45 protein-coding genes and 3 pseudogenes are annotated in these 51,013 nt (G+C 38.2%); 29 read left to right on the top strand and 19 right to left on the bottom strand.

Annotated elements, in window-relative coordinates; genetic code table 11:
* Positions 1–358 precede the first annotated feature (358 nt).
* Together ASF86_RS18545 and ASF86_RS18540 are read right to left on the bottom strand one after the other, a co-directional pair.
* Positions 359–910 (bottom strand): peptidylprolyl isomerase, encoded by a 552-nt coding sequence (locus ASF86_RS18545; RefSeq protein WP_056484416.1) that lies wholly within the window; start codon positions 908–910, stop codon positions 359–361.
* 157 nt (positions 911–1,067) lie between these two features.
* Entirely contained in the window at positions 1,068–2,138 is a 1,071-nt protein-coding gene (locus ASF86_RS18540; RefSeq protein ID WP_056484413.1) for an alpha/beta hydrolase, read from the bottom strand.
* Positions 2,139–2,349: 211 nt separating this feature from the next.
* Here ASF86_RS18540 and ASF86_RS18535 point away from each other — a divergent pair, with 211 nt between their 5' ends.
* Entirely contained in the window at positions 2,350–2,712 is a 363-nt protein-coding gene (locus ASF86_RS18535; RefSeq protein WP_056484409.1) for a hypothetical protein, read from the top strand.
* A 166-nt stretch (positions 2,713–2,878) separates the two neighbouring features.
* Here the strand turns inward: ASF86_RS18535 and ASF86_RS18530 are convergent, their stop codons facing one another.
* Positions 2,879–3,109 carry a hypothetical protein gene (locus tag ASF86_RS18530; protein ID WP_000733015.1) on the bottom strand — a complete coding sequence of 77 codons (231 nt, stop codon included), beginning with the start codon at positions 3,107–3,109 and terminating at the stop codon, positions 2,879–2,881.
* Positions 3,110–3,500: 391 nt separating this feature from the next.
* Positions 3,501–4,367: an MBL fold metallo-hydrolase gene (locus ASF86_RS18525; protein WP_056484403.1), complete on the bottom strand. Its 867-nt coding sequence runs from the start codon at positions 4,365–4,367 to the stop codon at positions 3,501–3,503.
* Between the two features lie 107 nt (positions 4,368–4,474).
* Here ASF86_RS18525 and ASF86_RS18520 point away from each other — a divergent pair.
* The 6 genes and pseudogenes from ASF86_RS18520 (at position 4,475) to ASF86_RS18495 (ending at position 10,962) form a co-directional block, all read left to right on the top strand.
* Positions 4,475–5,403, top strand: a pseudogene (locus ASF86_RS18520) (LysR family transcriptional regulator).
* 128 nt (positions 5,404–5,531) lie between these two features.
* Positions 5,532–6,086, top strand: a complete 555-nt coding sequence (grpE, locus tag ASF86_RS18515) for a nucleotide exchange factor GrpE (protein WP_017391195.1) — start codon at positions 5,532–5,534, stop codon at positions 6,084–6,086.
* Between the two features lie 119 nt (positions 6,087–6,205).
* Positions 6,206–8,146 (top strand): molecular chaperone DnaK, encoded by a 1,941-nt coding sequence (gene dnaK / locus ASF86_RS18510; protein ID WP_056484402.1) that lies wholly within the window; start codon positions 6,206–6,208, stop codon positions 8,144–8,146.
* Between the two features lie 330 nt (positions 8,147–8,476).
* Complete coding sequence (locus ASF86_RS18505; protein ID WP_056484399.1) at positions 8,477–9,394, top strand: matrixin family metalloprotease; 918 nt, start codon at positions 8,477–8,479, stop codon at positions 9,392–9,394.
* Between the two features lie 81 nt (positions 9,395–9,475).
* A pseudogene (locus ASF86_RS18500) lies at positions 9,476–10,486 on the top strand (M57 family metalloprotease).
* Between the two features lie 101 nt (positions 10,487–10,587).
* Complete coding sequence (locus ASF86_RS18495) at positions 10,588–10,962, top strand: hypothetical protein (protein WP_081407785.1); 375 nt, start codon at positions 10,588–10,590, stop codon at positions 10,960–10,962.
* 62 nt (positions 10,963–11,024) lie between these two features.
* Here the strand turns inward: ASF86_RS18495 and ASF86_RS18490 are convergent, their stop codons facing one another.
* The 3 genes from ASF86_RS18490 to purE all read right to left on the bottom strand — a co-directional run bounded on the left by ASF86_RS18490 (position 11,025) and on the right by purE (position 14,676).
* Positions 11,025–12,317, bottom strand: coding sequence for a lytic murein transglycosylase (locus tag ASF86_RS18490; protein WP_056484390.1), 1,293 nt, complete (start codon positions 12,315–12,317; stop codon positions 11,025–11,027).
* Positions 12,318–13,029: 712 nt separating this feature from the next.
* Positions 13,030–14,151 carry a 5-(carboxyamino)imidazole ribonucleotide synthase gene (locus ASF86_RS18485; protein ID WP_056484387.1) on the bottom strand — a complete coding sequence of 374 codons (1,122 nt, stop codon included), beginning with the start codon at positions 14,149–14,151 and terminating at the stop codon, positions 13,030–13,032.
* A gap of 9 nt (positions 14,152–14,160) precedes the next feature.
* On the bottom strand, positions 14,161–14,676 hold the full coding sequence (gene purE, locus ASF86_RS18480; protein WP_002115451.1) for a 5-(carboxyamino)imidazole ribonucleotide mutase: 516 nt from the start codon (positions 14,674–14,676) through the stop codon (positions 14,161–14,163).
* A 228-nt stretch (positions 14,677–14,904) separates the two neighbouring features.
* Between purE and ASF86_RS18475 the strand changes: the two genes are divergently transcribed.
* On the top strand, positions 14,905–15,363 hold the full coding sequence (locus tag ASF86_RS18475; protein WP_056484383.1) for a hypothetical protein: 459 nt from the start codon (positions 14,905–14,907) through the stop codon (positions 15,361–15,363).
* A 62-nt stretch (positions 15,364–15,425) separates the two neighbouring features.
* Here the strand turns inward: ASF86_RS18475 and ASF86_RS18470 are convergent, their stop codons facing one another.
* The gene (locus ASF86_RS18470) at positions 15,426–15,788 is read right to left on the bottom strand and encodes a DMT family protein (protein ID WP_080547845.1); all 363 of its coding nucleotides are present in this window, start codon (positions 15,786–15,788) and stop codon (positions 15,426–15,428) included.
* 241 nt (positions 15,789–16,029) lie between these two features.
* Between ASF86_RS18470 and mpl the strand changes: the two genes are divergently transcribed.
* Positions 16,030–17,403, top strand: a complete 1,374-nt coding sequence (gene mpl, locus ASF86_RS18465) for a UDP-N-acetylmuramate:L-alanyl-gamma-D-glutamyl-meso-diaminopimelate ligase (RefSeq protein WP_045437736.1) — start codon at positions 16,030–16,032, stop codon at positions 17,401–17,403.
* Between the two features lie 68 nt (positions 17,404–17,471).
* On the opposite strand, the gene ASF86_RS18460 is transcribed toward mpl, so the two are convergent.
* Positions 17,472–18,722, bottom strand: a complete 1,251-nt coding sequence (locus tag ASF86_RS18460; RefSeq protein ID WP_056484380.1) for a low temperature requirement protein A — start codon at positions 18,720–18,722, stop codon at positions 17,472–17,474.
* A 135-nt stretch (positions 18,723–18,857) separates the two neighbouring features.
* On the opposite strand from ASF86_RS18460, the gene ASF86_RS18455 reads away from it, so the two are divergent.
* From ASF86_RS18455 to ASF86_RS18420, 8 genes and pseudogenes are all read left to right on the top strand, one after another.
* Entirely contained in the window at positions 18,858–19,454 is a 597-nt protein-coding gene (locus tag ASF86_RS18455; RefSeq protein ID WP_003656013.1) for an undecaprenyl-diphosphatase, read from the top strand.
* 318 nt (positions 19,455–19,772) lie between these two features.
* The gene (locus ASF86_RS18450; protein WP_056484378.1) at positions 19,773–20,729 is read left to right on the top strand and encodes a TerC family protein; all 957 of its coding nucleotides are present in this window, start codon (positions 19,773–19,775) and stop codon (positions 20,727–20,729) included.
* A 188-nt stretch (positions 20,730–20,917) separates the two neighbouring features.
* Complete coding sequence (locus ASF86_RS18445) at positions 20,918–21,277, top strand: hypothetical protein (protein WP_056484376.1); 360 nt, start codon at positions 20,918–20,920, stop codon at positions 21,275–21,277.
* A gap of 21 nt (positions 21,278–21,298) precedes the next feature.
* Positions 21,299–22,459: a glutathionylspermidine synthase family protein gene (locus tag ASF86_RS18440; protein ID WP_056484373.1), complete on the top strand. Its 1,161-nt coding sequence runs from the start codon at positions 21,299–21,301 to the stop codon at positions 22,457–22,459.
* A 294-nt stretch (positions 22,460–22,753) separates the two neighbouring features.
* Positions 22,754–23,711 (top strand): annotated as a pseudogene (locus ASF86_RS18435) (Rieske 2Fe-2S domain-containing protein).
* Positions 23,712–23,767: 56 nt separating this feature from the next.
* Entirely contained in the window at positions 23,768–25,090 is a 1,323-nt protein-coding gene (gene guaD / locus ASF86_RS18430; protein ID WP_056484366.1) for a guanine deaminase, read from the top strand.
* 217 nt (positions 25,091–25,307) lie between these two features.
* Positions 25,308–25,835, top strand: coding sequence for a hypoxanthine phosphoribosyltransferase (hpt, locus tag ASF86_RS18425; RefSeq protein ID WP_004640259.1), 528 nt, complete (start codon positions 25,308–25,310; stop codon positions 25,833–25,835).
* A 172-nt stretch (positions 25,836–26,007) separates the two neighbouring features.
* Positions 26,008–26,259 (top strand): GlsB/YeaQ/YmgE family stress response membrane protein, encoded by a 252-nt coding sequence (locus ASF86_RS18420; RefSeq protein ID WP_004640258.1) that lies wholly within the window; start codon positions 26,008–26,010, stop codon positions 26,257–26,259.
* A 51-nt stretch (positions 26,260–26,310) separates the two neighbouring features.
* Here the strand turns inward: ASF86_RS18420 and ASF86_RS18415 are convergent, their stop codons facing one another.
* Together ASF86_RS18415 and dmeF are read right to left on the bottom strand one after the other, a co-directional pair.
* A complete protein-coding gene (locus ASF86_RS18415; RefSeq protein ID WP_005037750.1) occupies positions 26,311–27,009 on the bottom strand; it encodes a DsbC family protein in 699 nt (232 codons plus the stop codon).
* A 95-nt stretch (positions 27,010–27,104) separates the two neighbouring features.
* A complete protein-coding gene (gene dmeF, locus ASF86_RS18410; RefSeq protein WP_056484365.1) occupies positions 27,105–28,061 on the bottom strand; it encodes a CDF family Co(II)/Ni(II) efflux transporter DmeF in 957 nt (318 codons plus the stop codon).
* A gap of 57 nt (positions 28,062–28,118) precedes the next feature.
* On the opposite strand from dmeF, the gene ASF86_RS18405 reads away from it, so the two are divergent.
* Positions 28,119–28,382: a metal/formaldehyde-sensitive transcriptional repressor gene (locus ASF86_RS18405; protein ID WP_003656024.1), complete on the top strand. Its 264-nt coding sequence runs from the start codon at positions 28,119–28,121 to the stop codon at positions 28,380–28,382.
* A gap of 49 nt (positions 28,383–28,431) precedes the next feature.
* Here ASF86_RS18405 and mnmE read toward each other — a convergent pair whose 3' ends face one another.
* The 5 genes from mnmE to rpmH all read right to left on the bottom strand — a co-directional run bounded on the left by mnmE (position 28,432) and on the right by rpmH (position 32,532).
* The gene (mnmE, locus tag ASF86_RS18400) at positions 28,432–29,787 is read right to left on the bottom strand and encodes a tRNA uridine-5-carboxymethylaminomethyl(34) synthesis GTPase MnmE (RefSeq protein ID WP_056484364.1); all 1,356 of its coding nucleotides are present in this window, start codon (positions 29,785–29,787) and stop codon (positions 28,432–28,434) included.
* Between the two features lie 90 nt (positions 29,788–29,877).
* Entirely contained in the window at positions 29,878–31,638 is a 1,761-nt protein-coding gene (gene yidC / locus ASF86_RS18395; protein WP_056484363.1) for a membrane protein insertase YidC, read from the bottom strand.
* Between the two features lie 5 nt (positions 31,639–31,643).
* Entirely contained in the window at positions 31,644–31,964 is a 321-nt protein-coding gene (gene yidD / locus ASF86_RS18390) for a membrane protein insertion efficiency factor YidD (protein ID WP_003656027.1), read from the bottom strand.
* A 10-nt stretch (positions 31,965–31,974) separates the two neighbouring features.
* Positions 31,975–32,367 carry a ribonuclease P protein component gene (rnpA, locus tag ASF86_RS18385; protein ID WP_004640245.1) on the bottom strand — a complete coding sequence of 131 codons (393 nt, stop codon included), beginning with the start codon at positions 32,365–32,367 and terminating at the stop codon, positions 31,975–31,977.
* 30 nt (positions 32,368–32,397) lie between these two features.
* Positions 32,398–32,532, bottom strand: a complete 135-nt coding sequence (gene rpmH / locus ASF86_RS18380; protein WP_000831329.1) for a 50S ribosomal protein L34 — start codon at positions 32,530–32,532, stop codon at positions 32,398–32,400.
* Positions 32,533–33,215: 683 nt separating this feature from the next.
* On the opposite strand from rpmH, the gene dnaA reads away from it, so the two are divergent.
* From dnaA to ASF86_RS18350, 6 genes are all read left to right on the top strand, one after another.
* Complete coding sequence (gene dnaA / locus ASF86_RS18375) at positions 33,216–34,622, top strand: chromosomal replication initiator protein DnaA (RefSeq protein ID WP_056484362.1); 1,407 nt, start codon at positions 33,216–33,218, stop codon at positions 34,620–34,622.
* A 97-nt stretch (positions 34,623–34,719) separates the two neighbouring features.
* Positions 34,720–35,868 carry a DNA polymerase III subunit beta gene (gene dnaN / locus ASF86_RS18370; protein WP_056484358.1) on the top strand — a complete coding sequence of 383 codons (1,149 nt, stop codon included), beginning with the start codon at positions 34,720–34,722 and terminating at the stop codon, positions 35,866–35,868.
* Positions 35,869–35,882: 14 nt separating this feature from the next.
* Entirely contained in the window at positions 35,883–36,965 is a 1,083-nt protein-coding gene (gene recF / locus ASF86_RS18365) for a DNA replication/repair protein RecF (RefSeq protein WP_003656036.1), read from the top strand.
* 52 nt (positions 36,966–37,017) lie between these two features.
* Positions 37,018–39,486 carry a DNA topoisomerase (ATP-hydrolyzing) subunit B gene (gyrB, locus tag ASF86_RS18360; RefSeq protein WP_056484357.1) on the top strand — a complete coding sequence of 823 codons (2,469 nt, stop codon included), beginning with the start codon at positions 37,018–37,020 and terminating at the stop codon, positions 39,484–39,486.
* Between the two features lie 37 nt (positions 39,487–39,523).
* A complete protein-coding gene (gene cybC / locus ASF86_RS18355) occupies positions 39,524–39,916 on the top strand; it encodes a cytochrome b562 (RefSeq protein WP_056484354.1) in 393 nt (130 codons plus the stop codon).
* A gap of 125 nt (positions 39,917–40,041) precedes the next feature.
* On the top strand, positions 40,042–40,968 hold the full coding sequence (locus tag ASF86_RS18350; RefSeq protein ID WP_056484349.1) for a hypothetical protein: 927 nt from the start codon (positions 40,042–40,044) through the stop codon (positions 40,966–40,968).
* A gap of 50 nt (positions 40,969–41,018) precedes the next feature.
* Here the strand turns inward: ASF86_RS18350 and ASF86_RS18345 are convergent, their stop codons facing one another.
* Entirely contained in the window at positions 41,019–42,947 is a 1,929-nt protein-coding gene (locus ASF86_RS18345) for an ATP-binding cassette domain-containing protein (protein ID WP_056484343.1), read from the bottom strand.
* A 253-nt stretch (positions 42,948–43,200) separates the two neighbouring features.
* Here ASF86_RS18345 and ASF86_RS18340 point away from each other — a divergent pair, with 253 nt between their 5' ends.
* The 4 genes from ASF86_RS18340 (at position 43,201) to erpA (ending at position 47,283) form a co-directional block, all read left to right on the top strand.
* Entirely contained in the window at positions 43,201–44,205 is a 1,005-nt protein-coding gene (locus ASF86_RS18340) for a putative solute-binding protein (protein ID WP_056484340.1), read from the top strand.
* Positions 44,206–44,459: 254 nt separating this feature from the next.
* Entirely contained in the window at positions 44,460–45,467 is a 1,008-nt protein-coding gene (locus ASF86_RS19695; RefSeq protein ID WP_003656045.1) for a putative solute-binding protein, read from the top strand.
* A gap of 351 nt (positions 45,468–45,818) precedes the next feature.
* A complete protein-coding gene (locus ASF86_RS18330) occupies positions 45,819–46,823 on the top strand; it encodes a putative solute-binding protein (RefSeq protein WP_045437800.1) in 1,005 nt (334 codons plus the stop codon).
* 124 nt (positions 46,824–46,947) lie between these two features.
* On the top strand, positions 46,948–47,283 hold the full coding sequence (gene erpA, locus ASF86_RS18325; RefSeq protein WP_003656048.1) for an iron-sulfur cluster insertion protein ErpA: 336 nt from the start codon (positions 46,948–46,950) through the stop codon (positions 47,281–47,283).
* A gap of 61 nt (positions 47,284–47,344) precedes the next feature.
* On the opposite strand, the gene ASF86_RS18320 is transcribed toward erpA, so the two are convergent.
* Positions 47,345–48,187 carry an alpha/beta fold hydrolase gene (locus ASF86_RS18320; RefSeq protein ID WP_056484337.1) on the bottom strand — a complete coding sequence of 281 codons (843 nt, stop codon included), beginning with the start codon at positions 48,185–48,187 and terminating at the stop codon, positions 47,345–47,347.
* Positions 48,188–48,315: 128 nt separating this feature from the next.
* Positions 48,316–49,443 carry an anhydro-N-acetylmuramic acid kinase gene (locus tag ASF86_RS18315; RefSeq protein ID WP_017387716.1) on the bottom strand — a complete coding sequence of 376 codons (1,128 nt, stop codon included), beginning with the start codon at positions 49,441–49,443 and terminating at the stop codon, positions 48,316–48,318.
* A gap of 61 nt (positions 49,444–49,504) precedes the next feature.
* Here ASF86_RS18315 and tyrS point away from each other — a divergent pair, with 61 nt between their 5' ends.
* Positions 49,505–50,737: a tyrosine--tRNA ligase gene (tyrS, locus tag ASF86_RS18310; protein WP_081407783.1), complete on the top strand. Its 1,233-nt coding sequence runs from the start codon at positions 49,505–49,507 to the stop codon at positions 50,735–50,737.
* Positions 50,738–51,013: the final 276 nt, after the last annotated feature.

Here is a 51,013-nt window from a genome sequence, read left to right as displayed (position 1 = left end):
ATTTCGCTCAAATAAACTTCGAGTAATTTAAACCAATCAATCAATGATAATATTTCGATCAATCAATCAGTAAAAATCCACACAAGTTGTTCTTCATAATCTCTTAATGATCTTTCTGCTCTTCGTCAGAGACAGAATTCAACGCAATACTAAGCTTTTCATCTTAACCCTGTAAGCTAAGATATTCTCATGTATCGCGTCGGGATGAGTGCATTATAGGGGAAAAAAAATGGTACGCAAGCACTTTTCTAAATATATGTGCTTGATCGATTCTTTTTCACCCAATTGAAATCAAAAAAAGTAAAAACAACCATTCAACTTATTGATAATAAATAACAAATTCTAAAATATTTTATTTTCATTCTTTTTTGATTTTCACTTCTATTATCTTAATAGGTTGTTTAGGAACGTTCTGATGCATTCCATCAGTGATTGTTGGTACTTTTACAATACGGTCAACCACATCCATCCCTTTAATCACTTTTCCGAAAACTGCATAACCAGCATTACCAGCAGAGCGATTTAGAAAACTATTATCTGCGACATTAATAAAGAACTGACTAGTAGCAGAGTCAGGATTTGCGGTACGAGCCATCGCTAAGGTTCCGCGTGCGTTAGCAATCCCATTTCCAGCTTCATTTTTGATTGGTGCTCGAGTGGTCTTTTCCTGCATATTTGCAGTAAGCCCACCACCCTGTACCATGAAACCAGGAATTACTCGGTGGAATATCGTATCTTTATAAAAGTTCGACTTTATATAGCTTTTAAAATTCTTCACGCTGATTGGGGCTTTCTCATCATAAAGTTGTATTTCTATGTTGCCTAAATTTGTTTGCATTTCAACTAAAGTGTCAGCCCAGACTGAATGACTGCTTAAACCCAAGCAACATAGCATTAATAATTTTTTCATATCTTCCTACAGTAAAATGCAAAACTTAATAAAGGTTAAATTTAATCGTCTATATAAAAGAATTCTAGTGAGTATTTATTATCTTTTATTTAAAGCCTTATATTTTAGATTTGAGTATGAGTCCACGTTCCACGTGAAACATGGACCAAACTTTTATTTAGCTATTTTTATCCCAAAATTTTCTAAAGTTTTTACTGAACTCAATGGTGTAACGTTTGGCCTTTTTAGAAATAGGCGTCAGATTTATAAATCCATGCGTTTGATCTGAGTATTCTTCATAATGCATTTTGACGCCATTTTGGCGTAGCTTATAGCTATAGATTTTCCCTTCATCATGTAATACGTCATGCCCAGCAGTAATCACAAAAGCCGGTGGATTCTTCTTCAAGTTGCCATAGGTTGGAGAAATAATAGGATCGTCTAATTCTACGTTATGCTGGGTTGCATAATATTGAGTGACATTATTGATATCTTTATCTGTCAAAACCAATCCTTCGTTATAGGCATAGAAGGATGGATGTCGGCTCTTGAAATCGACTGTAGGGTAAATAAGAAGTTGTGCCTGTGGAGCATAAGGTTTATTTACTGATCGTTGAGCCACGACTGTACTGATGTTTCCACCTGCACTATCACCCGCTACCGCAATTCGACCTTTTAATATTTTTAATTGCCTACGATTTTGATATACCCAAGCCAAAGCATCTTCACAAGACTGGATTAAATGTTGAGGAGAAACCTCAGGCGCAAGAGGATAATCGATACTGAGTACTTGTACTTTTGCATATTTTGCCAATATACGACACACCTCATCATGAGTATCTAATCCACCCACAACAAATCCCCCTCCATGATAGAAAACAAGAAGAGGTAATTTTTTATTAGGTGCTGGATGATAGTGTCTCGCGAAAACGGTTCCACTTTGAAGAGGTAAACGAATATCTTCTACGGAATCAATATCCGTTGATTTCTGGCGTATAGCCAGCATTTGCGTATCAAACTGCCTTCTGGATTCAATTAGATCTGGACCAATAAAACCGATACGCCCCTGCTTAATTTGTACAGCCATCAGACATTTTGTAAATGAGTCCAAGTCAGGATATTGGTAAGAATACCCAAGAATTTTGGCAAGTGATTCTTGAGCTAATCGAGGTAACTTATCAAGAGCTCGAGCAGCGGGCCCTTGGCCCTTATCTAGCAATGTTTGAATTTTTTGATTAAATGCTGTCATGCCTATCTCCATGAATTCCTCTTATCCTTCATATTTTCTACAGAATTCTGTTGCTGTTTGACTATATTCGCATACAACTCATGTAATCAAGATACAAAGGTAAAAACTAAATTACGCTAATCTGATTTAAAGCAAATGTCATTAACAAATCTGTCGTTTCAAGCAGGAGTTTTTTGCCAATTATTGTTAACAGACAAAAAGAGGTACGATTATGTCAACAAAACTAGTTGTTACTTTATTAGCAACCAGTCTTTTAACTGTAGGCTGTGTGGCTTATACGGATGACCCTTCTTATCGTGGTGGGTATGGTTACCCAGATACTAATCGCTATGATCGCAATGATGGACGTCGATATAGTGATTGGGAACGGAAGCGTTGGGAAGAGCGTAAAAGACTATATGAACAACAACGGAGAGACGCTCGCGAACAGGATCGAAATCGTCATGAATGGGATAAAAGACGCCATGACGAGGATAAGAAACACCGTGATGACGATAAAAGACGCCACGAGTGGGATAAAAAACGGGTAGAAGATCGTGATCATAATCGTCGAGATTCTCGTCATGATGACTAAATTCATTACTATATAAAAAGCCCCAATAAGCTACGTCTTTTGGGGCTTTTTTGAGAATTCTAAACTCTCTTAATTATAGAGTAATGAGTAGCAGCTCACTTCATACATAAATCGGCATCTTAAATATATGACTCTATAACCTTTTAACTGTTCTTATCGCTAAGAATTACTGAGCAGTTGCAGAACCTGAAACTGAACCTGAAGCACCAGCATCAACTTGACCTGGTTGTGCTTGGCCAGAAACGCCAGCATCAACACCTACACCAGCTTGTACGCCAGATGGGCTAGCACTTGTTTGAGCAGAACCTGATGCATTTAAACCAGCTTCAGATGCACAACCAACAGCTGTAAAAGCGACACCAGCAAGTACTACAGAGATAAGACCTAATTTTTTCATAATCGTTTTCCTTTCATTACGACAAACACTTAAATGCAAAGTTCATCTTCGCGCTGCCTATAATTCACAATTTTTTTTTCTGGCGTGCGTATCATTGGTTGTCTTTTGTAGTAATAGAAGTACAAATTGTGCAATTTTTTATTAAATTCCCTTCCCTACTCTTACCTCTATCTTTTATATAAAAGTAGTAACTTAAGCTTTTGTTTAATTTTATTAATTTTTAATTTTCATCTTAGCCTTTTACTCTACTCAAAAAAATTCTCTTTATAGAAATGCTATATAAGGTGCGTAGAATGTTACAGAGGTTTTTTGCTTAAAAATTCCTTTTCCCATTAAAAAAGCCGGGTATAGACCACGGCTTCTCTAAAAATTTATTATATTCCGTTTTAAATTACGGCCATTGCATCTCGCCTTTTACAACTTTTGCACCTAACTCGAGGCTATCCACACTTTTTAACGTTGGATATTGTTTTTGCATGAGCTGACTCAATTCGCTAGCATTTTTACTTACTTTAGCCGCTTTCTCATAGCTCTTGAGATAATCGATCGAAAAGTTAACTGCATCCAAACCTTGTGGAGCTCCTTCAACCATATGGGCAGGAACCACCCTTTGAGGTTGAAGTGCTTTAATGCTTTCTAAAGTTTGAATCACTTCATTGCGGTCTTTAACTTTTGGTGTATCTGCCATCCATAAATGAATACCTGAAGATACAGGGATACCACCTACTACTGCTTTTGAAGAAGGAATCCATAAATAAGTGAGTTCTTTCTTACCTTTAATTTCAATTGACTCATTCTCTAATTTTAAAGTTTTAGCAGTGTAAGCTTGAGGCACAATAATTTGGCTAGGCGCATTTGCACCCATTTGTGGTCCCCAATACTTCACTTTAAGCGCTTGAGTATCTTGAATATGTTTAACAGTTTCCGGCGTTGCGATGATTTGTACGTTTGGGAAGTACTGTTTAAATACATCTAAACCAAAGTAATAGTCGGGATCACCATAACTTACGAAAATTGTCTTTAGCGTTTTACCGCTATCGAGAATATCGGCAGCAATACGTAATGCTTCAGATTTTGAGAATTGCGCATTGACTAATAGAACTTCTTTATCACCTTCAATTAAAGTAGAAGTCACCCCAAAATGTTCTGGTTTAGCCAGAAAACTTTGGATTTTTAGATCCTGTGCAAAAGCTGAGGAAGCCATCGTCAAAGCTGTAGCAGTTGCTAGGGCCGAAGCAGTTAATTTAAAAAATTTCATTATGTATTCTCCAATTTCATAAGGAATACTTTAAATTGCAATTTCTGTAAGGTAAATGCACTAAATTAAGATAAACTGTTGCATAAATTGTAATAATGATAAAGCATATGGACACATTAAAAGCCATACAAGTCTTTGTTTCTATTGCTCAGCATGGCAATTTAACCAAAGCCGCAGAACATCTTAATTATTCCCGTGCCATGGTTTCTCGCTATCTTGAACACCTAGAGCATACATTCTCAACTCGCCTATTTCAGCGGAATACTCGAAAAATATCTCTCACTCCAGCAGGTGAAAAAGCTCTCCTCTACTGCGAAAATATTTTACAACAACAACAACTTTTACAAGAGCTAGCAGCACCCGAACAACATAACGGTACGATTCGTTTTACTTGTGGTTTATTTTTATTTCAATTAGGTGTTGGGGAATGTATTCGTCAATTTAAAAAGCAACACCCACATATTCAATTTGATGTATATCTTACTGAAAATACAATTGACTTGATTGATGCACAAGTCGATTTAGCTTTGCGTATAACGCAAAAAGTTGCAGATGGATTAATTGCGAGACCAGTCTGCCAGATCGAATCGGTATTTTGTGCTCATCCAGATTATTTAAAACAGCACAGCCCCCTCTCTCACCCAAGACAACTTATTCAATACGAATGTTTAGCTCACCATAGCCAGCATCAATACTGGACTCTTTTTGATGAAGAGCAACAACCACAGAATTATCCTTTAAACGTTACCTTTAAAAGTAATGATGTAAATGCTGTTTATGATATGTGTCTACATGCTCAGGGTGTAGCTATGTTGCCTTCACTATTAGTTAAAAAAGATTTAAAAGAAAAACGACTAGTTCCTTTATTTAAAAACTTTTCAGCGCCAGAGCTAAGTTTGTCGGTGGTATATGCATCTAGGCAACATTTACCCAAAATAACGCAGGAATTTATTGCTTTTATGATCGAAAATTTAGATTTTTACTTAAAACCACAAAATTAAAAGCTTTAAATTGTCGTGTACGCTTGAATTTTTAGGCAGTGCCCATACTTCATACCTATTAATGAATTACAGCATATGCATGGCAGTTCAGGTTTTACACAGTAAATACTGATGCCAAAAAGGACTGTACATGTTTAAAAACCCATTTAAACGGAGATCATCAATGGCTAATGAGCAAAACGAGCAAGCTCAAGACATTCAACACGAGCAAGCAGAGCAATCTAATGAGCAAACTCAGGCTGAAGGTGGAGAGCAAGCAAACGACGTTACCGTTGAATCTTTACAAGCGCAAATCACTAAATTAGAAGAAAGTCTTAAACTTGAAAAAGCTCGTACAGCGAATGCTGTTTACGAAGCACAAAAAAGTGTAGAGCGTATTCAACGTGAGTCAGAGAAGCATAAAGAAACTGTGCTTGAAAAATTTGCAAAAGAATTATTAGATTCTGTAGACAATTTAGAGCGTGCAATTCAAGCAACGGGTAATGAAGAATCTCCTGTACTTGAAGGCATTAAGTTAACCTTGAAGTCACTATTAACTACACTGGAAAAATTTGGTGTTGTAGAAGCTGACACTAAAAATGGTTTCAACGCAGATTTACATCAAGCAGTGGGCATTGCCCCAGACGCTAAAGCGAATGAAATCGGTACCGTTTTACAAAAAGGCTATACCTTAAATGGTCGCTTATTGCGCCCTGCTATGGTTATGGTTGGTCAATAAATAAAAAATTTGAGAGTTTTTAGATTTTTTTTCGCTAAAACGCTTGAAAAAAATAGATTCACTCTCATATCGGATAACAAGCAAAAACATTGCAAAAGAATTTTTGAGGAAAACGTCACATGGCAAAAATTATTGGTATTGACTTAGGTACTACCAACTCATGCGTTGCTGTACTTGAAGGCGATAAAGTAAAAGTAATCGAAAACGCTGAAGGCACACGTACAACTCCATCGATCATTGCTTATAAAGATGGCGAGATCTTAGTGGGTCAAAGTGCTAAGCGTCAGGCAGTAACTAACCCGAAAAATACATTATTCGCAATCAAGCGTTTAATTGGTCGTCGTTACGAAGATCAAGCGGTACAAAAAGACATCGGTCTTGTACCTTATAAAATCATCAAAGCTGACAATGGTGATGCTTGGGTAGAAGTAAACGATAAAAAATTAGCACCTCAACAAGTCTCTGCTGAAATCTTGAAAAAGATGAAGAAAACTGCAGAAGACTATTTAGGTGAAACAGTTACAGAAGCAGTTATTACAGTTCCTGCTTACTTTAACGATGCTCAACGTCAAGCAACTAAAGATGCGGGTAAAATCGCTGGTTTAGACGTTAAACGTATCATTAACGAACCAACTGCTGCTGCACTTGCGTTCGGTATGGACAAAAAAGAAGGCGATCGTAAAATTGCTGTTTACGACTTAGGTGGTGGTACTTTTGACGTATCAATCATTGAAATCGCAGACCTTGATGGCGACCAACAAATTGAAGTGTTATCAACAAATGGTGATACTTTCCTTGGTGGTGAAGACTTTGATAACGCATTAATTGAATTCTTGGTTGAAGAGTTTAAGAAAGAACAAGGTGTGAATTTAAAAAATGACCCACTTGCGTTACAACGTTTGAAAGAAGCTGCTGAAAAAGCAAAAATTGAGCTTTCTTCATCAACTGCAACTGAAATTAACCTTCCATACATCACTGCTGATGCGACTGGTCCTAAACACTTAGTGATCAATGTAACTCGTGCAAAACTTGAAGGTTTAGTTGCTGATTTAGTTGCTCGTACAATTGAGCCTTGCCGTATCGCACTTAAAGATGCTGGTCTTTCGACTTCTGACATCTCTGACGTGATTTTGGTTGGTGGTCAGTCTCGTATGCCACTTGTACAACAAAAAGTACAAGAATTCTTTGGTAAAGAGCCACGTAAAGACGTGAACCCTGATGAAGCAGTTGCAATCGGTGCTGCGATTCAAGGTGCGGTATTGTCTGGTGACAAAACTGACGTTCTTTTATTAGACGTAACACCATTAACTTTAGGTATTGAAACAATGGGTGGTGTATTAACACCAATCATTGAGAAAAACACAACGATTCCTGCGAAGAAATCACAAGTGTTCTCTACTGCTGCTGACAACCAGCCTGCTGTAGACATTTCTGTTTACCAAGGTGAACGTAAGATGGCTCAACAAAACAAATTGTTGGGTAACTTCCAATTAGGCGACATTCCACCTGCTCCACGTGGTGTGCCACAAATTGAAGTATCTTTCGACATCAATGCTGATGGTATCTTGAAAGTATCTGCTAAAGATAAGAGCACTGGTAAAGAGCAATCAATCCAGATTAAAGCAAACTCAGGTTTGTCTGATGCTGAAATCGAAGCAATGATTAAAGATGCTGAAGCGAATGCTGAAGAAGATCGTAAGTTTGAAGAACTTGCAAAAGCTCGTAACGAAGCTGATGCATTGGTTTCTAGCTCGAACAAAGCTGTAAAAGATCTTGGTGATAAAGTTACTGAAGATGAAAAAACAGCTGTAAGTACTGCGGTTTCTGAACTTGAAGCAGCAACAAAAGAAAATGATGTTGAAGATATCAAGGCAAAAACTGAAGCTTTACAAAACATCTTAATGCCTATCACTCAACGTGCTTATGAACAAGCACAGCAAGCTGGTGGTGCAGAAGGCTTTGATCCAAATGCATTCCAAGGTGGCGATGCAGGTCAACAAAAAGCTGACGATGGTGTTGTAGATGCAGAGTTTACTGAAGTTAAAGATGACAAAAAATAATTTGTTTCTTTAATAAAAAACCGCGCTTAGGCGCGGTTTTTTTATTAGTTACAAAAAATAACAATGATTTTTTAAGGGAGTTTTTTAATTAATTGATGTCAAAAAGATCAATGATAAAAACTAATCTATTAATTATAAAAAAGATTTTATAAAGAAAAATACACTGTTACTTATTACATTAATTATTCCATTATTGCCAAGTCTAAAAACATCTTTTTAAATTTTTCTACCAAGATCACAAACACCGACTACTCTCTTGCATTTTTTATCATTTTGACGAAGTTGATTAAGTAGCTAACAATAAGATTTATTTATATTTTTTATTTTTCCATGAAAAAATTTCTATGGTGGGGAATTAGCTTGTGTTTATGCATAGGCTTACAAACGATGATCTTTGCTCAAAGTAATGTATCAATTGGTTCATCTCATCAACCTTTAAAGTATCAAATTGCTTTTATTGACCCACGGTTTCAACTCACTAAAGAACAACTTATTGAAGTAAGCCAACAAGCTGCTGAAATCTGGCACAAAGAGACTGGAAAAACCTATTTTATTTATGATTCAGAAGCACAGTTATCAATTAACTTAATTTATGATGATCATCAAATTATTAAAAGTGAACAACAGGAAAATTTAAATGCTCTTTTGCAAAAGCAGGAACAATGGCACATTAAAAATGAAGAGATTATTTTAAACAAACAAGAAATTGACCAGCTATCATCTGATTTGAACAAAAAAAAGATCAGTCTAAAAGCTGAATTTGAACACTATCAACGAGACGTAACAGACTTTAACCAAGGGCAACATCGATACTATCTTGCCGATGAATTAAAAGAGCGGCAAAATCAACTACAGCAAATATCTGGAAATTTGCAAAATGAATCAAATAATTTAAATTTTAAAATTCAACTACTTAACATAAAAATTAAAGAACTAAATCAAGAGCAAAGCGATTTAACAACGTTAATGACACAATTTAAGCTAGAACAAAAAGCCAGTATTCAGACCTTTCATAAAGGTTTATTCAGTCAAAACCAAATTCAAATTTACGGTTATGCTTCTTTAAATGATTTACGTTTGACCCTTGCTCATGAGTTTGGCCATGCTTTAGGGCTAAAACATACCACCGATCCTAAATCTTTAATGTACCCCCGTTTAAAAGAGCAAGATATTCATAATTTCAAATTAACAGATTCCGATTTAGAGTTATTAGGCTCAATTTATAGTTCAATTAAGGAAAATCATTAAAGTTAAATGATTAAAAAAACTAAATAAAACCAAACATATTGAATTTTTTCTAAAAAATAATTTTGCATTTGGTAAAAATTAATGAGACTAAAGTCTCATTTATTTATCAGAATTGTACGTTTTTTGATTGATTTTTCACTTTATATTCTTATAATACGTTTTTTTTAAATCTCCCCCTCTTCTATTATGCGTTTAACATCTTTGTTACTAGGCGTGGCCTTTGCTTTTTCTAATTTTCAAGCCAATGCTAATCTTGCCACCCCAGCTCATACTCAAATTCAGCAAAAAACAGGTCAGCATCTGACTTATAAAATTGCTGAAATTGACCCACGTTTTGGTTTGAGCCAAGATCAATTGATTCAGATTAGCCAACAAGCTGCGGATATCTGGAAACAAGGTACTGGGCAGGATTATTTTACTTATGATCCAAATGCAAAGTTAGAAATTCGCCTAGTTTACGATAATGGTCAAAGTCGTTCTGAACAGCGTCAAAAAATTGCAGCTCAGTTCCAGCAAGAACAGCAACGTGTAATTGATGAACAGCAACAAATTAAGCAATTAAAGCAAACCCTTGGTCAAACTCAATCTGACCTTGAAAATAAAAAGCAGATTTTGAATGGAAAATTGAAAAATCTTGACCAGCAAATGATGCAACTTAACCAAGGCAAATTAGCACCTGAATACAGTGCTAAATCTTTGGCTAAAACCCAGAAAGATTTGCAAAAGCAAACTGTTGCTTTAAAGAAAGAAATTGCTGCATATAATGAGCAAGCTAAAGATTTAAATACTAAAGTTACTCACTTTAATCAGATTAATAATAAGTTTAATGAATCATTAAACGAATTTAAGCAAAATGCTCAAGCGGATGTCTTTAAAAAAGGTATCTACAACGGCAAACAAATCGTGATTTATGAGTTTAAGTCTATCGATGATTTACGTTTAACGATTGCTCATGAGTTAGGACATGCGCTTGGTTTAAAACACAGTGATCAACCAAATGCATTGATGTACTCAGTTCGTAAAGATGGTGACACAAAAATCACTGGCCTTACTGATGCTGATCGTGATCTATTGAGTGCTTTACCTCAATAATTAAGAACTTGATATAAAATGATGTATCTATTTCTAGATAGATACATCGAAATTCATATCAAAGTCATGTTATTGTGGTCATAAGAGCTAACGAAAATAGAATGGAGATCAAGATGAGTTACTATCATATCCTGATTGAAGTAAATGATCATATCAGCACAATTGAACAAACACGCGATATTGAACTATTTGATATTATTGAAATCAAACCGTATCTTCATTCTATTCTAATCCCCTTTTTCAATGAGCATGAAATCGAGCTTGAAGATGAAAATATTGAATACAAAGATATTTTGCATCTTGAGGTGAAACAAACTCTGCTACCGATTGAACATTTAATTGAAGAAGAACAAAAGCAATTACCAAGTGATACAGATGTTACGATCACTGCGTATGAAATCTTTAATGATCGAAATTTAAGCCAAGATGTCACTTCAGTTATTTTTGATATATTGGAAGCGGTTAAATTAGATTAGCAATCTTATACAAGTACTTATAAAAAAGGTCTGCATGTGCAGACCTTTTTATTATTTTCAGTTTATTGCATCATTTTTTGGGCTTGTTCTTGACGGAATGCGCGTAAGATTTGTTGCCCTGCTCGTCCGCTTGGATTTAAACCTAAACGAGTTTGCTCTTGACGAATAGCCACACGGGTTTTATCCCCAATAAGACCATCAACCGCACCAATATCGTAGCCGCGATTAATCAAAAACTGTTGGATTTCACGACGTTCTGCACGTGAAGTTCCTGGATCATCAGTTGGCCAAGATGTCGCAAAAGGACGAGCGCCTTTTAAACGATCAGATAGATGAGCAATTGCAAGACCATAACTTTCCGCAGCGTTATAACTATAGATAGCATCAAAATTCTTAAATACTAAGAATACTGGACCATTTACGCCTGCCGGTGCCATTAAACCTGCCGAAGTACTGCTAGATAAAGCCCCTTGAACAAGTGGAGAACCATCAATCCGAGTAACGCCTCGCGCACTCCAGCTACTCAAAGCTTTCTTTGAGCGTCGCCCTTCTCCATCAATTGACATCCCTTGGGGAACTTTTACTTCAAAACCCCATGGCATTCCTGCTTGCCAACCCGCTTTATTTAAGAAATTAGCCGTTGAAGCCAATGCATCAACTGTACTAGACACCAAATCGCGACGACCATCTCCATCAAAATCAACAGCTAAACGTTCATAGGTCGATGGCATAAATTGCGTATGTCCAAATGCCCCAGCCCATGAACCTTTCAGTTGATCTTCAGTTAAGTCACCACGCTGTAAAATACGCATGGTGGCAAAAAATTCAGTACGGAAATAACTTTGTCGGCGACCTTCACAACTTAAAGTTCCGAGTGCTTGTAGTAAAGGATATTTTCCAGAAATATCACCAAAATTACTTTCAACACCCCACACTGCCACAATTGTTTCTGGTGGCACGCCGTAAGTTTGAGAAGCACGATTTAAAACATCGCGATATTGCGCCAACTTTTGTTTTCCAAGCTCAACACGTTCTTCATCGACTAAGCCAGAAAGATAATCCCAAATAGGCGTCGAAAATTCTGGTTGATAATTTAATTTATCAATAACAGAATAATCTGGAGTTAAATTTTGAGTATAACGATCATAGGTTGTACCAGAGACTCCAGCAGCAACCGCTTGAGAGCGTAAATTTGCCAAACAACTTTGGAAATTATTATTAGGCGTATAATTTTCGTTAGTCACTGTCGGAACAGTGGCACTGCTAGATATTGTAGAACCATTAATTACGAGCTCTGCTTGAGCCTGAGTCATTGCTAAAAATACAGAGCCAACAATACAAGAAAAACGTCGCATATTATCCCAGTTTCAATTTTTGAATTTAAATTTTTAAGTACCATACCATTATGAGTCTAAAATTTCAGAGAGAAAACGTAAATTTGAATTCATAATCTCTTCTTTAAATTCATTTCCATTGTTTTAAATTCAAATTTTCCACTTTATTTTAAATTTAAAACTTCTGCGAAGTGCATCACTAGTTTTAAATTCAAAATAATAGCGCATAGTTTAAATTCAAAAACCTTATTTTAAACTTAAACTATAAAACATGTGTTTCTGTGGACAAACTTATCCACAGTCGAGCAAAAAACAGTACTATTTATTGATTCTATTCTATATTTCATCATTCTTTATGACACAGCAAATCCGATCAACCAAACAATCTGTATTTTTAAATTCAAAAATCAGCCCATGTTTTAAATTCAAACTTGCCACGTTATTTTGAATTTAAAACACTTCAACAAACATCATTAGTTTTGAATTCAAAAAATATAGCCTCCGCGGCCTGTTATAAATCAAACTATCTTGTGGATAACTAACTTTAAATTCAAAACAATGTAAAAAACTTGTTTTCACTTTTTAAATTTAAAAACACCACCAATATTTAAATTCAAAAATTCACGTAAAAAGTTATCCACAAACCCAAAAATACTTATGATTTATTATTTTTTAAATTTAAAAGATAAAAAAAGCGATCCGAAGATCGCTTTTTAGAGAATTAGAAATACTTTTAGAAGGTCATATCTGCTGTTAGAGCGAGTGGTTCTGGCAAAATTTTCGCCAATTGACGGCATAAGGTCGTCAATTCATTACTATCCACAGGCATTAAAGTGATATGACCTAATTTACGGCCAGCACGTTCAGACTTGTTATAAAGATGTAGATGAGCACCATTTAAGGCAAGTACATCTTCAGTTTTAGGATGCTGACCAATAATATTGATCATGACCGTTGGGCGAACAACGTCTGTTGAACCTAATGGAAGACCTGCAACAGCTCGAATATGGTTTTCAAACTGAGAACAGACAGCGCCTTCAATTGACCAGTGACCTGAGTTATGCACACGTGGTGCCATCTCATTTGCACACAAACCTTGTTCAGTCACAAACAGCTCTAGAGTCAATACACCAACATAGTTGAGGTGATTCAGCAAACGCGTAATGTAGTCTTGAGCAACAGGTTGTAAAGCTTCACTATTCGGTGCTGGAACAATTGAATGCGATAAAATACCATTATGGTGGTGATTTTCAGCCAATGGCCAAGTTTTTACTTCACCATTTTGGCCGCGCACCGCAATAATTGAAACTTCGCGAGAGAATTTAACAAAGCTTTCGGCAACTAGACTTTTTGCAGGACCAAGTTCAGCCCAGGCGGTGTCAATCTGGTCTTCTGAACGAAGTACAAACTGACCTTTACCATCATATCCACCAGTTGCAGTCTTAAGCACAATCGGTAAACCAAGCTCAGAAACAGCCTTTTTCAAACTTTCTAAACTATCTACAGCACGATACGGCGCAACAGGAATAGTAAGTTCATCAAACAATGCTTTTTCTGACAAGCGATTTTGCGCAGTTGCTAAAGCAACACGGGGAGGATGTAATGCTTTGGTTTGTGTTAAAACATCAACATCTTCAACTGGTGTATTTTCAAACTCAAGACTGAAAACATCAGCACTTTCAATAAACTGTTTTAAACCTTGCTCATCTTGGCTAGAAAAGACTTGGCCTAAAACACCTGCTGGACAATCTGTATTTGCTTCAAAAAAAGTACACTGAATATTTAATGGTAAAGCCGCTTGAGCCATCATTCGACCCAATTGCCCACCACCAAAAATACCGATAGTTTTATCCATCTCAGCCTCTTACACCTGACCCGGAATATTTTTGCTTGCAACTTTATCAGTTTGCGCAGCACGGAAATCAGCAACATTTTTTGCGATTTCAGGACGAGTTAAACCTAAGATTTGTGCCGCCATAATTGCAGCATTCGTCGCACCTGCTGGACCAATCGCTAAAGTACCAACTGCAATACCAGCTGGCATTTGTACGATTGAAAGCAAAGAGTCTACGCCATTTAAAATTGATGATTTCACTGGCACACCCAAAACAGGTAAATCAGTTTTTGCGGCACACATTCCAGGTAAATGCGCTGCACCACCGGCACCAGCAATAATCACTTGAATACCACGGTCACGCGCAGTTTCTGCATATTCAAATAAACGATCTGGAGTACGATGAGCAGATACCACTTCCGCTTCAAATGGGACACCAAGCTGTTTAAGCATATTGGCTGTGTTTTCGAGAGTTGCCCAATCAGATTGAGAACCCATAATAATTCCAACGAGAGGTTGAGCGTCTTGTGCTGCGGCCGCATTCATTGCTAATGTTCCAGAGACAAAAGTAAAAGAAGATAAATCTCGACGAGAGCCAAGTTTTAAATGGTTCGGAAGCCCATTATTATAGACTGATTTTTCATCTCACGAAAATTTAACTGACCAGCTCTGCGAATATTTTTAATCTCATAAAAAAATGTCATGGTTTAACAGTGACACATTCTCAAATTTTATTAATATAGCGCGCTTAATCAAATCAATAAGAGCTTAATAATGAAAAAATTTCTTGGAGTCCTAACACTCACACTTTGTACAACAACGAGTTACGCGGCTTTGGTAAATTTAAACATCGATGAATTTCAAAAAACCATTAAAACTTTAAATAAAGAAAAAGGTTATAACGGAGAAATCAAAAGTGGAGCATTAACTGGCAAAGTCCAAGAGAAATTTATTGTTACTGGAACATCTGCTACTGATGAGAGAGAACCAGTTCTGATGACTGGTTATTATCTTGGTGCAACTGAGGTAGGAAATTTATATTCAATTACTGAATATCGCATTTACTGTGACGATCAGACCTATGGTTTTGCTATGTCTAATTTTGAGCCAGACGGCGCCTTAAGTTTAACCACAACAGATAGTAATTATGCTTTTGACTATGAAGATCCCACACCAAGAGATCAGCAATTTTCTAAAATTCTAAAAAAAGCGTGTAAACATCCTGCAAGATAATCAGGTATTTGGAAAAGTAATCGCTTGTATAGAATCAATTATTCAATACAAGCGATTGCAAATTATTGGCTTCTAAATACGAAATAAACACAGCCAAATAGACATAACATCGCCCACAAGTAATCTAGTTTAAATGGTTGTTTAAACAAGAAAATCATAAACGGTACAAACACAATCAGCGTAACCACTTCCTGCGTGATTTTCATTTCACCGAGTAACCAGCCTTGAGCACTCAGCATACGAGTAGCAGGAATCATAAAACTATATTCAAGCAGGGCAATAATCCAACCGAATAAAATCGCTTGCCAGAGTGGAGCATGGTGCAAAAATTTAAGGTGCCCATACCATGCAAGTGTCATAAAACAGTTAGAAATAATTAATAGCGTAAAAGCTAAAACCGTTGGGCTCAAAGGCACATCCCTCATCATCACGATGATTTAAGTATTATTAAAGATACAAAACATTATAAAAGATAAAACTGTAATTCAGCTTAAATCGAAAAAATAAAGCTGTAGTTTTATTAGGGCCTCAAACACATAGAACAACAACGATTTTTGACTATCTTTTCCAGTTTAGCCTTGCTATCGTTGCTGGCAAATTTATCAATAATGCACACACAGCAATTCATTTCAATGTTGTGTACAAAAGCAGTGGAGAAGGCGAGCAATGCATCTGCATATCTTGGGTATTTGTGGCACTTTTATGGGCTCTTTAGCACTTTTAGCTCGTGATTTAGGACATAAGGTAACCGGTTCCGATTTAAACGTTTACCCGCCAATGTCTACCCAGTTAGAAAACGCAGGTATTACCCTCATGCAAGGCTATGACCGTAGTCATTTGCAGCCTCATCCAGATTTAGTCATTGTCGGAAATGCCATGAAACGTGGTATTGATGCTGTGGAATATATGCTTAACGAAGGTCTACCATATATTTCTGGTCCACAGTTCCTTGCTGACCACGTTTTACAAGGTAAACATGTACTTGGTGTAGCTGGTACTCACGGTAAGACAACAACAACGACCATGCTGGCTTGGGTACTTGATCAGGCGGGTTTAAACCCAGGCTTTTTAATTGGTGGTGTTCCACTTGGTTTTAGTGAAAGCGCTCGTTTAGGTGGCGGCAAATACTTCTGCGTTGAAGCCGATGAATATGACTCAGCTTTCTTTGATAAGCGCTCTAAGTTTGTTCACTATCACCCCAAAACGGCGATTTTAAACAACCTAGAATTCGACCATGCCGATATTTTTGATGACCTCGCGGCTATTCAAAAGCAATTTCATCATCTTGTTCGTACCATTCCAAGTGAAGGCCGTATTATTGCGCCAATTACTGAAACTCATATTGATGAAGTACTTGAAATGGGCTGCTGGACACCAGTCATTCGTACAAGTCTAGAAGCGAATGAAAAAGCTGCTTTGTCTGCCGAACTCATTTCAATTGATGGTAGCCATTTTAAAGTATTAGAAAATGGCAATATCGTTGGTGAAGTGAAATGGAGCATGACAGGGCAACATAGCGTAGCTAATGCTTTGGCAACGATTGCAGCCGCTCAGCATGTGGGTGTGGCGCTTGAACAAGCTTGTGAAGCTTTGTCTAACTTTGGCGGCGTGAAACGTCGTATGGAGTTACTCGGTACAGTTAATGGCATTGAGGTTTATGATGACTTTGCTCACCATCCAACTGCAATTGACACGACTTTAGATGGCGCACGTAAACGCTTAGGCGAACGCCGTTTATGGGCCATTATCGAACCACGTTCAAACACAATGCGTATGGGCAGTCATAAAGATGGCTTAGCACATTCAGCACGCTTAGCAGACGAAGTCATCTGGTATCAACCAGAAGGTTTAGATTGGGATTTACAACCGGTGATTGAAGCTGCGTCTAACCATGCTCAAGTTAGCCGTTCACTTGATGAAATTATTGAACGTATTGTCAATGAAGCAGGTGAGGGCGATGCGGTTGTGATTATGTCTAATGGTGGCTTTGGTGGATTACATCAAAAATTAATGAATGCATTAAAAGCAAAAGCTGCTTAACTTTTGCTTTTAATTATTCAGTAAAAAAACGGGTTTCAAATTGAAACCCGTTTTTTTATTCAGCCATTTTAAACCTTCTCTGGCTCTATATTTTCTATAAATTTATTAGAAACCATTAAACGTAAACTATAGACAATACCCATCGCAAAAACGCTATATCCCACGTTATTACAAATAAACGGAATACATAAAATGATGAGAGCCGTAATAGGGTAAAACCATTTGCTGATTCCCGCTAAACATTCAAATTCATATAGTAGCCAAATACAGGTGGTATACAGCACTACACTCACCGCAACGACTATTCCCATATATAAATCGGAAATATGGGCATGATGAGTAGTGACATCCACAGCAGCAGCAAGCGCAGCGCCCACCGTAGCAATACTCACAAAAACAAAGTAATGACCATACCCCCATACAAACGGGCGCACACCTTTCAAATGGTGATGCTGTTCACTACGGTCAAAATAAGCCCACCACATCGCGAACATAAGCATCAATCCACCGATCATTAAGAAAACAGCAGGAATATTAATAGATTGAGCAGTCAGCGCATCGCGGATTGCATTAAAGCTACCAATAATTGATTCACCCAACACTATAATCGTAAGCAGGGCATAACGCTCTACAATATGATTTGGATGCCACGGCGTAGGTGAATATTTTTCTGCATAGTAGGGAACAAATAGCTCCATCGCAGCCAGAAATAAAAATAAAGGGGCCGAAAGTACATGGGTAAAATTGGCAACTAACCAACCAATCTGTACCAGTACAATCCCTATTGCATAACGATAAGCCGTAATACGCCGAGCAGGATCGTATTTTGCTGCACGTAACCACTGGGTCACTAATGCCATTCGCATGATGACATAACCGATGATCATTACGTCAAAATCCTGACTATGAAATACATCAGGAATGCCTGCTGCCATCACCAATGAACCTGCAATTTGCACAAAGGTGAGGCATCGATACAACGCATCGTCGTTATCGTAAGCCGAAGCAAACCATGAAAAATTCATCCATGCCCACCACAGCGCAAAAAATACCATCAAGTAGCTTGGTAACGCATGCCATAGATGATTTTCAATAATGGCGTGGTGTAACTGCTGACCTGCTGTTGCAATCGCGACCACAAAAATTAAATCGAACAATAATTCGAGGGGAGTCGCTGCTCTATGCGGCTGTTTTGGATCTCTTGGAGATAAAGGCCTCAAACTTAATTTTTTCTGTTTTTCTTGAGTAGTCATAAAATAACGTTCTCGAATAAAATGCCAACACGTTAGCACTTTAATATCAACACTTAGATCACGCATTAAAAATTATCGTTCTAAGCTGTTTAATCTTTACTCACAAACAAACTATATTTCATTTTTGTGACAATTCTTTATCAAGACATTAAGCTTAATTCTTTATCATAGCTCACGTTTTTGTTCTCGTTTGGAATATGAATGTCTTTAGAAACACTCAACCTTAGCTTATTCCATGTTATTAATGGGGCTCAGGATGCGAGTCAATTTATCATTCGTCTTGCTATCTTTTTTGCTAATGATCTCCTCTATATTCTTTTATTCATCCTTACATTTTTATGGTTCTATGGCGACCAAGATTTAAAAAATAGGGTTGTTAAATCTGTCTTTTTGACCTGCGTGTCGCTTTTAGTGGGCTATGTTATTTCTCTGTTTTACCATCACGCAAGACCGTTTGTGATGGGTGTTGGTACTACTTTTATCGAACATGCACCAACGGCATCTTTTCCAAGTAATCATATGCTGATTTTTAGCACCATCGCTCTGTCTTATTTATTTGCTCAGCGCAAACTGATTGGAATAATTCTTCTATTCTTGTCATTTGTCGTGGCATGGTCGCGTATTTATCTTGGTGTGCATTTCCCTTTAGATATGTTGGGCGCTTTTATTGTAGCGCTATTGGTAAATACAGCCGGATATTACTTCTGGAATGCTTATGGCATGCATTTAACAGCATTCTTTATTCACCTTTACCAAATTATATGCAAACCACTTTTAGATCGAGGTTTAATTAAATAACCTTTAGATCCTTTTTAGTGTTAAAAACCACGAAATTAAGTTCAGTTGCGTAATACTAAAAAATCTGCCATTCTATGCGGAGTTGGATATGTTTTATCCAAAACAGAATTTAGTTTGACAAGGGGAGTAGCCTCCTCCAAACATAGCAGCAATGTTATGTGTCAGATATCGTCAATACACTTTTATTAAAAAGTCGGTATCTGAGCATCATTAAATTTATGATGTAGGCAAGACCTTGATCATGTTGGTACAGATGTTTAATTCATCTGGCAACGGGTCAAGGTTTTTTTATGCCCAATTGCCGGATGTGGAGGTTTTATGGAATCGATCGGCAATTTATGGCTGTATGTAGCATTCTTTGGCATTGTCATTGTCATGCTCCTGATAGACTTTTTAGGCTTTAAGCAAAAGCAAGGTCAGGATGTTTCAATTAAGCAAGCTGCTTACTGGAGCGTGGCGTGGGTGAGTGTCGCTGCGTTATTTGGTGGTGGTTTATGGCTGTACCTACAACAAACTGTTGGGGTGACCTTAGCAAATCAAAAAACCATGGAATACTTTGCTGGTTACTTGCTTGAAAAGTCGCTCGCAATTGACAACGTTTTCGTCTGGTTAATGATTTTCGCAGCATTTGCTATTCCAGCTGCACTACAACGTAAAATTTTGCTCTACGGCGTATTAGGCGCAATCGTACTGCGTACTCTCTTTATTTTTATTGGTGCATGGTTCGTTCAAGAGTTCTCTTGGGTGCTTTATATTTTCGGTGCGTTCTTGGTATACACAGGCTTTAAGTTTTTAAAAGGCCAAGAAGAAGAAACCAATATTGAAGACATCAAAGCTCTAAAATGGTTACGTAAGCACATGCGTATTACGCCGCAGCTTGAAGGTGACAAATTCTTTGTCCGTCAAAATGGTTTATTGTGGGCAACGCCGTTATTTCTAGTTTTGATTTTGGTTGAAGCTTCTGACGTGATTTTCGCAGTAGATTCTATTCCTGCTATTTTCGCGGTAACCAGCGATCCGTTTATTGTTTTAACAGCGAACTTAATGGCAATTTTAGGTTTACGCGCAATGTTCTTCTTACTTGCTGGCGCTGCGACTAAATTGCATTACTTACCATACGGCTTAGGCATTATCTTATTGTTCATTGGTGCAAAAATGTTGTTGCTTGATGTATTCCACATGCCAATCTGGATCTCGTTAAGCTTTATCGTAATAGTGTTAGCAATCACTGCTTACCTTTCTTTACGACACAACAAAAAGCAATTGCAGTCTTAATTCATCACAACAAGGCATCTACAAGCGAGATGCCTTGTGCTTTAAATTTTCAAAATAGACTGTACTTTAAAAAAACAGATTAATATTATATGCCAACTTAAAATTTATCTTTCCTAATCAGAAACATAATAGACAACATCTATTCGACATTGTATGTCGAACATACTTATTAAAATGTGTGGAGTCTCATGCGTTCTAAAAAAATTAATCTTGTCGTGGTGCCTTTATTACTCACGGCATGTAGCCATAATGATGGTCCTTTAGTACAAGATGTATATAACAACCAATATGACTGTGCTCGCGACTGGAATACTGAAACTTGTGAAGAAGAAAATAGCTCAAGTGGACATAGTTCTGGTTCAGGCCATTATTTAGGACCTGCGTATTATCGAAATAACCGCGAAGTTTCTTATCACGGCAATACATTACATCCTTATAGCAATTTAAGTGCTGGTCGCCCCATCATTTCAACCACGGCGAAAAGCTCGTCTTTTTCATCGCCAATTCGAGGTGGATTTGGTCGTAGCGGTTTTTCTTTCGGCGGCTAAGTCTTCAGGCATTAACATAAGATGAAAAGAAAAATCTTTACTCCACGCCCAGACTGGCAAGTGGAGCATCAAAATATTGGTTTTGATTACTTTAATTTACCTTCTCTCGATGGCTCAATTTACTGGTCTGAAGGAGTTGCTTACGAGTTTACCCTTAAGCAGATTGAACAACTTGAAGATGCAGCAAATGAACTGCATCAAATGTGTTTATCTGTTGTAGGAGAACTCATTCAACGGGGTGACTATCCTGCTTATTTTCAAATTCCAGAAGCAGCCCTAAGCCATATTGAAAGCTCATGGAAACAAAATGCACCAATGCTCTATGGTCGCTTTGATTTCGCCTACGATGGGCGAAATATCAAAATGCTGGAATACAATGCCGATACACCTACCGGCTTACTAGAAGCATCTGTAGCGCAGTGGCTGTGGATAGAACAAGTCTCAGGCATTGCGAACCGAGACCAGTTCAATAGCATTCATGAAGACCTGATTAAACGTTGGAAGACGATTTTACCGCGCGGTAGTCGTGTGCATTTTGCTGCCTGTCAGGAAGCGGGACGAGAAGATTGGGGCAATTTAGAGTATTTGATGGATACAGCCTACCAAGCTCATCTACAAGTTTCCGAGCTTTCTATGGAAAACATAGGTTGGAACGGACAAAATTTTGTTGATCTTAATAATCGCCCCATTCAAAACCTGTTCAAGCTCTATCCATGGGAATGGATCTGGGAAGAAGCATTTTCTCAATATATCCACCCACAAACACAGTGGATTGAACCTTGTTGGAAAATGCTACTTTCAAATAAAGCAATTCTGGTTGAACTTTGGAAACGTTACCCAAACCATCCTTTATTAATCGAAACCCATACTTATGACCCACAGCAAACATTGGCTGGCAAATGGGTGAAAAAACCGATTTTGGCAAGGGAAGGGGCTAATATTCGGGTTTTACAAGATGGCCATGACCAAGGTGCCGCTTCTGGTAGTTTCTATTTTGATGACTATGACAAATATGGGTATGTCGTACAAAAATGGGTAGATACCCCATTATTTTCAGGACAACTCCCTACACTCGGATTATGGATGGTCGGTCATCAATGCGCAGGTATGTCTATTCGTGAAGATTGCTACGACATTATCGGTAATGATGCTCATTTTGCAGCGCACTACTTTGTAGAGTAATCAACCCCATTAAGCATATGTAAAAGAGCTCTTAAATAGAGCTTTTTTAATGTGCCTCATTTGCTCTCATAGAGTGCATTTTAGGTTCATCTTGAAAAACCAATTCAAGCTTCTAAAGATAAATTAGAACAAATATTCAAAAATATAGTCTTTCAACATCATGTATTTTAAAAATTTTATTCACTTTTCTTATATTAAAAACTCATATTGGCAAGCTCTTTGCATCTCCTAAAAAGAAAAAAGCCTAGATTTTAAGGGCTCGTGAGAGCCCTAATTTTTTTAAGGAGTAATGCCATGAATGCTATCCCAACTTTAACGCCACTTGCTATGCCATGTAACAGCAGTTTTGATGCAAAAGATTGGGAAATTTTATCTACTCACTGGTATCCGGTTGCTCGTATTCAAGACGTCTCTACTGCACCCCATCGAGTGACACTATTAGACGTGAATATGGCACTGTATAAAACAGACAGTGGTGAAATTCATCTGGTCCGAGATATTTGCCCGCATCGTGGTGTTCCTTTAACCAAAATCTCTGATCGTTTTTCTCTGACCAAATTTCCGGTTGTTCAACGTTATGGCCTCATTTGGACCAGTATTCATGGTCATGATGTCGCTCAAGCCAATATTCCAGTATTAGATACTTGGGACCAGACAGAGCATCAAGCAATTTTGCCACCATTTGTCGATATTGGCGGTTCTAGCGGACGTCAACTTGAAGGTTTTATCGATGTCGCTCATTTTGCTTGGGTACATCACAATGCCTTTGCAAATCGCGATAATCCCATCGTCCCTAAATATCACACTGAACGTACCAACTACGGCTTAAAAACGGTCTATATCAGTAATTAATGTTAGTAACTATCCGCATGAATTAAAACATCTCGAACCAGAAGGCTTTTTGTGGAAGCGCACCTTTGATGTCTATCCACCTTTTTCAGCCGTGCTTACGGTCGATTTTCCAGAAGGCGGTGTTTTAAAAATTTTGAACGCCTGTTGTCCTATCTCAAGTAATAAAACTCGTTTATTTGTTCCATTAACACGTAACTTTGATCAAACAGGCGATTTAGAAAACGTATATGCATTTAATGCTCAAATTTTTGCTGAAGACCAAGACATGGTCGAATCACAAAAGCCAGAAGAATTGCCGCTAGATTTAATGATGGAAGCTCATTTTGAAGCTGACCGTTCATCAACGACTTATCGTCGGATCTTGGCTGAATGGGGACTAAGTAAACGTTATACCGTTTAAATCTTGGTTAACTGGGGTACAATCAACCGAAAAAAGTGAAAATATAAAGGCTTTCCATGTCATTGATCGCAAATACCACCGTTGTGCGTGGTCGTTTTTTAGATATTCAGCAAACTGTCTCTGAGCCAACTGATATTCCAAATCAAGTACGTTATTTGGAAGATGGTGTATTGATTAGTGAACATGGGAAAATCAAATGGTTTGGTGCATGGGATGAAGCTCAACAGCATCTTCCTGCTGGGGTTGAAGTTCAACATTACCCAGAACAATTGATTGTACCCGGCTTTATTGATACCCATATCCACTTCCCGCAAACCGAAATGGTGGGAGCATACGGCGAACAACTTTTAAGCTGGCTCAATACCTATACATTTCCAACTGAAATCCAGTTTCAAGACAAAGCATATGCAAGTGAAATTGCCCAGTTCTTTGTTCAAGAACTCTTAAAACACGGTACAACCACCGCTCTCGTTTTCTGTACAGTTCACCCTGAGTCTGTTGATGCTTTATTTGAAGCCGCAGAACACGTTCAGATGCGTTTAATTGCAGGTAAGGTTCTCATGGACCGTCATGCACCTGAAGCGCTGTGTGACACGCCAGAAACGGCTTACAGCGACACAAAAGCACTCATTGAAAAATGGCATGGCAAGGGTCGTGCACTTTATGCGATTACACCACGTTTTGCGCCAACCTCTACACCTGATCAATTAGAAAGAGCAGGGCAGTTAAAGCAAGAATTTCCTGATGTTTATGTACATACACATTTAAGCGAAAACAAAGATGAAATTGCTTGGGTAAAATCTTTATTTCCAGAACAGACTGGTTACTTAGATGTTTATCAACATTATGGCCTGACTGGTAAGCGCTCCGTGTTTGCTCATTGCGTTCACCTAGAAGACGAAGAATGGCAATGCATGCATGATACACAATCGGCTATCGCATTTTGTCCAACGTCAAACCTGTTCTTAGGTAGTGGTTTATTTCCATTGAAAAAAACGTGGGAAAAACAAGTAAAAGTGGGCTTAGGTACAGATATCGGTGCTGGTACATCATTTAGTTTGCTGCAAACTGTTAACGAAGCTTATAAGATTCAGCAATTACAAGGCGATAAACTTTCAGCTTTTGAAGCGCTCTATCATGCAACTTTAGGTGGAGCAAAAGCGCTTGATCTGCAAGATCAAATAGGAAACTTCAACATCGGTAAAGAAGCAGATTTTGTTGTCTTGAATCTTAAACCAACAGCATTACAGCAACTGCGCCAGTCTAAATCCAAATCTGTTGAAGATTCCCTGTTTGCATTATTCACGTTAGGTGATGACCGAAATATTGAGGCGACTTATATTTATGGAAAACGTGCTTATCAAAAAGAAACAGCCTAAACAAAATCGTGCTGTTAAGTTTTTGTTATTATTTGGAATATGCGCACTAGCATTAAAGCGTGATCGACATATTGCTCAAAATGATAAAATTTCTGGCTTATCAAAGGGTGCATGAAAAGTCATTTTGCTTTAAAATTTTACCATTAACTCAGATTTTAGAGGTGTTGCAGGTCAACACCTTTTTTATTTTTTCTTTTATATCTTGTAGGAATCTGACATGACTGTTGCAATGAGCATCATGATTTCAACCGAAGAAATTCAAGCAAAAGTCAAAGAGCTCGGCGAGCAAATTAACGCTCACTATGCAAATAGTGACAAAGAGTTGGTCCTGATTGGGCTACTGCGTGGTTCTGTTATTTTCATGGCAGACTTATGCCGCACGATTACCAAACCGCATGAACTCGACTTTATGACAGTGTCTAGCTACGGCGGCGGTACAACGTCAAGTCGAGATGTTAAAATCTTAAAAGACCTTGATGGTGAAATTCGCGGTAAAGATGTGTTGGTAGTTGAAGATATTATTGACTCAGGTAATACCTTAAGCAAAGTTATGGAAATGTTGCAAACTCGAGATCCAAATTCAATTCAATTGTGCACATTGGTGAGTAAACCATCTCGCCGTGAAATTGATCTTGAAGTTAAATTTTTAGGTTTTGAAGTTGAAGATAAGTTTATTGTTGGTTACGGCTTAGACTACGACCAAAAATATCGCCACTTACCATTTATTGGTGAAATTGGTTTATAAATTTCAAAAAAATAGCACTGAAAAGTGCTATTTTTTTATATAACGTTTTAGTTTTGAACAAAAAAGACACAAAAAGTCGCAATCTGCTACAGACAAAACAGACAGCTCTACCGCACGATAGAATATGAAGCAAAATCATTAACTTCACCAAAAAAACAACTGGAGAACAAATATGTGGTCACTTATTGTTGCTATTGTGGTTGGTTTCTTTGCTGGTTTAATCGCTCGTGCCTTACACCCTGGTGATGATAAAGCAGGTTTTATCGTAACAACCCTCATCGGTATTGCAGGTTCACTTTTAGCTACCTATGGCGGACGATTACTGGGGCTTTACGGAGAAAATTCAGTTGCTGGATTTATCGCATCCGTTATTGGTGCTGTGATTATTCTCTTTCTTTACAACTTGATTGCACGAAAAAGTTAATTACTTTCAGGCAATAAAAAAAGCACCGAATGGTGCTTTCTTTAATTTGTTTTATAAACCTAACTCTTTCCAAACGGCTTGAATTTCTTCTGCAGAACGAGCACCTACCAGTTTAAAACCATTTGCAAAAATCAGGGTAGGGGTGCCATTAAAACCTAATCTCTTTCCAAGCTCTAAATTACGGTCAATTGGATTAGCACAGCTCGCAACTGTTGGTCTAACGCCTTGCTGAATCAGTTTTTTCCATGAATAGGATTGATTCGGTGCACACCAAACCTGCCTAGAAACCACAATAGATTGAGGTTTCAAAGGATAGATAAACGTGTAAATTGTCACGTCTTTCAGCTTGTCCAACTCAGGCTCAAGCTGCTTGCAATAAGGGCAGTTGGGATCAGAAAATACTGCTAAAACATGCTGCCCACTACCTTTAACCGTTTTAATCGCATCTTTTAAAGGAAGTTGATTCCAGTCAATTGAGTTCTGTCCTAGAACTAGATCTTTGGTCAAATTCTTCTGATCTTTTAACCGAATCATAGAACCAACAAACATATGTTGACCATCTTCACCCACATAGATGATTTGTTGATCCAGATTAGCGCTATATAAACCTTGCATTTCAGTTTTCTGAATATTGCTAATTTTTAAATTAGGATATTGTTTTTTAATATTTTCTCTGACCGAGTCCACATTAGCGAAACTCAAACTCGCCGTTAAGCTAAATAATGCCAATATTCCTAATTTTTTAAGCATAAAACCAACTAATACGTAAGAGAGAAGTTTATTTTAATCAGTTCAGATGATTAAAACAGAACTGATTACCGAGTTATAACCAAACTCCCACTCAGTTATGCCAATGTTTCACGTGGAACATAAGCAGGTTTTAAATCGTTAATTTCTACCGAAATATGGACGATTTCATCATGAATCGATAAAGCATGACGGATCTGGTCTGCTGTTAAGGAAATATCATCAGTTTCGAGCGCCAAAATACAAGAAAACTTGCCTTTTGCGACTTTCCAGACATGAATATCTGTAATTTCGATGTGTTTAGGAAATTCAGCAATCACTTCACGAATTTCTTCAACCACAGGATGATCCATTTCTGCATCCAGAAGGGTTTTTCCTGTCTCTTTGATTAACCCAAGAGACCATTTTGCAACCAAAATAGCACCTAAAATTCCTAAAAGTGCATCTAAAAAGTCCCAGCCAAAATATTTACCCGCACAAAGCGCAATAATTGCAAAAACGGAGGTCACAGTATCTGCAACCACATGTAAAAATGCGGCTTTTTGGTTTAAATCGTGGTGGTGATTCCCATGTTCATACTCGTGATGGTGATGGTGATGGTGACCATCATCATGAAGTAACCACGCACAAATCAAGTTAACCAACAAACCTAAAATTGCAATTGGAATAGCTTCATTATAAAAAATCTCAACCGGATTAAATAAACGCTGAACCGACTGAAATGCCATAAAAATAGCTACAACCATAAGCAAAATTGCGCTGCTATAACCCGCTAAAATCTCAATTTTCCAAGTTCCAAAGCTAAAACGGTGATCATTGGAATAATGACGGGCCGCACGATAGGCAAAGTAGGCTAAACCGAGTGCCAACATGTGCGAACTCATATGCCAACCATCAGCTAATAATGCCATTGAGTTAAAGAACCACCCACCAAATACTTCTAACACCATCATGGAAGCCGTTAAAATGGTTGCAATCAAAATACGTTTTTGTGCAAGTGGATTTCCTTCATCAAACTGATGTTGATGATGACGTGATACACTATGATCCTGCATAAAATTCAAACCCAATATACTCCCTACCAGTATATTGAATTATACAAGAGAACACAGATGAGTCACATTGGTCAGGATAAAAAAATACTTAATCGTGTAAAACGACTAAAAGGACAAATTAACAGTATCGAGCATGCCGTTGAACAGTCGGATCTTTCATGCATAGAAATACTGCAACAAGTTGCCGCAATTAAAGGTGCGATAAACGGTTTGATGAGTGAATTGATGGAACAGCATTTACATCACCATGTGCTCAAAGAAGCACAAGTTGATCAGAATGAATTAGATGAGTTTTTAAAGGTTCTAAAAAGATACGGTTAACGAGGTTACTGAATGACACACTCCTGTGCATCATTCAGAATTTTTTTAATTATTTTCCAATACAAAATGAACCAAAGATTTTGCCTAATAGGTCATCGGCGCTAAAGTCACCGGTAATTTCACCTAAAGCATTCTGAGCAAGACGTAATGATTCAGCAACGAGTTCACCTGCATTAAATACAACAAGTTGCTCATGTGCCTCTGATAGATAGAGCTGTGTGCGCTTCATTGCGTCTAAATGACGCGTTCTCGCAATAAAGGTGTCTTCCTCAGGATGAAAGCCTGCATGCGCTGTAATCGCCTCTACGAGGCCTTGAACACCCATCTCTTGTTTTGCAGAAACGGTAATATGACGGAATCCTTGAAAATCACTTATTTCAGCTAATTGACCAGTTAAATCGCATTTATTACCAATTAACATTAAACGACGCGGCTCAATATGTTCAGCAAAATATTCTTGAGCGAGTTTTAATGGATCATCGCCTTGATTTAAGTCATAAACCAGCAATAACAAATCAGCTTGTTCAATTTCTTTGATTGCTCTGCGAATCCCTTCTTTTTCAACGATATCACCCGTTTCACGAAGGCCCGCAGTGTCTGTTAAGGTAATTGGTAAGCCATTTAAGCTAATTTTTTCATGCAAAACATCACGAGTTGTACCAGCAATGTCAGTCACAATTGCACGCTCAACACCAGCAAGCGCATTCAACAAGCTCGATTTACCCGCATTTGGTTTACCTGCAATAACGACTTGTAAACCTTCACGTAATAATTGACCTTGTCGTGCAGATGTTTGAACGGATTTTACCGATTGTTGTACGTCTTCAAGTAAAGCTAAAATTTTACCATCTGCCAAGAAATCGATTTCTTCTTCAGGAAAATCAATTGCGGCTTCCACATGTAACCGTAAATGAATCAGTTTTTCTAAAACAGTATTAATTTTGGTCGAAAAAGCACCTTGCAAAGAACGAACAGCAGAACGTGCGGCAGCTTGCGATGTCGCATCAATCAAATCGGCAATGGCTTCTGCTTGAACCAAGTCCATCTTGCCATTTTCAAAAGCTCGCATGGAAAATTCACCAGCTTTTGCAGCGATTGCACCAAGCTCAAATAGACGACCAAGTAAGGCATTCTGAATGACTGGACCGCCATGCCCTTGTAGCTCTACAACATCTTCACCTGTAAACGAATGAGGATTTGGAAAACATAAAACAATCCCTTCATCCATAATGCTTCCATCAGCATCATAAAACTTACGGAACCCCGCCATACGTGCTTCAGGCAAGTTTTTTTGTGTCAGGTTTTGAGCAATTTCATAAGCCTTAGGTCCCGATAGGCGAATCACGCCCACACCACCACGCCCGGGTGGCGTTGCAATTGCGGCAATCGTGGTTTGACTTTGCATATTATTCACCTAAAAACCTAAAATCCAGCCAAAGAAAAATCCGCCTAAGATTACCATCTTAAGCGGATTTATTCAGCAAAAGTTCAACGATTAAGATGCTGATTCAGTCTTACTTAAACGACTTTTCTCAACGCTCTTATTAATAAACGACTGCTGTAAAATAGTAATACTGTTGTTCACAATCCAGTACAACACGAGACCTGCAGGGAAGAACAGCATAAATACCGTGAACATAATCGGCATAATGCGGAACACTTTTGCCTGCATTGGGTCAGCTGGTTGTGGGTTCAACATTTGCTGTGCAAACATGGTAGCACCCATGATTAACGGCAAGATGAACCAAGGATCCATTGCTGACAAGTCTTGAATCCAGCCTAACCATGGTGCATGACGTAATTCCACACTTTCCATGAGTACCCAGTACAAGGCAAGGAAAATTGGCATTTGTAGCAACAATGGTAAACAACCTGAAAGCGGATTCACTTGTTCACGTTTGTATAAAGCCATCATTTCTTGCGAGAAGCGCATACGGTCTTCACCGAACTCTTCTTTCATGCGTTGCATTTCTGGTGCAATCACACGCATTTTCGCCATAGAACGATAACTTTTTGAAGATAAAGGCCACAAAATCATCTTCACCATAACGGTAAGTAAAATGATTGACCATCCCCAGTTGCCCACAATGCTATGGAAGAATTGAAGACCTAAGAACAATAACTTGGCAATCGGCCATAACCAGCCATAATCAACAGTCTGATTCAAACCAACCGCTAAATCTTTTAATTCAGCTTGAACTTTAGGACCTGAATAAAGTTTTGCGTCCACTTCCATTGAAGTGCCTGCTGGAACATTAATCACTGGTGAGGTAAAACCAATGATATTCATATGATCAGCAGATTGACGAGATTCAAGTTTAGCTACATAAGGCTGACCATTCGCTTGAGTCAGTTTAAGATTCCCAGGAATCCAAGCACTTACAAAATAATGCTGAACAATCGCAACCCATCCACCTTTCGCTTCAGTGCTTACTTTTTCTTCTGAGAAATTAGCAAACTTCAGCTTATTGTAATGTGACTCAGGCGTCCCCCAAGCTCCACCTAAGAAAGTTCCTAGAGTGAAAATACCTTGAGAAGATTTACCAGGATCGTCAGAGTTATCACGCTTTAATTGTCCAAACATCTGACCTTGCCAGCTTTGTTGGCTACGGTTAATAACTTGATGTCTTACAACAATTGGATATTGCCCTTGGGTAAAAGTAAAAGTTTTAATAATTTCAACGCCTTCTGGTGTTTTAAATACCATCGGAACGTTTAAAACTTTTTCAGATTGAACCTTTTGATCCTGTACACCCTTAGCATCAGCCAAAGTATATGATGTTTTTTCAACAGCATATAATGGACGACCACCACGACTACTATCTGGTCCATTCAAACCAATTAAGCCAGATTGAGCAACATAAGTACGCTTAGAATCATTTTCAAGCATAACAAATGGCTGATCGCTGTCTTTGCTTTTGTCGTGTGAGAGTAATTCAATACGAACAATATCACCACCTTTTGGATTGATCCAAATATGGTAAAGGTCAGTTTGTACTGAAATAAGCTGTTGATTCACAGGTGCAGTTGCATCTGTGGTTTGTGACTGCGCAATATTTGCTTGTGGCACATCGGAAGCCACTGTTGCATTTTTAGCATTTGGCAAATCAGCAGATACTTCATGTGAACTTACAGCCGCCGCTTGTTTTTGCGGTGCAGTTGCAGCATTTCCATAATCTTTTTGCCAAGCCAAAATGAGCAAATATGCGGTGACAAACATGGCCCCGAGAATTGCAAACCTGGCCCATTGTTGCATATCTATTACCCCAAATGGTTAGAGAGATTTTGCTTCAGTAAACGATCACGAAAGGGTACAGCAACATGATGCGTTTGAGAATCTATTTGATGAAACGAAATAAAACGAATTGCTTTTGGCGGTACCGGATCATATCCAGATCCTCCCCACGGGTGACAACGACAAATCCGTTTAGAAGATAGCCAAACGCCTTTTATCGCACCATGAGTTTGCAATGCTTCTATCGCATATTGGGAACAAGTCGGGATATAACGACAACGGGGTCCAAGAAGCGGACTAATCGCAATTTGATACAGTCGAATCAACCAACGTAGAAAACGAACCATTGGCTATCTCTTAATTCTGCGAGGTTGTGCCAACTTTAGAATGTTTTTTTGCTAAGCGCTGTAATTTTTGCCAAGCAAAATCTAATTGTTGATATAGCTCAGCATTCGTAATCGTTTCTATACCAACTTTTGGCATTACCACAATATCTATGTCTGATCCAAAATTCGGCTGATGTAGACGAAAGCTCTCACGAGCAAGACGTTTTATTCGATTTCTTTCATGTGCACGGCGCACTTTTTTCTTAGCAACAACAATACCCAAACGGCTATTAGGCTGTTCGGTTAATTTTGCAAGAAATAAAAAATGGGGTTGATGCACTTTAAAAAGCGCACCATCGAATACACTTTTATAATCTGCAGCACAGCGTATTCGCACATCTGTGCTAAAATTGTAAAGTGTCATCACACCCAAGTCTGGTCAGCGTAACAGTAATTAAACAGTTAAGCTATGACGACCTTTTGCACGACGACGAGCTAATACTTGACGACCAGCTTTAGTTGCCATACGAGCGCGGAAGCCATGAACGCGTTTACGCTTTAATTCAGATGGCTGGAAAGTACGTTTCATATCGAAACTCCCAAAAATGATCTTTCTATAAAGGTCCGCGATTTTATTGTGCAATGTTTACGCTGTCAATGAAAAACCAAGAAAGTTTTGTATTTAACCCAAATTTTTAATCTCTCTACTTCTTTTTTATGATTTTCATAATTCAGTGCAATATATAGTTTTTAAAGTTATACACAAAGTAATTGTCTATTTTTATTAGAGCTTTTATTATATACACACCTTATATACATACTTATCAACAAAATAAGATATCATCTTGGCTTTGATTTGCTGCATTTGAATTTAAATTCATATTTTGTAGTTATCCACAAAAGATCACACCCCTATTAAATAAATTCAAATTTTAAAATTTATATTTATTCTTATTAGGAGCTACTTTTTCTGTGGATTTCGCACTTTTAAATTTAAAAAACATGTATTTGGGTTGTTGATAACTCTGTTTCTATTATATTTATGGATTGTGGATAAGTTTATGTGATAATTTATCCACAGGTTGTGCAAAAAGTTATACACAAGTGGTTTTGAATTTAAATTTATTCACAAGAGATTTCTTTTTAGACAAAATCAGTCGAATTCGTCATGACAGATGTGGATAACTTGGTTAGAATGGCGACCCCTTCTTATCAGGAAGGGTTAATCTTTAGATTATTTGAATTTAAAAAATGCAGAAATAGGGGATACACATGCTTTGGACAGACTGCTTAACTCGCTTGCGACAAGAGCTCTCTGATAACGTCTTTGCGATGTGGATTCGCCCATTAGTTGCTGAAGAAGTAGAAGGAATACTACGTCTCTATGCTCCTAACCCTTATTGGACGCGTTACATTCAAGAGAACCATTTAGAATTAATTTCTATATTGGCTGAGCAGTTGTCAGAAGGGCGAGTCCGTCAGGTTGAGATTTTAGTTGATTCTCGTCCTGGGAGTATTTTGTCATCTGCTGAACAACCAGCAACCACTACTGCTGCTTTGCAATCTGCGCCACCACAAAGTATTAAAGTAAAAAAAGAGCCCGAGTCTGTTTCTAGTTCTCATACGAATAGTGTAGTCAACCCTAAAACAGCGAAAAAGAAGCTACTCAATCCTCAGTTTACTTTTTCTTTATTTGTTGAAGGCCGTTCGAACCAGATGGCTGCTGAAACATGTAGAAAAGTATTAACTCAATTAGGGGCTTCACAGCATAACCCTTTGTTTTTATATGGCCCCACAGGGCTAGGTAAGACTCACTTAATGCAGGCAGTTGGCAATGCTTTACTACAAGCCAAACCTAATGCCCGTGTGATGTATATGACTTCTGAGAGTTTTGTTCAGGATTTTGTGAGTTCTTTACAAAAAGGCAAAGTAGAAGAGTTTAAGAAAAACTGCCGTTCTTTAGATTTATTATTGGTCGATGATATTCATCTCTTAGCAGGTAAAGAGGCGAGTTTAGTTGAATTCTTCTATACATTTAATGCTTTACTTGATGAATCTAAACAAATTATTTTAACTTCAGACCGTTATCCAAAAGAGTTAACAGAGTTAGATCCACGTTTGGTTTCCCGTTTTTCTTGGGGACTTTCAGTAGGTGTTGAACCACCAGATATTGAAACTCGTATCGAAATTTTATTAAAGAAAGCGGAAAATAGCGGCGTTGATTTACCTCGAAATTGTGCATTATTTATTGCACAACAAGTTGTTGCGAACGTGCGTGAACTTGAAGGGGCACTTAATAAAGTCGTTGCAATTTCCCGTTTTAAAGGTGCACCAATCGATCTTGATGTGGTTCGTGAGTCTTTAAAAGATGTGTTGGCGATCCGTGCACGAACAATTAGTGTAGAAAATATCCAGCGTGTGGTTAGTGAATATTTCCGTATCCCATTAAAAGAATTAGTGGGGCCAAAACGTACACGAATTTATGCTCGACCACGTCAGTTGGCAATGGGACTTGCTCGTGAGTTGACCGGTGATAGTTTTCCAGAAATTGGAATGGCTTTTGGTGGACGCGATCACAGTACAGTGATGCATGCTTGTGAAAAAGTAGCTAGTCTGCGAGAAGAAGATCCAATTTTTGACGAAGATTATAAAAATCTACTGCGTCTACTTCAGAGTTAATGAAATGATAAGACCTTGTTGCAAAGTCTACGTAAGTGCAGCATAGTACACAGCTAAAAAATGAAATATTTGCTCCAAGTTGCTAGAGGAATGAATCGTGCGTTTGAAAATCGCTAAAGAAAGTTTACTCAATGTTTTATCGCATGTTGTCGGTGCGGTAGAACGTCGTCATACATTGAATATTCTTTCAAACGTCAAAATTCAGACTAATGCTCAGGCGCTCACCATTACTGGTTCTGATCTAGAAGTCGAGCTGGTTGCGAGCACTGTTTTATCAGAAGGGGCATGCCTTGAAGCAGGGGAAACAACAGTCCCTGCTCGTAAGTTAATGGAAATTTGTAAATCATTGCCTACAGCTGCATTAATTGATTTGCAAATTACTGAAGATCAAAGATGTATCTTAAAGTCTGGTAATAGCCGTTTCGTATTAGGGACTTTACCCGCAGAAGATTATCCATTATTGACGACTGAAAATAGTCAAGGTACTCAAGTACAAGTAACCCAACGTGAGTTAAAGCGTTTATTTGAAAAAACTGCTTTTGCGATGGCTGTACAAGATGTACGTTTCTATTTAACGGGTACTTTATTGGAAATTGATGAAAATCAATTACGTGCAGTAACAACAGATGGTCACCGTTTAGCACTTTGTGAAATTACAGCGTCTTCTACATCAGCTCAATTGGTGCAGGCCATTGTACCTCGTAAAGCTGTTGGTGAATTACAGCGTTTACTGAGTATTGAAGATGACCAATTAACATTGTTGATTGGTCGTGAATTGTTAAATGTAACCATCAATACACCAAGTCGTGATAAGGAACAGGGCAATATTACTGTTCGTTTTACTACAAAATTGATTGATGGAAAATTCCCTGATTATCGTCGCGTGATTCCACGTGGTGGCGATAAACATGTATTAATTAGCCATGATGTATTTAAGCAATCATTACAACGTGTCGCAATTTTGAGTAATGAAAAGTTGCGTGGTGTTTTCTTGAATTTTAATCAGGATTCTTTACAGCTTCGTGCGAATAACCCTGAGCAAGATGAGGCTATTGAAGATTTAGCTATTCAATATCAAAATATACCACTCGAAATGTCATTTAATGCGCAATATTTACTTGAAGTATTGGGTGTACTTGATGGCGATGACGTAAATATGAGTATGAGTGAGGCGAATCAGTCTGTTTTGGTTCAAGATCCGGCGCATAGTGATCAAACTTATGTAGTTATGCCGATGCGTGTATAGTCTGGCTATCTAACATGCATCTTACGCGCTTAAATATTGAACGTGTGCGTAATTTAAAAACGGTTGCACTCCAAGGGTTGCAACCGTTTAATATATTTTATGGCGCTAATGGTTCAGGGAAAACCTCAATTCTGGAAGCAATTCATTTGCTTGCAACAGGGCGATCGTTCCGCACTCATATTCCTAAAAATTATATTCAGTATGCTGCCGAAGATGCGATTGTCTTTGCTCAGTCTAGTACTGAAAAAATTGGCATGCAAAAGTTGGCATCTGGTGAGCAGTTGATGAAGGTCAATGGCGATACCGTGGCTACCCAAGGTCAACTTGCTAAATTACTTCCTTTGCAGCATCTTGATCCACAAAGTACAGACATTATTGACCACGGGGCAAAGCCACGACGCCAACTTTTAGATTGGCTGATGTTCCACGTGGAACCTGAGTTTTATTTTGCGTGGCAATACTATTCGCGTGCATTAAAACAACGTAATACCCTACTTAAAACCCGAAGAAATTTGTCTTTGGCTGATTTAGAGCCTTGGAACAAAATGTTGAGTGACTATGGCGAAATTTTGCACTCTCAGCGCTTGGGTATTGTGGAACAATGGAATGTTTTTTTTCAAAATGATTTGAGGCAATTACTCCCTGATCTTGAAATAGAACTGGAATACAGTCCTGGTTTTCATACAGAGCAGGGACTCATGCAAGACCTGCTTAATCAACACCAAAAAGACATCGAACGACGTTATACCGAATATGGTCCACATCGAGCCGATTTGCGCTTAAAAACCCCTTATGGACATGCTGATGTGGTTTTATCAAGAGGTCAGAAAAAACTGCTGATTATTGCCTTAAAACTGTCACAAATTGCAATGTTGCATGCGAGTAATAAGGAAACTGTGGTATTATTAGATGATCTGACAGCAGAATTAGACTTAACCGCACAACAACGTTTAATTGAACGATTAAGCCAACTTGGTAGCCAGGTTTTTATGACAACTTTAGATCATGCATCGGTAAAAAAACATTTACATGATTTGTCTATTTCATATCAATTATTCAATGTTGAATCCGGTCAAGTTAGTCTTGCTTCACCATAATTTTTTGATGTTACCCATCTTTGAATAAACCTATATTTGCTAGGGAGAAACCATGAGTTCAGAGTCTCAATCAGCCTCTCAAACAGAACAAACCAATGAAAAGGCTTATGATTCCTCTAGTATTAAAGTATTACGTGGATTAGATGCAGTTCGTAAACGTCCGGGTATGTATATTGGGGATACAGACGACGGTACCGGTTTACACCATATGGTATTCGAGGTAGTCGATAACGCAATCGATGAAGCTTTAGCTGGGCATTGTGATGAAATTATTGTCACTATTCATGAAGATGAATCGGTGAGTGTTTCTGATAATGGTCGTGGTATTCCAACCGATATTCACCCTGAAGAAGGTGTTTCTGCAGCGGAAGTAATTCTTACTATTCTGCACGCAGGCGGTAAGTTTGATGACAACAGCTATAAGGTTTCAGGTGGTTTACACGGCGTAGGTGTTTCTGTAGTAAATGCACTTTCGAGTAAATTACATTTAATGATTTCTCGTGCTGGTCAAGTGCATGAGCAAGAATATCAACACGGTGATCCGCAATATCCATTACGTGTGATTGGTGAGACGGATAAGAGTGGTACAACAGTACGTTTTTGGCCAAGTGAATTAACATTTACCCAAACCATTTTTAACGTAGAAATTCTAGCACGCCGTTTACGTGAGCTTTCATTCTTAAACGCAGGCGTACGTATTGTATTACGCGATGAACGTATTAACCTTGAACATGTATATGACTACGAAGGTGGATTATCTGAGTTTGTAAAATACATTAACGAAGGTAAAACTCATCTAAATGAGATTTTCCATTTTACTGCGGATACAGATAACGGTATTGGTGTAGAAGTAGCCTTGCAGTGGAATGAAAGTTATCAAGAAAACGTTCGTTGCTTTACCAATAACATTCCTCAAAAAGATGGTGGTAGCCATTTAGCTGGTTTCCGTGCAGCTTTGACGCGTGGTTTAAACCAATATCTTGAAAATGAAAATATTCTCAAGAAAGAAAAAGTCAATGTAACGGGCGACGATGCACGTGAAGGTTTAACCGCTATTATTTCGGTAAAAGTACCTGATCCAAAATTCTCATCTCAAACCAAAGAAAAACTGGTATCGAGTGAAGTAAAACCTGCTGTTGAGCAAGCAATGAACAAAGAGTTCTCTGCTTACTTACTTGAAAACCCGCAAGCTGCAAAGTCAATTGCCGGTAAGATTATTGATGCTGCACGTGCGCGTGATGCTGCACGTAAAGCGCGTGAAATGACACGTCGTAAGAGCGCACTTGATATTGCTGGTTTACCAGGTAAATTGGCTGATTGTCAGGAAAAAGATCCAGCACTTTCTGAATTATATCTTGTCGAGGGTGATTCTGCAGGTGGTAGTGCCAAGCAAGGCCGTAACCGTAAAATGCAGGCTATTTTGCCGTTGAAAGGTAAAATCCTGAACGTTGAACGTGCACGCTTTGACAAAATGATTTCTAGTCAGGAAGTGGGTACTTTAATTACTGCTCTCGGCTGTGGTATTGGTCGTGAAGAATATAATCCTGACAAGCTACGCTATCATAAAATCATTATCATGACCGATGCCGACGTTGATGGTTCCCATATTCGAACCTTGTTGTTAACGTTCTTCTTCCGTCAAATGCCAGAATTGGTTGAGCGTGGGTATATCTATATTGCACAGCCACCTTTATACAAATTGAAAAAAGGTAAGCAGGAACAATACATCAAAGATAATGATGCATTGGAAAATTATTTAATTTCAAATGCGATTGATGAGCTATCTTTGCATACCAATGCTGAAGCACCATCAATTACAGGTGAAGCACTTGCTAAAGTCATTCAGGATTATCAAGTTTCGCAAAAGAGCTTACAGCGCTTAACGTTACGTTACCCAGCTAGCTTACTAGATGCTTTACTTGAAATAGAGGCATTCAAGAGCGATCAAAACCATGATCAGGCTTATGTACAACAATGGGCTGATCAAGTAAAAGAGATCATTACAAGATTACAGCCAAGTTTACGTCCAGAAATTACACTAGAGTCATTTGAGCGTGAAAATGCTCAGGGTGAAAAATCTGCGCATTATTGGCCGCGTATTACGGTATATGTTCATAACTTGCCACATGCATATTTGCTTGATGCAGGTTTATTGAACTCAGCTGAGTATGCTCGTTTGCTGAAAAACTCGAAGAGTTGGTTCAGTTTGCTTGAAGATGGTGCTTATTTACAAAAAGGTGATCGCCGTATTCAAGTGGCTAACTTCCATCAAGTTTGGCAGCATATTTTGCAAGATTCGCGCCGCGGTATGATGATCCAACGCTATAAAGGTCTTGGTGAGATGAATGCTGAGCAGCTTTGGGAAACGACAATGGACCCTGAAAACCGTCATATGTTACAGGTAACCATTGACGATGCGATTGAAGCAGATCGTATGTTCTCTTGCTTAATGGGTGATGATGTGGAACCACGTCGTGCATTCATTGAAGAGAATGCTTTAAATGCTGATATTGATGCTTAATTCATAACACGATTCTAAATCAGTCTAGGGAGAGAAGATGATGGGTCAGAAATTGTTAGCTAGCTTGTTAATCTCATGGGTTTTTTTAGGAAGCTCTGCTGTTTGGGCGGCTGATTTAGAAACGAATATGAAAACTTTAGCTAAGAGCACTAAAGCATTTGCTGAAGCGAAAGATGCTGCTAATGCGAAACAACAGCTTGTTGTAATGCGTGAAGCAGCAGTTTCTTCTAAGCAATCTTTGCCTCATAAACTTGAAGGCTTGCCATTAGAAAGTGAAAAGGTAAAAGAGTATCAAGCTGGTTTAGATCAGCTTGTTGCTGAGATTGATAAAGTAACTGCATTGGTTGAACAGGGACAGTTAGATCAAGCAAAAACTGAAGCAATGAATTTAGTCAAAATTCGAAATGAAAATCATAAAAAATTTAGATAATCTTTTTTATGATGAGTTAATAAAAGGCTTTGTTTAATTTTAGACAAAGCCTTTTGTTTTATAAGAAAATAAATTTGTAAACTGCTATTCTCTTGGATACTCATTTATTACAAGAGAATATAATTTTGAAAAAAACACAAAAACTTTTATACATTGTAATCTTATTTTTTAATTGCTTATTTCAACTGCATGCTGCCACAGCACCCACTTTTTACGGAAAATTAGTATTTCATCGTTATAGTGATTATGACGCATGGGACAGTAAGCTTTATCTTTATAATTTCACAACGCAGCAAACCACATTACTGGGCACAAACTGGAAAATTGACCACATGATGAATGGTCATTTTTCTCCAGATGGAAAATGGCTCACTTTTATGGGAGTTAATTCTGGACAGCATTATGGCGATGCATGGGATGTCTATGCTTGGAGAGTTGGGAGCACGGAATTACCAATCAATTTAACCCAAGGGAATAACAAGCGGGATGAAGATCCTAAATTTCTAGATAACCAACGTATTATTTTTAAGCAAAATGGCGATTTAAAAATCGTTAAAATGACTGATCGCACGATTACTTCTGTCACTCAAAATGGTTGGGATATCGAAGAGTCAATGCCTTATCCAATGGTCAATACTACGCAAATCTTATATGCCAAAGGTGCAAGTAGTAATTCTAGAATTTTTAGTATTGATCAGTCGGGTGCATATGATACACAGCTAACCAATATTGCCTCATATTATCCAGTATGGTGGAAGGGAAGCCAGTTTTTATATGTGCGTTGGTATAGCCCAACAAATGCTCATGATCAGATCTATGTTTATGATACGACTACCAAACAAACCACTCGTTTGCCTTTTAATAGTACAGCCGTAAATACATCAGATCCGGCACCTTTAGACCAGCGGTATATGGTGGTTTCTCTAGCGGGGCAGACAGGAAGCCGTGGAGGTTATGATTTATATATTGCAGACAGCCTATCAAGCAATGTTTGGCCTTTGCCAATCAATACCAATTTAAATGAATTAGGGGCTTTTTATACCCCTTATTAATTAATAAAAAAGCCGATTAAGAAATCGGCTTTTTTATTTTGAAAAATAGATTAATCAAAAGAGGCTTCCATCTCTTCTAATTCCATCATGAGCTCTAAAAGCTGTTCTTCATATTGCTCAAGTTTAGCTTTCAGCTCAGTCTGTTCATTCATAAGCTTGAGTAGATCATCCTTACGTGCTGCATCATATAAAGATGTATCTGCTAAAGACTCTTCAATTTTGGCAAGTTGTGGTTGAAGTTTCTCAATCTGAGACTCAATTTTTTCGATATTTTTTCGAATAGGTCTGGTTTGTTCACGACGGCGAGCTGCTTCTTTACGTTGCGCTTCTTTATCGATTTTAGTGGGAGTTGGAGCGGCAGAGGAAGAATTATTCTGTGCTATAGCAGTCTGAGCATTGATGAGTTGCTGACGTGCTTCACGTAGCCATTTTGCATAATCCTGTAAATCACCTTCAAACTCTGTACATTTACCGCCGTGTACCAAAAGAAGCTCGTCACAAACACTTGCAATGAGTTGACGTTCGTGGGAAACCAATACGACAGCGCCTTCAAAATCTTGTAATGCCATGCTTAGTGCATGACGCATATCAAGATCTAAATGGTTCGTCGGTTCATCCAGAATCAAAACATTTGGACGCTGCCATACAATCAGTGCGAGGGCCAAACGAGCGCGCTCTCCACCAGAAAAGGTTTCACATGGGGTATCCATGCGTTCACCACTAAAGCCAAAGCTACCTAAAAAAGAACGTAAGGTCGCTTCACTAATTTGTTTACCTGCTAAACGGGCAATTTGTAACATTGGAGTAGCATGGCCATCTAAAGCATCCATTTGGTGCTGTGCAAAGTAACCAATATTAAGTAACTCTGATGCCTTGCGTTCACCAGCTAAGAGCGGTAAATCACCCACTAAGCTCTTAATTAAGGTCGATTTACCTGCGCCGTTCATACCAAGTAAACCAATACGTGAGGTTGGTGTAATTTGTAATCTGATTTTTTCGGCGATTTGTTTATCGCCATAACCAATGCTGGCATTGTCTAAAGTCAGTAACGGCGAACTCATTTTGGTTGGTTCACGGAAACTAAAAGTAAAAGGTGTATCAATATGGGCTGGAGCGAGCTCTTGCATGCGCTCAAGTTGTTTAATTCGACTTTGTGCCTGACGAGCTTTAGTCGCTTTTGCTTTAAAACGGTCAATAAATTTTTGTAGGTGAGCACGTGTTTCTTGTTGCTTCTCAAAAGCTTGTTGCTGCTGAGCAAGACGTTCACTACGCGTGGTTTCAAATGTAGAGTAATTTCCGGTGTAAAGCGTTAGTTCCTGATTTTCAATATGCAGAATATGATCTGTAATCGCATCTAAAAAGTCGCGGTCATGCGAAATTAGAATGAGTGTACCTTCATAGGCTTTAAGCCAATCTTCTAACCACAAAATTGCATCCAAGTCTAAGTGGTTGGTTGGTTCGTCTAGTAATAATAAATCTGAACGGCTCATTAGGGTACGCGCCAAATTTAAACGCATACGCCATCCACCTGAGAAACTCTCAACGTTTAAACGCAATTGATTTTCTAGAAAGCCAAGACCAGCCATAAGCTGAGCTGCTTTAGATGGTGCTGAATAACCATGAATTTCATCAAAGCGGCCATGCAATTTAGCCAATTCGAAGTCACTCAGTTGATCTGGTTGAGCAAGCTTATTTTGAATATCCCAAAACTCTTCATCACCAGAGAGAACGAAATCAATTGCAGGCATGTCTAGTGCTTTTATTTCTTGCGCCATATGCGCCACGATCCAGCCTGAAGGACGAGTAAGTGAACCTTCATCTGCACCTAAGCTACCTAGTAATGCTGCGAATAAGGTTGATTTACCAGCACCATTGACCCCAGTCAGACCAATTTTCCAACCTGGGTGTAATTGCATAGACGCTTTTTGAAATAGAATACGTCCACCGCGGCGTAAAGAAACTTGGTCAAATTGAATCATCTTATTGTATCGAGGTGAGTGAGGAATGCCGTATTTTAAAGAGAACTGCCGATGAAAACAAAACTTTCCGGATTTTAGTTAGAAGCGGACAACAATTGTATACATCGAAATATTCTAGGTTCAGCTATTCATCCGAAATATCTTCAATATTGAACAAGATAGAACACTTTTTAAAAAAAATGACTAAAATAAAAACAGTTTAAAGTTTGGTTGATTAATGAGCTACTAATAAAACTAGACTAAGGAAAGTCAAATGAAAAAAAGATTGGGGATTGTTAGTGCAGTATTTTGCTGTGCTATGGGAACAGCACATGCGGGACAAAATGTGTGTGTATTTGATTTATTAGGAAAGTCGGGTGAATCTTATAAAATGATGGAAGAGTGGGCGCTTGCAGCAAAGGACTGGCAAGCTGATATCACCTTAATTCCATTTCAAGATGAAGCTCTGGTGGACCGTAGGCTTCGTGAAGGCAAATGTGATGCTGCTTATATGACCTCTATGCGGGCACGAAATTATAATAAATTTGCGGGTTCTATCGATGCGATTGGTGGGGTAACCAGTAATGCTATTGCGCAAAAAGCGATTAGCTACGTTTTAGATAAGCGTAATAAACATCGCATGGTGACTGCTCAGAATGGAATAAATTATGAGGTTGTCGGTATTGTTCAGATTGGTCTGGCGTATTTATTTGTAAGAGATAAAAATCTGAATTCCATTGAAAAAGTTCGCGGTAAAAAATTCGCTATTTTGCATTATGACCTTGCTCAAAAAATTATGGTAGAAAGTGTGGGGGCGCAGCCTATTCCTTCTGAAATTAATGATTTTGTGAAAAAGTTTAATAGTGGACAAGTCGATGCAATTGCTGCGCCAGCTTATGCTTATAAACCTTTAGAAATTGGTAAAGGTATTGGCACTAAAGGTGCTATGTTTAATTTTCCAGTGGTGAATGTTACTGGAGATTTAATTGCGAGAACTGATAAGTTCCCTACAGATTTTGGCATAAAATCACGTGATTGGTTTATACAAAAATTACCTCAAAACTTTGCCATGATAAAGCGGTTAGAAATGGGCGTACCATCAAAAATTAGAATGAATTTTTCAGCAGAAGATAAAACCAAATATCAAAAACTTTTGCGAGAGGGGCGTCTCAATTTAACCAAACAGGGTGTATACGATGCAACCATGATGAGTGTACTTAAGCGTGCTCGCTGTACAGTCGAACGGACAAATTTTGAATGTACGCTTAATGGAGAGTAGATTATTTTTTCATCACAAAAAACCTACATATATTTCCATACTGAATATGGGTATGAAAATTGTGAATATAAAAAGTAACTTACGGAAACGTAGTGATTTTTACTACTAATAAATAATTTAAATTGAACAAACAATGGTTCAATTAGATAAAAAAATTGAGTAAATGCTCTATTTTTTTCTAAAAAACATGATTAATATCTGTCTTTGAAAGGAAACTTCAAACAAAAAATCTGTTCCGTGGAAGGATGAAGAAAATGAAAAAAATCGTACTTGCTATGGCTGCCGCTTCTGTTGTTGGTTTTTCTGCTTCAGCGCAAGCAGCGAGTACCGTGTGTGTATTCGACCTCTTAGGAAAAGCAGGCGACTCATATAAAATGATGGAAGAATGGGCTCTAGCTGCAAAAGGCTGGGGTACTGAAATTAACTTGGTACCTCGTCAGGACGAGGCTGTTGCTGATAATGATTTTAAAGCGGGTAAATGTGATGCTGTAGCAATGACAGCAATGCGTGCACGCCAATATAACAAATTTGCAGGATCTATTGACTCACTTGGCGGTGTTCCAAATAACCAAATCGCTCAACGTGCAATTACTTATGTATTAGATGCGCGTAATGCTGCAAAAATGACCACTAATATGGGTGGTAAAAAATACGAAGTAGCTGGTATTTCTCCGCTAGGTTCAGCGTTCATTTTCGTCCGTGACAAAAACATCAACTCTGTTGAAAAAGCTGCGGGTAAAAAATTCGCTGTATTAGGTTATGACGATGCACAAAAAATTATGGTGCAGCGTGTAGGTGCTCAAGCAGTTCTTTCTGATATTTCAAACTTTGCTGCGAAATTTAATAATGGCCAAGTAGATATGGTAGGTGCGCCTGCTTATGCTTACAAACCATTAGAATTAAATAAAGGTTTGGGTGCAAACGGTGTAATGTGGAACTTCCCTGTATTACACGTTACAGCTGATCTAGTATTACGTTCTGATAAATTCCCAGCTGGTTTTGGTCAAAAATCTCGTGACTGGTTTGTTAAACAGTTGCCTAAGAACTTTGCAATGATTAACCGTTTAGAAGCTCAGATTCCTGGCAAATACAAAATGAATTTAAGTGCAGAAGATAAACTTAAATATCAAAAAATGTTGCGCGATGGTCGTATGGACTTAACTAAACGCGGTGTTTACGATGCAGGAATGATGTCTGTATTGAAAAAAGCGCGTTGTTCTGTAGACAAGGCTAACTTTGAATGTTCAATGCCTGGTGAATAATCCTCATTATTTTCAGAAAGCCTAGACTTAGTTCTAGGCTTTTTGTTTTGTATATGCTGTCAATTCTGCCATTGTGGATAACTAGAAAGACGTTAAGCTAAATTTAGATAAAAACTTCATAAGGAAACATGAAGGTATAAAAATGGATCAAGGACTTCTGTGATTAAAATAATTGCTAATAGATAGACGACTATCTATTTTTGATGGAAATAAAATCATAAAAGCAAAATGGATTCGTAAAAATATCTTCAACATGATTTTTTATATGAAGCCTATCCGACTCATACCATATTGGTGTGAAATTTCTTGGTATCGAAAAACAAAAAACTCCACAAGGAAAGGAAAAAGAATATGCAATTTTCCAAAATGCTATTACTTGCGATGGGACTTACCACAGTTTCTTTTGCAGCTCAGGCTAAACAAACAGTATGTGTTTTTGACTTCGTTGGTAAAAATGGTGATGTCTATGCGCTGATGAAGGATTATCAACTTGCAGCAAAAAACTGGGGAGCTGATATCGAACTGAAAGTAAACCAGAATGAAGCCGTTATTGCCGAAGACTTTAAAGCAGGCAAATGTGATGGCATCAGTGTGTCAGGCATGCGCGGTCGTCAATTTAACTCGTTTACAGGGTCATTAGACGCAATTGGTGCCATTCCTGACCTCAAGCTTGCTGTAAAAGTAATGCAAGGTTTAGCGAGTCCGACTTTTAGTAAATATATGGTTAACGGCCGCTATGAGGTTGTAGGTGTTATTCCAGTAGGAGATGCCTATCTTTTAGTAAATGATCGCAGCATCAATACAGTAGCGAAAGCTGCAGGTAAAAAAATTGCTGTACTTGACTATGATGAAGCTCAAAAAATTATGGTTCAGCAGGTAGGTGCGCAGGCTGTTAGTGCCGATATAACAAATTTCGGTGCTAAATTTAATAACCATCAGGTAGACATTATTGGTGCACCTGCGGCAGCATTTAAACCTTTAGAACTACAAAAAGGTTTAGGAACAAAAGGGGCGATCGTAAACTATCCGATCTTACAGGTGACAGGAAATATTATTATCCGTCCTGATAAGTTCCCAGCAGGTTTTGGTCAGAAATCTAGAGAGTGGGTTTCGGGTCAGTTACCACGTGCCTTTACGATCTTGGGTAAAATGAAAGCTGATATCCCACAAAAATACTGGATGGATGTTCCACCAGCAGATAAACCGGGTTACCAAAAGCTCATGCGTGAGTCACGAATTAGCCTTACACAACGTGGTGTATACGATAAACGTATGATGAAACTATTATGGCAATTCCGTTGTAAGCAAGATGCTAAAAACTTCGAATGTGGCTTACAAGACGAGAATTACAAATAATCTTGATAAAAATACTCAAGATTCGCTTTAAACTTCGAAGACAGATCCTATATTGATTATGCTATACTCAATATAGGGTCTTTTTTATTTTGAAAGGCACAGCAAAATCCGAGGAACAATCATCATGAATGCCCAAGCTCTAGTTTTGACAGATAATGCTGCCAATAAGGTACGCCAACTCCGTGATAGTGAAGGGAATGACGATCTCATGTTACGTGTATATGTAACGGGAGGCGGGTGTTCAGGGTTTTCATATGGCTTCAATTTTGCTGAAAGCGTAAATGAAGATGATGCAGAATTCGTAAATGGCGATGTAAAAATGCTTGTTGACTCACTTAGCTATCAATATTTAATTGGCTCAGTGGTTGACTATGTAGAAGGTCTTGAAGGGTCACGTTTTATTATCCAAAACCCGAATGCAACAACAACATGTGGTTGTGGTTCTTCGTTCTCGATTTAAAAAGAATTTTAAAATTAAAAAAACCTCTCTATTTTGAGAGGTTTTTTTATTGATCAGATCATTACTTTTCACGGATAGATTCTAAAAAATATTGCACAAGTTCAGGTGCATTCTGATATGGAATCCAATGCGAAGCATCCATAAAAACTGCACGATAACTATTTTTAAAATAACTTGAGTTTAACTTGGCACTTTTTTCTGTAACGGCAATATCATGTTTACCCCAAATAAAAAGAGTAGGGACATTTATTGTTTTAAACGGATTTTGAGGTTTATCCCAAAAAAAGCCACGATACCAATTCAACGCCGTACCTAATCTATTTTCCTTTATAAACTCGGTCTCGAATGTTTCAATTTGCTGCTCGGTCATGCCAGATGACTGAAGAAATTTACGACCTAATTTAGGCATCTTTTTAAATAGAACTTCAGGAAGAAGAGGAAGCTGAAAAACTGCAAAATAATAAGATTTAAAAAGTTGTTTGCTGCTTAAGCAGGCTTTTAAAAAAGCAGCTTGATGTGGTACAGAAACTAAAGTGAGATGTTGAATATATTGTGGATACTTCATTGCAACGCCCGACGCGATTGCAGATCCCCAGTCGTGCCCTATTAAATAGACTGGTTGACCCAATTGCTTAATAAAAATTGCAACGTCTTCTACCAGTTCACTCAATGAATATTGAAATCGGCTTTGAGGCCTAGCATTTAAACTATAACCCCGTTGATGAATTGCAAGTGTTCTAAATTGATGCTGATGCAATAATTCCGAGGTTTGCTCCCAACTATGAGCAGTTTCTGGAAAACCATGCAATAAAACAACGAGTGGGCCATCAATAGGGCCTGAATCAATCACATCGAATGTCCAGTCGCCACGCGTGTACTGATGGATACGTTTGGTCAGATCCATGAAGACAGTGCCTCAAATTATTTTTGTTGGCACTTATCATGAGTTTTTATGCTCATTTAAATAACAGCATTTCGGGTCAGTAAATGTGCTATGAGGTCGAATCTGACCAAACAAATCAATAAATAGTTTTATACCGCCGTGATTGTCCCTAAGATTCTGAAATCTGAAGCACCTGTTACTGCTGGCAAATTACCACTTAAACCATTCATAAAACGCATTGCTAACCATGCAAATGCTGTAGCCTCGACCCAAGTAGGGGAGAGTCCTAAAACATCTGTAGGTTGAACTGACCAATTATGCTTACGTAAACGCCAGCGCAATTGTTCTAATAAGTAAGAGTTATAAGCACCGCCACCACAAACATATACTTCACCTGTTTCCATCTCTGAGCGATAAATCGCTTTTTGAATAGCACGCACAGTGAGTTTTAATAAGGTGGCTTGGACGTTTTCAGGTGTGTCTTCTAACTCATCATAAGTTAGATCGTTTCGCCAATCGATTAACTGATCATCCAACCAGTCAATATTGAAATCTTCACGTCCCGTACTTTTCGGTGGTTCTTTAGAAAAATATTCATGTGCATGAAGGCGATCGAGTAAAGAGCGGATAGGGTGCCCATAAGCTGCCCAATCACCATTTTCATCATATGGATGACCAGTATGACGATGACACCACGCATCCATCAAAATATTTGCAGGACCCGTATCAAAACCAAATACGCCGTCTGCATTGTTGGCAGGCAGCATACTCACATTAGCAATACCACCCAAATTTAAAATCACACGATGAATACTTGGATGTTGAAATAAGGCCTGATGGAAAGCAGGCACTAATGGCGCACCTTGACCACCTGCAGCCATATCTCTACGACGGAAATCTGAAACAACCGGAATTTGAGTGATTTCGGTAATGATATTGGGATCGCCAATTTGTAGCGTAAACCCATGTTCTGGACGGTGACGAATGGTTTGCCCATGCGAACCAATCGCTTTAATTTGACTACGATCTAATTGATGCTTTTCAATGAGAGTATTAATCCCGTGACCAATCATTTGGGCCAGAGCAACATCAGCTTTACCCATGCGGTCAATTTCATTGTCATCAGGTAAAGTTAATGCCATAAGCTCATCACGTAACTCGGGTTCAAATGGAACTGTAAGAGTGGCATGAAGCTGTAGTGGCTCAAATGAAGCCGCAACAATATCCACACCATCCATACTAGTGCCAGTCATTACGCCGATATAGATTGCGCTCATATGCAACTTCCCCTGCAAGACGCTGAAAAAATGTTAGTATATCGCACAAATTGAATAACTGATGTGTTTAGGTTTTGTGATGTCAAATTTCTTGCCCGCCGAAGAACAGCTTGCCCTCATCCAACGAGGCACGCACGAAATTATTTCAGAAGAAGATTTACTGAAAAAGCTCAAAGAGAACCGTCCCCTTAAAATTAAAGCTGGTTTTGACCCTACAGCACCAGATTTACATTTAGGACATACTGTTCTTATTAATAAACTAAAAACTTTCCAAGATTTGGGCCATGAAGTTACCTTCTTGATTGGTGACTATACTGCGATGATCGGTGACCCAACTGGTAAAAGCGCAACTCGTCCGCCGTTGTCACGTGAACAAGTAGAGGCGAACGCTAAAACTTATCAAGAACAAGTTTTCAAAATATTAGATCCGAATAAAACAAAAGTACGTTTTAACTCAGAATGGTTTAATCAAAAATCTGCTGCTGACCTCATTCAGTTAGCAAGTCAGCAAACCGTATCTCGCATGTTAGAACGTGATGACTTTACAAAGCGTTATAGCAACCATCAGCCGATTGCAATCCATGAGTTTTTATATCCTTTAGTTCAAGGTTATGACTCTATTGCACTTGAAGCTGACGTAGAGTTAGGTGGTACAGACCAGACCTTTAACTTACTTATGGGACGTACTTTACAAAGTCGTTATGGCCAAGAATCACAAGTGTGTATCACTGTTCCGATTCTAGAAGGTTTAGATGGCGTAAATAAAATGTCTAAATCTTTGGGTAACTACATTGGTGTATTTGATACACCAGGTGCAATGTACCAAAAAGTTTTATCAATGCCAGACTCTTTAATCGAACGCTATTTCGATTTACTCAGCTTTAAATCTCTAGATGAGATCAAAACTTTATTAGATGAAATTGCTGCTGGTCGTAATCCGCAAGAAGTAAAACGTATTCTTGCACTTGAACTAGTTGAACGTTTCCATGATGCAGAAGCTGCAGCTAATGCACATAAAAGTGCTGGTAACCTTATTACAGAAGGTGAAGTACCCGAAGACACACCAGAAGTGACTATTTCACGTGGTGAGTTTGGTGGAGAAATTTTTATTGCTACGATTCTACGTTTAACTGGCCTAAATCCGAATGCAGCAGCTGCAAAAGATGCTGTAGCTCGCGGAGCAGTAAAAGTTGACTGGAATGCTGTTGATGCAAGTTTCTCTGTAAAAGAAAACGGTACTTTCATTATTCAGTCAGGTAAGAAAGCAATTGCTCGTGTAACGTTCACTGACTAAGAAAGTTGTGTAGTAATGAAAAGCAGGAGTAATCCTGCTTTTTTTATTTTAGGATCATAAAAACAATTCAGCGTTCCACGTGGAACAATCTAAAGATCAGCAATTCAGTAATAATAAAAGAAGTAAATTAAAAATAAGAAGAAATATAGAGTGAGGTAGAGTATTTACTCTATTATTTCTTTGGAATCTTTGGAATCTTTGGAATCTTTGGAATCTTTGGAATCTTTGGAATCTTTGGAATCTTTGGAATCTTTGGAATCTTTGGAATCTTTGGAA

This window comes from Acinetobacter sp. Leaf130 (assembly GCF_001423205.1).
GTDB classification, from domain to species: Bacteria; Pseudomonadota; Gammaproteobacteria; order Pseudomonadales; family Moraxellaceae; genus Acinetobacter; species Acinetobacter calcoaceticus.
Note: the sequence above shows the minus strand (reverse complement) of the source record. Positions and strands in the feature narration are given on the sequence as shown.

Bases quoted from the DNA above. Each gene is read 5' to 3' on its own strand.
- grpE (WP_017391195.1), top strand. From the start codon at position 5,532: ATGGCTAATGAGCAAAACGAGCAAGCTCAAGACATTCAACACGAGCAA.
- ASF86_RS18505 (WP_056484399.1), top strand. From the start codon at position 8,477: ATGAAAAAATTTCTATGGTGGGGAATTAGCTTGTGTTTATGCATAGGC.
- dnaA (WP_056484362.1), top strand. From the start codon at position 33,216: ATGCTTTGGACAGACTGCTTAACTCGCTTGCGACAAGAGCTCTCTGAT.
- dmeF (WP_056484365.1), bottom strand. From the start codon at position 28,061: ATGCAGGATCATAGTGTATCACGTCATCATCAACATCAGTTTGATGAA.
- ASF86_RS18405 (WP_003656024.1), top strand. From the start codon at position 28,119: ATGAGTCACATTGGTCAGGATAAAAAAATACTTAATCGTGTAAAACGA.
- tyrS (WP_081407783.1), top strand. From the start codon at position 49,505: ATGTGTTTAGGTTTTGTGATGTCAAATTTCTTGCCCGCCGAAGAACAG.
- ASF86_RS18440 (WP_056484373.1), top strand. From the start codon at position 21,299: ATGAAAAGAAAAATCTTTACTCCACGCCCAGACTGGCAAGTGGAGCAT.
- erpA (WP_003656048.1), top strand. From the start codon at position 46,948: ATGAATGCCCAAGCTCTAGTTTTGACAGATAATGCTGCCAATAAGGTA.
- ASF86_RS18455 (WP_003656013.1), top strand. From the start codon at position 18,858: ATGTCTTTAGAAACACTCAACCTTAGCTTATTCCATGTTATTAATGGG.
- ASF86_RS18450 (WP_056484378.1), top strand. From the start codon at position 19,773: ATGGAATCGATCGGCAATTTATGGCTGTATGTAGCATTCTTTGGCATT.
- ASF86_RS18530 (WP_000733015.1), bottom strand. From the start codon at position 3,109: ATGAAAAAATTAGGTCTTATCTCTGTAGTACTTGCTGGTGTCGCTTTT.
- ASF86_RS18540 (WP_056484413.1), bottom strand. From the start codon at position 2,138: ATGACAGCATTTAATCAAAAAATTCAAACATTGCTAGATAAGGGCCAA.
- ASF86_RS18545 (WP_056484416.1), bottom strand. From the start codon at position 910: ATGAAAAAATTATTAATGCTATGTTGCTTGGGTTTAAGCAGTCATTCA.
- ASF86_RS18415 (WP_005037750.1), bottom strand. From the start codon at position 27,009: ATGCTTAAAAAATTAGGAATATTGGCATTATTTAGCTTAACGGCGAGT.
- ASF86_RS18495 (WP_081407785.1), top strand. From the start codon at position 10,588: ATGGAGATCAAGATGAGTTACTATCATATCCTGATTGAAGTAAATGAT.
- yidC (WP_056484363.1), bottom strand. From the start codon at position 31,638: ATGCAACAATGGGCCAGGTTTGCAATTCTCGGGGCCATGTTTGTCACC.
- mpl (WP_045437736.1), top strand. From the start codon at position 16,030: ATGCATCTGCATATCTTGGGTATTTGTGGCACTTTTATGGGCTCTTTA.
- ASF86_RS18460 (WP_056484380.1), bottom strand. From the start codon at position 18,722: ATGCGTGATCTAAGTGTTGATATTAAAGTGCTAACGTGTTGGCATTTT.
- rnpA (WP_004640245.1), bottom strand. From the start codon at position 32,367: ATGACACTTTACAATTTTAGCACAGATGTGCGAATACGCTGTGCTGCA.
- guaD (WP_056484366.1), top strand. From the start codon at position 23,768: ATGTCATTGATCGCAAATACCACCGTTGTGCGTGGTCGTTTTTTAGAT.
- ASF86_RS18315 (WP_017387716.1), bottom strand. From the start codon at position 49,443: ATGAGCGCAATCTATATCGGCGTAATGACTGGCACTAGTATGGATGGT.
- ASF86_RS18475 (WP_056484383.1), top strand. From the start codon at position 14,905: ATGAAAAAATTTCTTGGAGTCCTAACACTCACACTTTGTACAACAACG.
- ASF86_RS18470 (WP_080547845.1), bottom strand. From the start codon at position 15,788: ATGAGGGATGTGCCTTTGAGCCCAACGGTTTTAGCTTTTACGCTATTA.
- ASF86_RS18525 (WP_056484403.1), bottom strand. From the start codon at position 4,367: ATGAAATTTTTTAAATTAACTGCTTCGGCCCTAGCAACTGCTACAGCT.
- ASF86_RS18345 (WP_056484343.1), bottom strand. From the start codon at position 42,947: ATGATTCAATTTGACCAAGTTTCTTTACGCCGCGGTGGACGTATTCTA.
- ASF86_RS19695 (WP_003656045.1), top strand. From the start codon at position 44,460: ATGAAAAAAATCGTACTTGCTATGGCTGCCGCTTCTGTTGTTGGTTTT.
- recF (WP_003656036.1), top strand. From the start codon at position 35,883: ATGCATCTTACGCGCTTAAATATTGAACGTGTGCGTAATTTAAAAACG.
- ASF86_RS18535 (WP_056484409.1), top strand. From the start codon at position 2,350: ATGTCAACAAAACTAGTTGTTACTTTATTAGCAACCAGTCTTTTAACT.
- dnaK (WP_056484402.1), top strand. From the start codon at position 6,206: ATGGCAAAAATTATTGGTATTGACTTAGGTACTACCAACTCATGCGTT.
- ASF86_RS18330 (WP_045437800.1), top strand. From the start codon at position 45,819: ATGCAATTTTCCAAAATGCTATTACTTGCGATGGGACTTACCACAGTT.
- mnmE (WP_056484364.1), bottom strand. From the start codon at position 29,787: ATGCAAAGTCAAACCACGATTGCCGCAATTGCAACGCCACCCGGGCGT.
- ASF86_RS18445 (WP_056484376.1), top strand. From the start codon at position 20,918: ATGCGTTCTAAAAAAATTAATCTTGTCGTGGTGCCTTTATTACTCACG.
- ASF86_RS18320 (WP_056484337.1), bottom strand. From the start codon at position 48,187: ATGGATCTGACCAAACGTATCCATCAGTACACGCGTGGCGACTGGACA.
- ASF86_RS18340 (WP_056484340.1), top strand. From the start codon at position 43,201: ATGAAAAAAAGATTGGGGATTGTTAGTGCAGTATTTTGCTGTGCTATG.
- yidD (WP_003656027.1), bottom strand. From the start codon at position 31,964: ATGGTTCGTTTTCTACGTTGGTTGATTCGACTGTATCAAATTGCGATT.
- cybC (WP_056484354.1), top strand. From the start codon at position 39,524: ATGATGGGTCAGAAATTGTTAGCTAGCTTGTTAATCTCATGGGTTTTT.
- gyrB (WP_056484357.1), top strand. From the start codon at position 37,018: ATGAGTTCAGAGTCTCAATCAGCCTCTCAAACAGAACAAACCAATGAA.
- rpmH (WP_000831329.1), bottom strand. From the start codon at position 32,532: ATGAAACGTACTTTCCAGCCATCTGAATTAAAGCGTAAACGCGTTCAT.
- hpt (WP_004640259.1), top strand. From the start codon at position 25,308: ATGACTGTTGCAATGAGCATCATGATTTCAACCGAAGAAATTCAAGCA.
- ASF86_RS18485 (WP_056484387.1), bottom strand. From the start codon at position 14,151: ATGGATAAAACTATCGGTATTTTTGGTGGTGGGCAATTGGGTCGAATG.
- purE (WP_002115451.1), bottom strand. From the start codon at position 14,676: ATGAATGCGGCCGCAGCACAAGACGCTCAACCTCTCGTTGGAATTATT.
- ASF86_RS18420 (WP_004640258.1), top strand. From the start codon at position 26,008: ATGTGGTCACTTATTGTTGCTATTGTGGTTGGTTTCTTTGCTGGTTTA.
- ASF86_RS18490 (WP_056484390.1), bottom strand. From the start codon at position 12,317: ATGCGACGTTTTTCTTGTATTGTTGGCTCTGTATTTTTAGCAATGACT.